This is a genomic window from Catenovulum maritimum (assembly GCF_001050375.1).
GTDB lineage: Bacteria > Pseudomonadota > Gammaproteobacteria > Enterobacterales > Alteromonadaceae > Catenovulum > Catenovulum maritimum.
The window spans coordinates 1-57,671 of sequence record NZ_KQ130497.1; the positions used below are offsets into that span (position 1 = coordinate 1).

Genomic DNA, 57,671 nt, shown 5'->3' on the forward strand with positions numbered 1-57,671 from the left:
CCGCATTAAGTAGAGATGCTGTGAAATTTATCGAACGCGCAAAGAATCAACCTTTTATGTTGTATATGTCTTATAACGCACCGCATACACCTTTACAGGCACCTGAAGAAACCATTGCTAAATATAACCATATACCCAATAAAGAACGACGTATTTATGCCGCTATGATAGATGAGATGGATAAAGGTATAGGCATGTTAATTGCTGCATTAAAACGCACTAATCAGTATGAAAATACGTTGATTTTCTTTTTGTCAGATAATGGCGGCGTGTATCCTGAATCTTGGCAACCAAACTTTAACTGGTCTGATAACAGCCCATTTAGGCGGGGTAAAGTTGCATTATTAGAAGGCGGGATCCATGTTCCATTTATTGCACATTGGCCAGCAAAAATTAAACAAGGTTTTGAGTTTGATGGCTTAGTTTCTTCACTTGATATTGCAGCGACCTCAGTCGCAATTGCTGGCGCTGATACCAGTGATGGGAAATTAGAAGGGGTTAATTTACTACCTTACCTGACACAAGAAAAAACTAATTCACCTCATCATGCTTTGTTCTGGCGCTTAGAAGAAGCGGATCACATATACGCAGTACGAACTATGAAAGCTAAATATATGCGACAGCCTTTGCCTGATGTTGGGCGGTCCTTTTTTGATATGGAAAAAGACCCGTACGAACAAAATAATTTAGTGGATCAACGGCCAAAACAACAAGCCGAGTTAGCAAAGTTATGGAACCAATGGAATAGTAAAAACATCAACAATATCTTGTTGCAATCTTGGGAATATAAGAAGGTGCGCAATGATTTTTACCAAGAACTATACGAAAAAAACAAAGCCGATGCCGCAGCACAACCAAGTTATTCTATTGAATAAACTGAGAGTTTAGTCGACTCAATACTTGTGTTATATGACAAGGAAGTCACTGTTATTTTTACCCCATGTTTTATTCACTACTATTGGTGAATATTAAACTTATGCATAACTCACCTAATTAATTCACCGTTATTGGTGAATTTAATTGAATGAAGTTAGTAACTGGACAGTCACTTATATTCAGATAACAAATAGACATTAGTCGTAAGTGATTGTCATTTATATGTTTTAACAATACCTGTCATTCATAGGCACTGTTGAAATAAATAACCAATACTTAACCACTCCTAGTTTTTTGTTATATATCACTTTACTGCATTCGACATACACAACACCAAGCTAATAATAGCGGATAGATTAAAGCGAAATTGGCCGTTTAATATTATATAGCTCCTAATTCCAACTCTTGTTTTTATACGCTAATTGCGTATACTTATCCGATTGAATGTATTTTTATTGAATCGTCTATTTTTGAAAAATGGCGGAATGATTACCTTTCGGAAGAAGACTTTCGCCTTTTTCAAGCTGAATTAATGTCAAACCCTAAGGCCGGCGATGTGATTCAAGGTACTGGAGGCTTGCGAAAGCTGAGGGTCTCTAGCAAAGGGAAGCGTGGTGGTGCTAGAGTTATCTATTACTTTTTAGATCAAAAGCAACGCTTTTATCTTTTAACTATATACGCAAAGAACGAGATGCCTGATTTAACATCGGAGCAAAAGAAACAACTTAAATCCTTTATGGAGGCATGGCGCAATGAACAATCGTAACTTATTCAATGAATTAAGCTCTGCATTAGTTGAGGCTAAAGAACATTCAAAAGGAAAATTGACCCTAAAAAATCATGAAGTAAATGATATAAGTGACTTAAATATTTCACCTGACGAAATTGTTAGTATTCGAGAGCAATTTAATATGTCACGAGGTGTATTTGCTAACCTACTTCACACGTCCTCTCGTACTTTGGAAAACTGGGAACAAGGCAGAAGCACTCCGAATGGGCAAGCCATCACACTTTTAAAATTGGTGCAAAGACACCCTGAAACACTCTCTCATATTGCAGAGCTATAACAAGCATTAAATAAAAACACTTCTAAGCTTACCGAGATCATGATTGGCTAGGTTTAGCAAACCTAACTTAATCAAATTAGAAATCATGTGTGGTCGCTATTGTTAAAATTAATAAATAACAAATGCTTAACCACACCTTGTATTTTGTAGGCGCGAAGCTTGCTCGCGTTTTCGTGAGAAGAAACTGTTTAGTTTTTTGTCTTTTGTTATATATCAGTGTGCTGCGCTCTGCATACGCAACACCGCTCTATCTGGGCAGATAACCAAAATAGCAAAGAAATCACCGCTATTTTTTACCCCATGTTTTATTCACTACTATTGGTGAATTTAATTGGATGAAGTTAGTAACTGGACAGTCAATTATATTCAGATAACAAACAAATAGGAATTGGTCGTAAGTGATTGTCATTTATATGTTTTAACAATGCCTGTCATTCATAGGTATTCATGTTTAAATGATATTGAGCGGTAAAAAAATCGTCTGCTAATAACTTGGTATTTTCCAACTGTAAACTCAAGTTAAAAAGGGCTGGATCTCCTTTGAGGTGCACTTTATTAAACACAATTCTCTCAATTTGGTAGTTATCTGCTTGGTAATAAATGACGACCTGTTTAACCCCTTTCTGTTTGGCATTTTTATTTGCAGTGATGCGTGATAAAGCCAGCCCATTTGCGCCAATAGCCTCAGATTGTGCTTGATAACTGAGTTGATATTTTTCGGTTAAGTTGGTTAATAAGCTTGCAAAATCCATAAAAGCCATGCCAATAGCATCACCGGCAATCGGTATTTTTATATCTGATAAATCAGCATAATATTTTATCTGTTGTTTGTGATCTAACTTCCAGCTGCTACTGATATCACGACCTCGAATCAAACGTCCTTTGTCAGTTGTTTGCACAAAAACATAGTGATCTTTGCCACGCACGTATAAACGTGAATCATCTAGCCAATTTGTTTTGTTGATTGGCTGCGTGTCTATTGGTGCCAGATTAATTTTGTATAGTCGGTCGCCTAAGTTGGCAAGCCGTTCAATTAGGTTGTTCACTTCGGCCAGTGCTGGATTTGTAGGTAAAACCCAAATAGACAAAGTGATAACCAGTAAACATACTGAGGCAGCTAAACTGAGCCAATAATTCTTTTTGACGGGAAATTGCACGAGTTTGCTATTAGACTGTGGACGATTTATCTCCTCCATCACTTTGTTAATTCGCTGTTCAGTTTGTTGTTGCGCCAACTGTTTGTCTTGATAAACATCCTGCAACAAGGCGTGTATAAGTTGTTGTTGAGCGTGTTGTTTATTCGATAGCTTATTGTTCATGTTCACCTGCCATAGCGGTTTTTTTAGCTAAACAGTCAAATAAAATTTGTTTGGCTCGTTGTAAGCGTTTTTTTAACGCTTCAGCTGAAATTTGTAATTGTTGCACGATTACGGCATTTTTTTGTTCGTGCAGATATCTAGCTTCAATGGTTTGTTTGTAGCTGTTGGGCAACTGTTCGATACATTGGTTTAATGGTGCAATTTTATCTTGCCAGCTATCACCAGGTGTTTGTTCGAGAGTGTGAATGTGCAGCTCTAAATAATCTAAAACCTCTTGATTACACAGTAAGATTTCAGTTTTTGACTTACGGTAATGTGTTAAAACATGCATTTTAGCTATACCTCTAAGCCAAGGCGCAAAGGGACGAGATGTGTCAAAGTCATCTAGTTTTTGCCATGCAGTTACCATGGTTTGTTGAAATATTTCATCGACTAAATCAGGTGTTTGTACCAAAGCGCGCAAATACGTTAATAGCATTTGGCTGTGTTCGCGCATTAGTATTTCAAAAACTTTATTTGGCTGCATTTGTGTCTCACGTTGACTAACTTAACCTGAACTAGGGATTACAACTTGCTTTCTAGAAGCTATTTTTCCTCATAACCACGTTGAATTCGCTAGTAATAGCCAGCTATTACGTACTCAAATTCGCCTTGTTCTAAGAAAAAATATCACTCTAGAACCAAATCATCTCTATTTCATTGTCAATTCAATATATTAGCTAACTTGTTATCCCGAGTTCAGGTTAACTTATTTATTATTGTTGCTGTTTGGTAAAAAGGGGACAAAAAATAAAAAATTAAGTTTTTGTCCCTTTTTCAGTTGGCAACAACAATTAATAACATGATGAGTCAGTTTTAAGAGATGTAGGTATGACCAAAATAATTAATTGTCTAGTTTCCACTATAGTGCTTTGTGGGTTATTAAGCTCGCCAGCATTTGCTAAAAATAATGCTAAGCATGCCGACGAATATAGTGGTCGGCACGATGAAAAAAATGTTCGTATGGCGGTGACCTCCAAAGCTTTTACTTGGTTAAGTGGCTCACCTGCAGACAATGAGAAGTTATCACCGGGTAAGTCGGCACAGTTTTTCGGTTTTGTTGCTTTACGTTATCAATCGGGCCGAGTCGCTAGACGAGGTGATATAGCGCATGCATTTCATCAATTAGCCACGGTTGAGCAACGCCAGAGCATTAAAACTGCTGCGCTTGAGGTACTACCCGTTATTGAACAATGGTGGCAAGTACGTTCAAAAATTCTAAGCGAGTTAGAAAATCACTTATATACGGGCGCAGAATTAGAGCAACATAAACTCTATGAATTGGCCGCTGAATTTGGCTGGTTAAACGCCCAAGCTGGCTTAATTGAAGCTAATGCTTGTGCTGATGTCGAAAAAACATTAAACACACAGCAATGGCAATCACTTAAAAAATGGCGACAAGATCCCGCATTAACGAGTCAAAATAAACGCAAATCTCAACTAAAAGAGCAATTACCAACAAAGCAAGCGATTGAGCGCTATACCGATATTTTTGCTAAATGTTTTACTTATTTAACCGGTAGTGTTGCTGACCGACAAATTATTCCGCTTGGCCAACCAGCACAATTTTTTGGTTTTGTCTCCATTCGGCATAAAAGTGGTCATGGCGCTAAACGTGGTGAAATCGCCAAACGTTTTGACAAATTATTATCTAAGCAGCAACAGGGTTATTTGCAGGGCACAACGGATGTTTTAATAAATGAAATAGCAAAATTCAAATCTATCCGCAGCGAACAAATGCAACACATGGATAGAGTGAGAATCAATAGTCAGCAATCGTTTGATTTAACTGCTTATAAACAAGTGGCTTATCAACTGGGAATTGCAGAAATACGCTGCGCTATGATTGAAGCGCAAACCTATCGAAAAATTCGCACACTGATGACAGCCAAGCAATTGGAGAAAATGATGTTAATGCGAGCTGACTATGTGTTGGATAATAAAAATACAGATATAGTGGTCGGAATTGAACGTGGCCAGCAGTTATTCAAGTTATGTTCTGGTTGTCATCAAATTAACAACCAGACTGCACCAAATTTACAAGGTGTTGTTAATAGAGCAATCGCAACCGAACAATTCGATTATTCTAAAGCGATGCAAGCGCAACAAACTGGAGTTTGGACGGTAGAAAAGTTAGATGAATTTTTAACCTCACCAAACAAAAGCATACCAGGTAATAAAATGGGTTTTACTGGAATAATTAATCAAGCTGATCGTCAGGCGCTAATTGAATATTTACAGACATTGAAATAACAGTTGGCAAGGATGGGTATACCAAGCAACTTAATCGACTAATGGCGCGCTTCAACATATAAGCTGAGTTAGGCGTGTAGGTCAGGTTTTGTAGGTATTGTTAAAGTCACATATATTGTCGGGCGTGAGTTATTAAGAATTAATCCGCAAGGTTTAGTTATATGAGCATGGAGACAAACTATGTTGCTGAGCTGAATAATATTGTGTTTTTTAGCGGGCAAGAGTCGGCTACTCCTCTTGCGGTTAAAACAGGAAGTGCATTTTATTGGCGGTGTTGCGATAGCGATGGAGTTAGTTGCTGAAAGACTATTTTTCAAGCCGTGAAGTTTGCGAGTTTTACTTGAGGCAAGTTGTATTGGAGGGGATGTCCGCTACCAATTTTATGCTAGATTATTTGCATATTTTCCATTTGAGTTATTTCAACTAACTGTACTTGCGTAAATGTAGGCATTAGAATGTGTGCCGTCTATTAGGTTGGGACAGCCGACACCTAAACTGCAAAATACTCAAATACAAGGCTAATGTTTTGTTGAGTGGGCAAAGTGGATGCTCCCCATAAATTTACTTGGAAGTAAAATGAAAAACAAACTCTCAACTTTTTTATCAGTGTCTCTGATAACATTATTACTCTCTGTTAGTTCTGCATTTGCAGGCATTAATTTTGAGAAAAATCAACTTGAGTTGATTGTAGCAGCAGGCTGCAACCATAAAACAATGTACGTTCCATATTTCTCGGAGCAAGCCAATTTTGATGAAACAAATATTCAGGTTAGTTCCGATACAAGCTGGGCCGCAGCAGTTGTAAATACTACGACTAATCAAATAGAAATTAGCTTTGATACTGATGAGTTAATTGCTTCGTATACTGCAACCATCTCAGTTGATGATGGTGAAAAAGTCAGTGAGCTATTTGTGCATGCAAATGTACAAGCACTGAACATATATCGCCTTATAGATGACCCATTTCGATCCAAAACTTATGCTATTCAGCGCAATAATACTGAGCAGGGAAGCATCATTGCTTTTGATCCAATTGAAGAAAAAATACTTTCTTGTTTAACCGTAGGAAAAAGTCCAACCGATTTTGTGATCAATGAAGACGGTTCAGAACTATTAGTTGTTAACAGTGTTAGTCAATCAATTGATGTGATTGATTTAGATAATTTTTCACATAAAGAAAGTATTACTTTGCCAAGTTATTCTGCTTGGGGAGATGTAGACGATACGACTGCAAATATTGATTTAGGGCCAAACGACGTTATTTATTACTCAGATGGTGCCTGGGGGCCTGTGTTACACGTATTGAGCCGAAGTAGTGGAGAGCTGCTACAATCTGTTCTGTATGATGGCTCTGAATATATTTCGAACGATACAGGGTTTATGGATTTTGCGGTTACAAGCGATAAGAAAACCCTAGTTGCAATGCCTCAATATGGATGGTCTGCTGGTGGGCATTCGAGTAATGTCGCTCACTACAGCATAAATAACGACGGTACAATTAATTTAGTTAAACAAACATCCATAGATGGGTTTGCTCGCGAGCCTTTTGAAGCTCCCGTTCTGATAAGTGACGATGATCAAACTGTAGCTATGAAAACCATAGTAACAAGGGTCAAAGACGAAGGAAATGTTAAACGAGTATTGCCCAAAGCTATCTGGTCAATGAATCCAAATGCGACTGTTGTTGCTACTCAAGACGCTTTATATGACGCATCAACAGGCAATAGCTTATATGATATAGATTCAGGTGATTCGTGGAATTCAAACTATACCTATACTAAAGCACAGGCTTTTACGTCGGATTTTACCCGATTTGTTTATTTTGATAGTAGCAGTCGGTCGCTCAAAGTTGTGAACCTAATTGAAGAAATTGGTTTAGATTTGATAGGGCGCTCTCTTTATCCAAATAATGGCGCGGTAATTATTTCACCTGACGTTTTAACTTGGACACCACTTGCTGGTATTGACGAATATGACGTTTACCTGAGTACTGATGAGTCGGCAGTTATTTCGGCCAATACTTCATCTTCAGTGTATTTGGGGAGAGTAAGCGGGACAAGCCATGAATTAGCGACTACCTTAGCAAGCGACACCAAGTATTTTTGGCGAATTGATCCGGTTTCAAGAACGGGTGTTGAAACGGGTAGTATTTATAACTTTTCTGTTTCAAACATAGGGTTAGACAAAACCGAAGTTAATGCAAAAACAGTTATCGGTCATGCAAAGTATATGGTTGATATTCAATTAACATCTGAAAATGCAGGAGTGGCTTGGTCTGCTACGGCAGAAGATAGTACTTGGATCTCGTTTGTACAAAATACCGGTACAACCCCCTCCACCCTCAGCGTTCAACTCAGTGCCGCTGCCTTAGAAAAAGGCGTTCATAAGTCCAATATAACAATCACTACGGATGAAGGGGAGTTAAAAATACCAGTTCAACTTCAGGTCGAAGCTTTAAATATTACCCATATTCGCAGTGATAAAAACACCTCTACAGTCTACGCTATCAGTGAAACTACAGACGTTGCTGCTAAAGCGTATTTACTCGAAATAGATTCAACCAGCGAAACCATTAACCGAGTTTTGCCTGTAGGTAGCTCGGTTACTGACTTTACGATTCACTACGCCGACAAGTTAATTTACGTAACTAACTGGAAGGCAGGTAACTTGTTAGCGATTGATCAAGATACCTTTACATTAAAAAGTACATTGGCTTTTCAACCTGCTGGCGCCACAGGCTATTCGCAAGGAGATGTTTATCGCGTAGCCGCGGGTGTTTCGCAAAGATTAATAGTTGAAGAAGAAGACCAGTGGATAAACATTAGTTTATACAACACAAATAGTCAGGCAACAGAAGATGATGCGCATGTTCGAGAGGGCGGTGGAGCTTTTGATCCAACTGGCAGGTATTATTATCACGGTGAAAATAACTCATCTGGAGCGTCAATTATAAAATTTGATACCCTTGGTGATGTTTTCACTAACTTAGCTGAAATACGCCCAGAGCAAATGAATAGTTATTATGGCTCAAGAACAGTTGTGGTTTCAGAAAATGGCGAACGGGTTTTTTGGGCTGGCGCTGTGTTAGATAAAAATTTGGAGCCAGTTTGGGGCACGAGTGAAATGATTTATTCTGCGTCGACAGATGGCCGCTATGCGTTTGGTCAGTCAGGTATATATGACATTAATTTACGTCGTCAAATTTTATCTATGCCAGCTCAAACAACAGCAAGTGGGTATAATTCCACGAGTAAAAAGTTAATTGTGCAAGTGGATGGGGCCTTAGCGTATTATCAAATATCTTCCCCAATCAGTATACCTGCACCAGTGTTGCAAGCTGGCGACCCTTCCTATGATTCGGTTAACCTGAGTTGGAATGATAAATCGTTAGAATCTTCGTTTGTTATTCAGCAGCGTGTTTTGAACTCAGACACATGGAGTCAAGTAACAGAGACAAGTGCTAATGTTACCAATTGGATTGCCAGTGAGCTATCGGACAATCAACCTTATGAGTTTAGAATAAGAGCAACGACGTCTGAATATAGCTCGTCATGGAGCAATATTGTGATGGTTACCACTTTGGATAAGCCCAACCAACAGCCTCTGGCTACTGATGATAGGCTTGCTTTAGATGCTCAATCTGCCCAGCGTTTTAGTTTGGTGGACAATGATAGTGATTTTGATGGTGCTATAGATGTGACTTCATTGGTGCTTGTGGCGCAGCCGCAGAGCGGCCAAGTTGAAGTGCATGACAATGGTGAGATTACTTATACTCCAGCAGACAGTTTTTCACTATCAGATAGCTTTAGCTATACGATTAAAGATAATGAAGGCGCGACTTCAAATGTCGCCACTGTGGTGGTGGCTTATTTAGCTGCACCAGTACTTACGGCTGGTAACCCATCTGTGAGTTCTATTCAATTAAACTGGACTTATGACAGTGCTTTCCAAGGTTATTTTGAAATACAAGAAAGACCACAGGGTAGCTTGTATTGGGGGGATGGTTCGCGTTACTCGTATGCACTAAGTTGGACGTCATATTATTTAGATTCTGGTGTAACTTATGAATATAGGATCAGAGCTATCTATTCAAACGCACAATCTCAATGGAGTAACCTAGCGAGTGCAACTGTGTTGGGTGAGATTTCTGGTCCAATTATAACGCCAGATCCTAATCCAAATACTAAACCGGTAGCAAACGCTGACGTTATCAATATGTCTAGTAGACAGTCAGTTAGTTTTAACGTCACGAATAATGACAGTGATGCTGAAAATGAATTGGATGTAAATTCTATTGTTATTAGCTCCACTGCAAAATATGGTGAAGTGCAAGTGAATAATAGTGGCCAGATTACTTATGTGCCTGGGGATAAATTTGTAAACACCGACTCATTTTCTTATGTAATCAGTGACTACCGTAATGCAGTTTCAGAGCCTGTTGAAGTTTCGCTTATTTATATGCCTACGCCTACGTTGAGTATTAGTAATTTAAAGTCGACTGCGATCGAACTGAGTTGGAATTCGGATAACTTATCACAAGCTGAATTTTTACTTGAAAAGAGGGAATCAGGCAGCAGTAGTTGGGACAATATGGGGGCGTTATCGGGCTCAACTTATACTGATAGCAATGTAGAACAGGGACGTACTTATGAATTCCGCATTCGTTCTGTTGCGGGGGATTTTAGTTCGGTGTGGAGCAATCATGCGTTTGCCACTGTGCCTAACCAAAGCCAAGCTGAGCCTAAATCAGAACCATCAAGCGGCGGTTCTTTTGGAACTTGGTCTATATTAGTGCTGTTACTTGTGTCATTAAGATCTTTAGCCCAAACAAAAATTTAATATATCATTTTGACGGAAATGTATTGGCCTTGTGCCAATACATTGATGTGCAACTACCTCGAAATTCAATTTAATATTATAAGTTTTCTTCACACCAAATTTAATTCCAGCTCGCTTATCTCTTAACACCTAATTCGCCTTCAGATCCAATTAACAACTGAATATTGCTAGAATTTTTATCTAACCTGAACTCTGGATAACAAGTTAGCTAATACGTTGTAATTTATAACTAAGTTTATTCATAACTCTTCTAGGGAGGTAATTATTCTTAGAGCAAGGCGAATTTGTGTACGTAATAGCTGGCTATTACTAGCGAATTCAACGCAGTTATAAGGATAAGTAGCCCCTAGAAAGCAAGTTGTTATCCAGAGTTCAGGTTATCTAGTTGGCTGATGCCTCCTATAGACGCTTGTTGGTATCGGTTTAAACACACTCCTTCAAAATTTTGTTGTAGTTGGTTAACATATTTAATTGATAGTAGGCACTGTTGCATGCTTACATTGTTAAAATCATAAATAACAAATATTTAACCACACTTTGTATTTTGTAGGCGCGAAGCTTGCTCGCGCTTTAGTGAGAAGAAACGGTTTAATTTTTTGTCTTTTGTCATATACCACTTTGCTGCGTTCGGCATACGGAACACTGAACCATCAGGACATATAACTAAAATAACAAAGAAGTTGTCGCTACTTTTACCCTGTCTTTTATTCATCACTATTGGTGAATATTTAACTTGTGCATAACTCACCTAATTAATTCACCGTTATCGGTGAATTAAATTAAATTAATGCTTCTGTGTATCTATAATCACTATATACGGTGATTAATTATTCTGGTTTCTAATAGGTAAGCAAATATGGCAAAGAAGGTTACTGTTTCTGACCTGCCTGATACAGCGTTTATCAATAATTCGGAAGTATTGGGGCAACTGATCAAAGCTAAACACACCAAACTTGGTATAAAACTGGCTGATTGTGCTGCTTTGTGTGGTATTGGTATTAACACATTATCTCGGCTTGAAAATGGTAATGGCAATTGCACACTAGCGGCTATGTTCTCTGTTTTGAATGGTTTAGGTATTAAATTAACCACTAGCGCGTTAGCTAACTCTGAAAGCCATGAGAAAAATGATAATTCAATAACAATTGAAAGCGAGTGGGTTTAGTCGTGTTATCAAAAAATAGTGCTCACCTTATAAAACCGCCGCTTGGCTAGCTAAAAGACCGTGTTCGGTTAAAAGCCGTAAAGAAGGTGCAGCCAAAAGTGCCCAAGATTGTATTTGGCCTATAGATGCTATGTTGAATTTGCTGGATTCAAATATACGAGATTAAGTGTGATAGGCATTACTTTATTTTTAAGTTGTTGTTATTTATATATTTTAACAATGCCTGTCATTCAGAGTTTGCAAAAAGCGGATCTTTAGGAGGTAGTAATAATACTAGTTAATTCATTCAGAACCATCGACCGATACGGCCGCTTTATTTAGATTATTATCAAAAAATGATTTAAGACTCTTTTTGTATAGAGCACCTTCAAAATCTAAATGACTGTTAACATATTTAGCAGCTCTGTATTTCGAATTTGGCGGGATTTCCTTCACTGTATCAATTTTACAACAGCCATAACCAACATCAATATTGATGTAAAATTGTCCAAACGAGAGCATATTGGGATCAATTAGTTCACCTCTACCGATCTCGCTGCAATTATCTGATTTATATACAAAATCGTCACAATTAGTGAGTATCCATTCATATTGTAGTTTATAACTCAATTGCTCTTTTTCAAATGATGTAACCCTAAAGGCACCATATAGTTTTTGATATGGGGGCTTTAAGCTATCAGCTGTAACTATTATCCACTCATTCTTTTTAAAATGTAGCGATTCAATCTCAAAGGACTCACTACTGCAACCCATAAGAGAAATTGAAAGAATTAAACTAACTAACGTTAGCATCCCGATACTCCACAAAATTTAACTTCTTCATATTCATCAATTACTATCTCGTAAACTCTTTCGACTTTGTGTTCAAAAGGTTCATCTACATACACAGTGCTTCTTATTGCGTGCAGGCCATTGGCAATCGACACAATGTCCGCTTTGAGCGATTTTCTGACACTTAGGAACTGCCCATTCACTATCTTTACAACATTGATTTAGGGTCTAGATGGGATGTTTTCCCATACATACCAAGAATCATTTATTTGTTCAGTCTTAGCATCATATGCGGCTTTAAATCGCGCAAATAAACTAGGGTCTTTAAGGTAGAATAAACTAGTTGCAGTACCCCTAGCTAAGATGCCTTCACTATTTAATGTAAACCATATAGCCATAATTTCACCAGAATCATAACGTGTGACTGCAATATTTATTATGCCCAAGTTTTTACATGTAACCATTAACTCTGCAAGTGTTTTCTTCTCAGTTTCGCTAAATTGCTCGTAATCTTTGATTAAAAGAGTTCCAAGATCAGGGTCTACTCGACTTATCAATTTATTTGAATCTAGTTTTAATATAATCTCGGTCAATACATAGTTGTGTTCACTAAAAAATGCTTTTGCTGAATTTTTACTATTAACATTTTCAGCGTAAACTGAAGTGCTTATGATGATTAAGGTAAATATGATAACTTTACTAATTGCTTGCATTGTATGCCTCCCAACCTGTCATAACTTTGTACGCATCGCCTTCATTATCTCCCCAGCTATATCCAAATTCAGTAGCCAATCTCGCTTCTGAATTTGAGAGGCTGAGCGCGTTTATGTCAAGCTCTTTCGGGTACCCTCCACCTTGTACAAAGGACTGGTATATGCCACCACCCAACAATGTTTGTGCTAAAGATAAACCCCGAGCAGCGGCAACATAACCAAAATGAACATTACCAAACTCTTCCATTAAAGATTGAGATAAACCATGCTTTACCAAATCAGGGTGGTTTTTATAGTCCCAGCCTCCACGGGTCCTTACAGCTTTGATAAACTGGTCAAGTGTCATTGTTTTTGCTAGCGCAGCGTTAGCATTTAAATCTATATTTAATTTTTTTATTACGTCATTAAATTTTGATGGGAACGTCCGCTCTGTACTCAAAGCTGTCCCATGTGCAAAATGAGAATATTCCATTAGCTGAAAATCAACACTATTTGAGTGACTAGCTGGCGTATGAATAACTCGAATATTCCCCCAGTTTCTTAGGTTTTGTATTTCAGCTTGACACTTGACTTGGCAGTATTTTTATTTAGCAAGCCAATCAAGAGCGTCTTCATCTATATATTCTTCTGAACAAACTGTACCTTCACTTGGCTATTTACCCGACTTAGCCTCTTCTTTAGTGACGCCAAAATCGGGACAATATGATTCCCCTCATACCCACTCGGATTAACCATACTCAGTTCAGTGGGTATGAGTACAGCGGTTATAACTTTGGCTATTAGTGGGGACTTGCACTAGTATATACGCACTTAAAAACCGGCCAATATTTGGGTCGTAAACCCGACCATTCATATGGATTAACCCATTATCACCTAATATTTCGTGGCCGGTATAACCTTTACTGGTTGTTGCTCCTTGCTCCACAGAGCTGTCATTGCTCATATTAGGATTTAACATTCGTCGCAAGCGCTCACATATTCACTATCCTAGGGTTGGCATAGAGTGGATGCGGATCTCTGCAGTTCAACTTTAACAGAAATACTTTAGTTATTATGCCGTAAGCAACGACTAAATTCAGTTTTCCACAAAGAAGTTTGTGAACAAATTACGCTGCCTTGCTATTTCAAGCCGTTTGATATGATAGTAGATTACATCAATCTTTATTTTCATTGTTTACTATTGCCACGGAGCGTATAACTATAAGGTGAAACCTTTAAATACCACCCTTTAGAATTCATACATTCAACAGTTATAAGCCACTTTATGAAGTCAGTTGGATCTTCTTCTTTTGAATAACGAGTTGGTAGAATCTCTATGCATTCTTCATATGCTCGCTCAACTCTTAAATTTACGTCGGCATAAGGTGGGGGTAGCGCTTTACTGCTATCACTCATTTTAGAACTTGTAGACCAATAAGTCGTATAGGCACAACTTAGTTTACATGCATTATCTGGATATGGATGTAAAAAACCAAATTCGTCTGCTTTCCCACTAGAAGCAATAATAGCTAGAAAAAATATTAACTTAGACATAATCACTCTCTAAAAATTTACTAAGTGACCTTTACCATCAAGGCCTTGATAAGACATATGAAATGTTATATTAGATGAAGCATAACGATTAAATACTTTAACATCATCCGGTGAGAATACATCGCAACAACCACTGGCATGGGAATGCCAATTTGCTCCCCAAACCCAACCTCTTGCTTGTTCTGCGCTAAAGAGGTCTACCGAGTGACTATGATAATTAGTTCCTAGCCCACCGAATCGCCATGTATCAAAATCTACAGATAATTGAACCGTAATCTCAACATCAAATTTTACAGCTAATGGATGAACATTATCATTTAACCAATTTAACGCTTTTTGCTTGGCATTTTTTCCATTGAAAAATTGTTTTAATACTTTGCCATTCAACTCTGAATATTTTTTTTAAATTGCTTTAAACCTTCTTCCGTTAATTTATCATTATTCTCATAAGTGAACCCATCTCCCAAAGTCCGCTCCGTACTCTTTTGTTCATTTGCTACTTTGTTGATCCAAATAGAATTCGCACCATACAACAGCCTCAACCTCCAAAGCGGAACATTAGTTTTCGAATCATCACACTTCAACCCAGTTGGGTCAATAAAGCCCATTGGATTATTATTCGCATCAGTATTTTGAATCTAGCTTTGGTTGCAAACCTACTTGCTTTGAAGAACAAGAGCAAGTAACAGTCCTTTATCGTGATGGTAATGCTAAAGACCCAAGAATAAGTGATTTTATGTCGCTATGGTTACCAAGCCTACTTTTATTGGGCATTGGTACTAGTTTTATTGTTGTAAGTTTCTTCCAAATAAAAAGGTTACGGGGCAGTATAGAAATGAATTGACAGGTATTGTTAAAACCATAAATAACAAATATTCAATCACACCTTGTATTTTGTAGGCGCGAAGCTTGCTCGCGCGTTCATGAGGGTAAATTATTTAACTGCTGTTATATCTCTTAATTGCGCTCGATATACGTAGCGCTGAACTATCAGAACAGATGCCTAAACCGGAAAAGCTCATCGCTATCTTTTACCTTTTGTTTAAGGTTTTAAGTTGACAATGTTGGTTGGAATTAATAGGTATTTAAATTATATTATTCAACTTAATAAAAACGCAGGCTCATCAAAGCGGAATCAGCCAGCTTAATATATTGCTAGACGAGTTAAGGAAAGCTATGAGCCATATAAATCAGTTTAAAGAAAATAAGAAAAAGCAAAGAAACTACACAATACTGTTTTTAGTGTTTTGGGGCCCTTCTTTAATTTTAGGTTATACAAAAGCACCAGACCCATATTTAATAAATTTGTTTTTAAAATGTTTTGGTTTGTATTTTATATATCGAGCCTACAAATATTCTTTATGTCCAAACTGTGAAAAAGCTCCAGGTTGGGGCTGGCGAGTCAAAAAATGTAAAGCATGCGGTGAAAAACTCGTATAGCAATCGCATAAGGGTGGGCGTAAACTTTTCGTGCCACTGATGTTAGGGTTATTCTTTTCACCAAATTCAAAGGATATTTATACTATGGAGAGTATCTACAATGAAAAATTTGAAGCGAACCTAATATTCAATGGTGGAAATGCTTAGCTTAGTTTCTGTTTGGTCTGAACTATTAGTAACTGTAAAATATATTAATCAGAAATAGGAGAACTATAAATGAAAAGTCTTTTGGCATTTGGCGCTTTGTTGGCCGCTGTAATTCAATTATTCAATTACTTATTTATTAAGAGTAAATATAACAATTTCCTTAGTGTGAAAGGTAAAATCATTAAGTGTAAACTTGATGATTTCAGCAATCCTGACGGTAGCCGGGAATTCAAAGCAAATATAGAAATAGAGTATGAATACCAATCAAAAACATACCAATGTTCAACTCCAGTATTAAGATCGTTTGAATTATTTCCAGCCTACCAAGTTGAAGCAAACTTAGCGGGTAAACATAAAGAAGGTGATATTGTTGATGTTAAATTTGACGTCAATAAACCAAGTAGAGGTTATATTTCAATTGCCCCTCTCAGCATAATTTCGAGTCTTTTGCTCGTTACCTCTGCGTCAGTTGCTAGTGCTTACCTCTACTATGTTAAATTTATTTTAGGATAAAAATTTTATCATCATGCTAAGACAAGATTAAACCGTAACAAAAACATCAAATAGATTTAAAATCGTTAGCAATATTAAGGAAGGTTATGCGTATTATATTTACACTGTTTTTTGCTTGTTTGGTGGCTGCGTGCCAATCGACTCAAGAAAATATTCCTGATTCACCCGCTAGCCCAATTGTGCGAATTGCGCCTGCATTCCCTGCTGCAGCTGCACGAGATGGTGTGGAGGGATGGGTTAAGTTAAAATACGACGTTGGTTCAGATGGTAAAGTATCCAATATCGCTGTAGTTGAATCACAGCCTAAACGTATATTTGACAGAGCTGCTAAACAAGCTGTGGTTAAATGGATTTATAAACCTGCGACGGAAAATGGAAAGCCTATAAAATCTCAAGTTGAAATATTGCTTGAGTTCAAATTAGGTGTATAAAATTGTAAACAAAGGACGCTTAAGGCTTGGCTAAAATTAATGACAGCCACTGTTAAATATTAGTTGCAGCTAAGGCTTAGGTCTCACTTTGCTAAAACAGGTTTTAAAATTAAAAAGATGGGTTTATTATCCATACAAGCGCATAAGCCGTGACAAATAAAGCTTGGCTTTTGTCACTTAATTCCTCAGTTTAGCCAAGCAAATTATTTGCCCGTTAGCGGTCAAAAGTAAGGTTTATATTAAATGGAATTTTTTGAACAAGTAATTTTTGAGATGTATGGCTTTTCATTGCTTGAGTTTCTATTTTACGCAATTGATACGCTTGTAATAACTGCTTGCTTTATTGTGTTTCTAATTGCTTCTTTTAAACTACATCGTCGCTTAAACAACAGTGACACTAAGCTTTTATTTATCTCATGTTTAGTTATGTTTGTTCTAAGTATTGTTTCCGGAGTTATAGCCGAATCGGGCTATTCAGAAGAGGGCTCTCTTTCTTTAGTTGAGTTAATATTGGTTTATCTTCCAACCTTGGCAGCTGTATTTATGACCGTTGGAATTTGTAAGGTATTCAAAGGGATCAAAGGTGTTCAATCCAATGACAGCTAACAAGCAATAGGTAATGGTTTATTATAAATAAAGCTTCGCTGGTTAGATTTAAACAAACAGTTTTGCCAAGCATTATCGCTCCATATCACAGCGATATTCAGGCAAAGTTAAGAAAATCTGTTTATCTGTTCAACTTATTGAGCAGCATAGCTCGGAGTTTTCTCGCCGTTACATCATCAATTGGGTTTAAAACTCCTCTGCTGGCAGGTGGAATGTGTTCTTGAGGCTTTGGGTTGAAAATATAGTGATCAAACATTTCTTGCCAAATTTTTCTTTGGTTTTCCGGTAAATCACGAATAGAAAGCATGGCATGGTATAAAGCATCGGTTGGCGCAGCCATGAAAATATCGACTGGTCGCCACCAATAATTAACTAAAATATTAAACTTGGATAATGCTTCTACATGATGCCACCACATGCTTGGAATAAATAGGGCATCGCCTGCCGCTAATTCGGCAACTTGGGCTGCTGCGAGTGCTTGTTTAAATTTAGGAAACGATTGAAAATCCGGATGCTGAAAATCGACTAAACTTGCAGATTGTCCAGCCGGTGTAAAGTCGAGTGGGCCAATATACAGGTTATCTAATTGCTCAGGTGGAAATAAGGTAAAACGCCTTTTTCCTGCGGCTACGCAGGCTAAATTGTCAGGTATATCGTAATGTGCGGCAATTCGAGAGGCATTGCCTAACCACAAGCTGACTAAAGAAACCGATTTTAAAAGTTCAACATCATTCTCGCTGCGAAAGCCTGGTAATATATGTTCAACAGCGGTCGAGCCAACATAGTAGGCATTATTATCTGGATTTAATCTGATTCTTTCTATGATGGATTCTAAACTGGTATTTTCTCGGCTGAAGTTAAAATCGGTTATTTCTGAGTTATAAAAATATCGCCCTTGTTCTTGCTCTGGTGCAATGAGCGCGTGAACCAATTTTTGGTTGTATTTTTGTAGCAGGTAGGCTTGTTGAGCTTCAATGGTTTCAGCTTTTACTAGAGGCCAGTCTGTGATTAAGCCTCTAACAATAAAGGGCTGGGTCGAGTTTAACTTTTCTTTGGTAAAGTCAGATTTGTCAATCTCGCTTACTTGTTTTAAGCTCGCGTAGTCTACCGACATGCAATTATCCTTGTGTTAACCTAGCATTTTTAGCATCAATTAATTTAGTTATGTTACCCAAAGAGGCAATGACCATGTAAATCATTTTTAGGTATGACTTTTGATGCAGAGCGTATAGGTTAGCATCTGATAAATTATCTAAGGTATTTTCATTTATCGTGTATAAATTACCGAGTTGATGCTTACTGCCATCTTTCAATTCAACTTCAATATTCACAGATTCTAATAAATCTAATTCCACTAAAGCATGAATAAATTCATCATTTTGTTGATGGCCTTGGTGAATCGCATTAAGTGTGCTGGCGATTTGCTCTAAATATTCAGACTGGCCACCTTGTGGTAAAAAGACACTTTCGCCTTCCGTCTCACTCACCCTTGGGCTATCCATATCGACATGGACAACCGCTTCTTCTGTGATAGCGCCATTTTCGTTTTTGGTATTAAAACCAATTAAAAATGGTCTTCTCGCTATGGTTAATGGAATATAGTTAGCGTTCCAACCTGCTTCGCTTAAGTATAAATTTTCACCCTGTTCAAAGCCAAATAGCGCAATTGACTCAAATTTATTACTTAAATTGTTTTTCATAAAAAAGATAGGGTAGTGGACCTGAGCATCGGCATATTCAAATGGGAAAATATTGGTATAGCTGGCATCGTCACCTAAACCGGGTCTATGTTCAGTAATAATCTTTAAATCTTTATGTGTGACGTTGTCCAGTAATTGATGATTTGGCATGTTATATACTCGATTAAATTGTGAATTAAATTTTGTGCAAGCCTTGTTGCTTAATGTCGTTTATTAATTGCCTGTTTTGCGGTAATCCACGTAACAGCTTTTCGGTTAATTGCACATTATGCTGAAAGTGCTGCTTAGCCAGTGCTGCATTTGTGTTAGCGCGCTTTTGGCTAGCTGACGGTTGGGTTTTAAAGCCCATTCCATATAAAACATATTGATAACTAGCCGACGGGAATACTTCATCAACTTGGGTAAAGTCGTTATGCCAAGGTGTATGGTATTGCCATAATGCGAGTAGCTCTTGTAAATCGTCCGGTATCGTTTCAGAGCGGCAATTGTCTACCCAATAAGCTGTATCAGTTCGTTTAGTTAATACATAATGTAGTTTTAAAAAGTCAATTATTCTATCCCAGCGGTATCTAAACTTTTGGTTAAAGCGTTTGGCGATAACAGGCATTACCTCTCTGGTTTCTGGTAGTTGTTCGCTGATCATAGCCGAAGATAACTCGACTAATACCAAAGCAGAAGCTTCTAAAGGCTCTAAAAACCCAGCAGATAAGCCAACAGCGACACAGTTTTTGTGCCAAAAAACTTCTCTATGACCTGGGTTTATATCAATTTTTCTTGGGGTTAGCTGGCTGTCATCTGCTTGTAAATTTTGTCTTATGTACTGTCTTAATTCTGCTTCTGCTTGATCGTCTGATATGTGCTGACTTGAGTAAACATGACCCACGCCACGGCGAGAAGGTAAGCCTATATCCCATACCCAACCAGCAGATTGAGCGGTTGAAATGGTGTGAGATGCGATTGGACTGGTTTCTGTTTGGTAAGGTACATGTACTGCAAGTGCTGTATCGTTAAATAATATGTGCTTTTTACTGATAAAAGGAATTTGGTAATGCTGACCCAGTAATAAAGATTTAAAGCCAGAGCAGTCAATAAACAAATCGCCTAACAAATCCCCATTGGCTTTGGTGCTTAGGCTTTTAATATCGCCATTTACCTCAGGGTTTACTTGGGTGACATGATCCAAAACATGTTTAACCCCTAACTTTTCTGTGCAGTGTTTTTGTAAAAACTGAGAGAATTTTCCTGCGTCTAAATGGTAAGCATAGTTGGCGACATGGGCAAATTCTGGGGTATTTTTTTGTTTTGGTGCTAAGCCTTTTTCGCAAAGGTAACCTTGAAAGCTGACCGCATCAGTAAAATTTTTATTGGGGCAAATTTGTTGCCAATAATTGGCTAAGTTAACTTCTGTATAGCCTTGTGGTAAAACGAGCGGGTGGTAATAAAAGTCGTCAGTTTGACCAGTCACCCAGCCAGCAAATTTAGCACCTTGCTTGAAGGATGCATCACACTCTCGAATAAAGTCGGTTTCGGATATACCCATTTTTTTGAGTGTACCGCGCATTGTTGGCCAAGTTCCTTCGCCAACGCCTATCGGTTTAACGTCAGGCGATTCAATTAATGTCACTTTAACACCAGAGTCAGAATGACTCATGTGCTCTGCGGCTATGGTTCCTGCAGTTAACCAACCTGCTGTTCCGCCACCTAGAATAATAATTTGCTTTATCGGCTTTGACACAATTTAACCTTATAAAATTCTGTTGCTACAAGTATGGATCATTTTTAGATAATTGCTTATAGCTAAACTAATGTTTTTTCACTGTATTTCTGGAAAAAATAGCCATAAGCAATCTATCTCTAAACGAAAAAAAGCCGCACGAATGCGGCTTTAGAGATTCTCTTTCATTAAAAAGTGTAACGAGCACCAAAGGTATATCTTGGACCATATTGAAGCGCTCTTAAGAACTGCTCTTCAAAACGACCATAGAATTGTTCAGTTTCGTTAGTTAGGTTTAAACCTTCCACAAACACAGTCAGCTTTTCTGTCACATCGTAGTTTACGCTAGCGTCCCACTGAGCATATTCTTTACCAAACTGTGGTGGGTTGTCAGAAGAGCCAGCCGCTTGGCCAATACCCGCTAAATATGCATCACGCCAAGCGTAAGTTGCTTTAACCGACAAGCCATCTTTTTCATAAAACACTTGGAAGTTTGCAGAATCACTCAATCCAACTAAAGGAGATTGCTCGCTTAGGCTGTAAGGATTAAATTTAACGTCGCCATCTACTAAAGTGGTGTTAAATGCGGTACCAAAGCCTGAGTCACCAAATAAATGCTGAATTGCAAACTCTATACCTTCAACTTTTTTCGTGTCACCATTACTTGGTTGGCTAACTAACCAAGTGACTAATGGATCGTCATCTTGTTGTACAATAATGTCGAGACCTGTTACAGGATCTTTACTACCGCCGCCATTTTCCAATATTTTATTGAATAAAGCTTCCGCGTCTGGATCGCCACCTAATTGTTCTCTTGCTAGATTGGCTCTCGGTCCAATAAGTGGATCTCGCAAGCCTTCAACTGTTATTTCTGAGATGCTATTAGTAATAAAGTTTTTCACTTTTTTGCTGAATAAGCCAAGTGAAATATAGCTAGCTTCGTCGTAATACCATTCTAAAGAAAGGTCTAGATTGGTTGACTCAAACGGCAGCAAGTTCGTGTTACCTGCGCTACCACTTCGAGCGCCTGGTTTAGGGTTTGATGATAATGAACGAATACCAGCAAGATTCCCTAATGCTGCTCTAGCAATAGACTTACCGGCAGACAATTTAACTTTTACATCATCCATTGGCTCAACCACAAAATCCAAAGATGGTAAAAACACGTTGTGCTCACCTGTGGTGGTGACAAAGCCAATTTCACCTTCTGCAAATTCTTTAGACGTTAAAGTCCACTCAGTTGATGATATCCAAATGATTTTATCTTCAACTTTTTGCTTTATGATGCTGGTTACATCGGTTTGTTCATAACGTGCGCCAATGTTTAAGTTTGCTGGCATATCACCAATATCAAACACTAAATCGGCTTGTAAATATGCGCTGTTTGTTTCTTCTTGAACACTACCAATTGCGTCAATTCCGCCAGTTGCATATGGGCTTGTGCTAAAACCTTCAGTTAATGCACCAGCTCTTGCAATCGCTTCTGCAAAATCGAAACGGTAGAAGTAGTTAGTGGTTAAATCAGAGCCACCACCGTCAAGCTGATCTAAGAAATCGTTAGTTTCATAGCGCGTGAACATGCTATCAGGGTATGCATCTGGTGCATTACCATAGAAAGGACCTTGTTGGCCACTGCTTGCGCCTTGCCCAGACATGGTTTGGTCTGTACTTGCAACGCCAAATTTAACATTACTTAAAATGCCGTCATTTGGGCTTACCCAATTACCATGCACTTGTAATTGTTTGATCTCTGACTTTCCTTGGTTAGAGAAGAACTCGCCAAACTGAGGTTGGTAATCATTTGGTCTAGATTCTGCGCCACCATGATCCCAAAATAGTTCAATTTGTGGAATTTCACCTGTCGTGTAATCGTAAGTTTTTGACTCTAAGTTATTGGCACCAACAATCCAAAATGCATTTGCATTCATGCCTTTATCTGCAGCATCATCTACTTCAGAGTAAGAATCATGATAATCAAAAATTAGATTTAAATTTTCTGTTGCTTGCCAATCAAAGTTTAAGCCAATTGACTCATTTTTCACTTCAAAAGTACCACGTCTTGCTGTGTGGGCGTAATCGTTATTAGATTCGTTAAAGTTTAAAACTGTACCATTGTCGTCTAATTCGTATGAGGTGATATTACCGCCAAAGTTAAACCAAACACCAAATGCTAAACTTTCTGAAGACGTAACGGCTTCTGTTGTTACATAGTCTAATGTCGCTGTTAAATTTTCAGTAGGCGCGTATTGCAGCGTCAACTGACCATTGGTACGGGTACGTTTAACATCGCTGATAGAATAACCAAGATTTTGTGGGAAGAAGGCTGCGCCAATTAAACCATCATTATCTTTACCTAAATCGTTATCGCCACCATCTGGGTTGTCGTCAGTGGCTAACGCTCTTGGGTCTATTGTATTGGCTGCCGCCATAGCAGCTGAGCCAATATCAACGTTTGCTTTCCAGCCATCAATTGCTGAACCTTGCTGTTGGAAATGTCTTTCTTGATAAGACAAAGCGACAGCGACACCAAATTTATCATCAGCAAAGGTATTGCTGAATAAGCCAGAAATTTCAGGCGTGATTGAGTCACCTTGCTCAACTGAGGTATCTGCTATGCCTTTAGCTGTGACAGAATAGTTTAGGCCTTTTTGTTTTAACGGCTTAAATGTGGCTATGTTTACAGTTGCACCTAGGCCACCACTTGGGTATTCAGCTCGTGATGTTTTGTAAACTTCAAGTGCAGAAACGCCATTTGGTGATAAGTTATCCAAACTGAATGAGCGTGTGTTACCTGTACCAGGCATTTGGCGGCCATTGAGTGTCACTAAGTTAAATTCTGGGCCAAAACCCCTAACGGTAATTTCACTACCTTCACCATTTGAGCGGCTTACGGTAACACCTGTTATACGCTGTAAAGATTCAGCTAAGTTTGAGTCAGGGAATTTACCTATCTCTTCAGCTGAAATGCCATCCATAACCCCAACGCTTTCGCGTTTCATATCCATTGCACGTAATAAGCTACCGCGGATACCTTTAATTTGGATTGTTTCGATGTCTTCTGCTGCTTCCTCTGCTGCAAAAGCTGGGAGGGTAGCACCAGTACCTAGTAACATTGACACAGTCAACGCAAGTGTATTTTTGTTAAAAGTATTGTGTTTCATAAATCCACTACTCTTGATTAATTTAATTCAAGTTGAACAAAATCACTTGATAATAATCTTGTCCGTTAATTTTGTTTGGCTTGGCAATTAAATTGCCAAGCTATAAATTTTATTGAGCTGAAATACTTGCGTTGTCTACACGGTAAACAGCACCTTCACCTGTTCCCCAAGCTGGGAATATCATCACAACATCGATGGCAGTTAAATCTAAACCTTCATCAGCTAACTTTTGTAGTGGGAAAGTGTAGGTTTGCCATACGCCTGTAGCTGGTGCTAATCCTTCATTACTATCTGTTAAGTCTAGTTCAACGGCTGTGGTGGTATCGCCCGATTCAATTTTAAATTTCCATACAGCTGCAGCATCATTCGGTGCGGTAACAACTTTCATATCAAATTTAACTGAACCTGTAGCGGCTAATGCTTCTGCATCAAAGTAAACATTATCGTCTGCTAGGAAGCCCATAACTGTTGGTGACGCGCCAATTGCGAACTCTGCTACTGTGCCATATGGTGCATCGTCTGTTTGTTCTGCTGGTGTTGAGCCACCGCAGCAATCCCAAATTGACCAGTTAGCGGCTGACATGTCTTTGAATAAATCTAAACCTGCTGGCGCTGAAACTGCATTCGGGTTGTAAATTTTTGCGTTATCAACACGATATACCGCACCTTCACCTGTGCCCCAAGCTGGGAAAATCATAATTACATCGATGGCAGAGGTGTCTAAACCTTGGTCGGCCAACATTTGTAATGGGAAAGTATAGGTTTGCCATACGCCTGTTGCTGGTGCTAAACCTTCATTACTATCGGTTAAGTCTAGTTCAACGGCTGTGGTGGTATCGCCTGATTCAACTTTAAACTTCCATACTGCTGCTGCATCATTCGGTGCACTGGTTACTTTCATTTCAAATTGAACAACACCTTCAGTTTGAATTGATGAAGCATCGAAATATAAGTTGTCTTCAGCTAGGAAGCCCATAACAGTTGGTGATGCGCCAATGATAAATTCAGCAACTGTGTTATGGTCCGCGTCGTCTGTTTCTTCAGTCGGCGTTGAGCCACCACAACAGTCCCAAATTGGCCATTGTAGGTTGCTGGTATCTTCAAATAAGACTAATTCTACAGAGGCACCTGCTGTGTTCTCTGGAGAGCCGATAGTGACATTATCAACACGATAAACCGCACCTTCACCGCTGCCCCAAGCTGGGAAAATCATAAGCACATCTATACCACTTACGTCTAAGCCTTTATCTGCTAAGTCTTGTAAGCTAAAAGAGTAGTGCTGCCATTCGCCTGTAACAGGTGCGACACCTTCGATACTGTCAGTTAAATCAAGTTCTACAGCGGTAGATGTACCACCTTGTTCAATTTTGAATTTCCAAACTGCGCTCGCATCATTAGGCGGAGTTACTACTTTCATATCAAATTCAACTTTACCTGTTGCGACAAAGCTAGAAGCGTCATAAGGCTTAGGTTCGTCAGATTGATTAGTATTGAACCCCATTACGGTTGGAGATGAGCCAATTATAAATTCAGCAACGGCGCCATAGTCACCATCAGTTTCAACTGTCGGTGTTGAGCCACCACAACAGTCCCAAATTGGCCAATCAGGGTTGTTTGCGTCAGCAAAAATAGTTAAATTTTGTGCCGGACCAGGAGGTGTTGGTGCTGCTGGTTTAGGTGCTTTACCTAAAACTAGCGCATCTTCTTCGCTGTCGTAACCTTTGCGTAAGGTTTCACAGCCACGGCCTGTATTTGGATCTAAAGCGCATTCGTAAACTCTGACGTAATCGATCTCAAAAACTTGACCGCCATTTTCAAATGCAGTTTCGTCGATGCCTGTATCATTTACATTAGCAGGCCATGAACCACCGACTGCTAAGTTTAATAATAAGTGGAAGTCCTGATCATAAGGAGCATTTGTCCAGTGATTTTCTAACTCACCTGTTTGTTGGCTGTAATATTCAGCAAACCAACCTTGATGTTTTAAACCTGAAGCTTCACCTTTGCTGTTATATCTAACTTCAGATCTTCTTTGAGTCTGATATAAATAGCCATCAACGTACCATCTAATTTCACCTTCTTGCCACTCTATAGCATAAGTATGAAAATCATCGGCAGGGTTTTGATCTTGAGGGAAAACATATTCTTTACCTGAACTGACGTTATCAGGCCAAGATTTGCCATAATGCAGGGTACCGTAAATGCTAGATTGCAAAGTACCGTCGTCATTGGCAACTTTAAGATTAACGGCTTCTAAAATGTCAATTTCACCTGAATGAGGCCAGCCACCATAAACTTCATCTGTTGGTAGCATCCAGAAAGCAGGCCAAGTGCCTTGACCTTGTGGTAGTTTTGCTCGGACTTCAAAACGACCGTATGTCCAATCACCTTGATTTAAGGTTCTTAGACGTGCTGAGGTATAAGGTTTAGCTGCATCTTCCGCTGGGAGAGCAACAATTTTAAGTGTACCGTCTGAAACATATGAGTTTTCTGCGCTGTCGGTGTAGCATTGTTCTTCTTGATTTCCACCGCCGCTGCAATCAACTTCATGGCTCCATTTAGACATATTAATGCTGGTACCGTCAAACTCATCGTTCCAGACCATTTTCCAATCTGATACAGGTGAGGTGGTATCTACTGCTTCTATATCTGTATTTGTAGCTATGTCACTGCCACAACCGGTTAAGCTAATCATAACTGCAAGAGTTGATAATTTACCTAGATGTTTAACTGCAATATTCATTTAACGAATTCCTAGTTAATTAATATAGTTATGTTTTGTAAGCGCTTGCATTTTCGCTTTCAAAAATTTGTTGCAACCCTGATATTTAAACCATATTCACCGAATACATACGTATTTTGTTAATAAAAAGTTTATTAAATCTGTGTTTGATAACAATATAGTACATTTAAAATAAATATCAACAGTAAATGTAAGCGCTTTCAAAATTAATTTGAGACAAATGTAAAAAAATTAGTACAAGATTTAGTTTGTATTGTGCATTGCTAGTAGGAAAGCTGCAGTCGGGGCTATTGGTTTTTACCTATCGGATTTTCGCTTAATCAATATTGTAACTCGTTTATTGGCAATAGCTTGGGTAAGCGAGAACGGGGAATTTCGAGAGCAAAGCAGAGTGAACTACACCTTACTTATTCTGCCTTTCGGGGTCGTCCTAAATGCGTTTTACTCTTTGTTCCTTTTATGGATGTAAGGAAGGAACGTGAGCTGGGAGCGGAAGCTTTGCAGCGTTTTGACTTAATCCATTGGGCCTTCAACGCTACGCCTCGATTAAAACGCATTTAGTTAGAACGTAATTTGTATATCAAACGTCAACTGACCCTAGATTATGACTTGATATTTTTTACCGACTCGCGAGAGATAAGCTGAGGCTCAAAAATACCATGTACTTTTTCGCCATCAGGAATCGCATTTTTAATTTGGTAAACTTTGGCAAGAATCTCAGCCGAAGCTTCTAGTCCTACATCGTAGATAGGGTAACGTATTGTTGTGAGTTTTGGTGAGATCATACGGCTAAATTGAACATCGTCAAAACCTATGACTGAGATATCTTCGGGCACTTTAATGCCTCTATTGGTAAGTTCTTCAATCGCACCGAAAGCCGTTTCATCATTACCACATAATATGGCAGTAAATTCTTTTTTGGCATCGAGTAATTGTTTTACGCCTTCTCGGCCGCCTGACTCTTGGAAATCACCACTGACTAATAAGGTTGGATCAAGCGGAATACGGGCATCTGTTAATGCATGCTGATATCCCCAAAAACGTTCGCGGGCATCGTGCTTCCATTGAGGGCCTAATATACAGGCGATTTTAGTGTGGCCATTTTCAATTAGCCATTCGGTTGAAATTTTAGATCCTTTGACGTTATCGATTGACATACATTTGTCTTCTAGCCCTTTAACGTAACGGTTAATGAGCACGATTTCGATACCGCTTTCACTGATTTTTATCAGTTCTTCATCTGATAATGTTTCGGAGTGGAGGATCAATCCATCGCATTTACAACCCAATAAATAGTCGATTGCCTTTTTTTCACTATTTTCATCACCATGACTGGCAACGACTAAAAATTGTTTATTGGCTTGGCGTATGACTTTTTCGGCACCTGACATTAAGGGCCCATAAAAGGGTCCGTGGAGTTCAGATATCATCATGCCGATACTGTTACTTTTTCCTGAAGCTAGCGACTGAGCCATAGTGTTAGGTCGGTAACCTAATGTTTCCATAGCTTTTTTTACTTTATCTTTTGTTCTTTGGGTGACTTGATCGCTACCGTTCATTACTCTGGATACGGTTGCGAGTGATACACCTGCTAGTTCAGAAACTTCTTTTATTGTTGTCATACGCTTAATTCAAAAATTTATTCCAGCAGATTTATAACATGTTTGATCATGCGTTCAAAGTAGATAATCCCCGTTTTAGGGTTAGAGCTAGCTGAAAAATTGGCTAATCTTAACACTTCCACATTTCTCACTGGTTTATCTCAAATTAAATGAAAGCGCTTACTTTTAGTTTAGACTAATTTTTAAAGAGGGGGCAGATTTTTAATTTCTACTATAAAAAATATTTTAAGTTTTTATGTGTCATTTCTACAGGCCTCTACATAAAGCATGTACTGACAAAATAGATATATTATTTATTAATGCCTTAGAGGTTTTAGAATGCATAGACGTAATTTATTTAAATTGGGGGCTGCTGGTTTGGCGACAGCTGGTTTAGCACCTGCAATTTCAGCCACTTCAAAGCAAGCTGTCTTGGGGGATCGTGAGAATGACAAGTGGTTACATTTAGGGACGGGCAAAAGCACTTTGCCAAATCGTCATAAGCAAGTTGACTACGATGTTGTTGTATTAGGTGGTGGCGCTGCAGGTATATGTGCTGCAGTGGCGGCTGCTCGAAAAGGATCAAAAGTTGTGCTTGTCCAAGACCGTCCTGTATTGGGTGGTAATGCGTCTAGTGAAATGCGAGTTCATCTCAATGGCGTTAATAGATTAAAAACGGGTCTTGCCGAACGTGAGACTGGCATTATTGAAGAAATTTTATTGCACAATCGATTCGAAAATCCACAAGAGTCTTTTCCTGTCTGGGATCATGTTTTATATGATTTCGTGATGCGCGAACCTAATATAGAGCTGATGCTAAATACCCAAGGTATTGAGGCTATTATGGATGGCGATAAAATTCGTCAAGTGAGGTGCTGGCAATTAACAACCGAAACCGAATATTTACTCGGTGGTAAAATATTTATTGATTGCTCGGGCGACGGTTTAGTTGCTGCAACTGCAGGTGCTGAATACCGAACAGGTAGAGAAGGCAAAAAAGAATTTAATGAAACATTCGCCCCAGACGAGCCAGATGGCTGGCAAATGGGCGCATCATTATTGATGTCTGCTAAAGATATGGGTAAGCCAATTCCTTACCGAGCGCCATCTTGGGCAATTCCATTTGATGAAAAAAATGCGCACAAACGTCGTAAATTTCATGCCTACCACGAAGGTATATGGTGGATTGAAGTAGGAAGTGATGACGACATAATTGCCGATCAAGAAATTAATCGCCATAAATTAATGGGGTATTTACATGGCGTTTGGGACTATATTAAAAACTCAGGCCGATTCCCTGAATCTGAAACGCTTGCTTTAGACTGGGTTGGGTCTTTGCCATCACGCAGAGAATCACGTCGTTTTATCGGTGATTACATTCATTCTGAAAGGGATTTAACTACATATAAGCATTTCCCAGATGCAGTGGCATTTGGTGGTTGGGGGATTGACGAGCATAACCCTGGTGCCATGGAAAATATTCATATGGCGCCGACTATCTTTCATGCGCATTTTGATGAAGTTTACCAAATTCCTTTTAGAAGTCTGTACTCAAAAGATGTACCAAACTTAATGTTTGCTGGGCGAAATGTCAGCCAAACTCATATTGCTTTAGCTTCTTCAAGAATTATGGCGACTTGTGCGCTTATGGGTCAGGCGGTTGGTACAGCTGCAACCATGTGTATTGAAAAAAATGCAACGCCTCGTCAAATTGCGCAGCAGCATATTAATCAGCTGCAAGAGCAGTTATTACGCGACGATGTGTTTATTCCAAAGCGTCCGGCAAATGACACTAAAGATTTAGTGAAAAAAGCCGCGAGTATTTTTGCTTCAACGACACATTCTGGTAATGCCGAATTGCTTAATAATGGTTGGTCGCGCGATATTGATGGCAAGATTCATCATTGGCAGTCAGTTGGTTTGCCTGCTGATGTGCAAGTTGAGTGGCAAGATACTGTAAAACTGTCACAGATTGAAATTAAATGCGATACCAATGTTAAACGTAACATCATGATGAGAAAAGATTCTAAAAATGATGAAAACTTTAACAACACAGTGCCAGAAGAGATGGTTAAATCAATTAGCCTTCAAGCTAGAGTAAAAGGAAAGTGGCAAACTATTGAGACGATAAAAGAGAATCGAACTCGGTTAATTAAATTTAACTTTGACTCAATAAAAACCACAGCAGTTAGAATTCGAGTAGATGAAACTTACGGCGACCCACGCGTAAAACTATTCGAAATTAGAGCTTATAGTTAATGTTGTTGCAGTCTAATGCTTGTTTCACCAAGGTAATCAGAGTTTTAATTCTGGTTACCTTGGTGGTCAGTGTATCGAGCCAAGCTAATTTCCTAGCCCGTTTAAACAGCCAAGCGAGTTTAGTCAAACATGATATTTCTAAGACGATAAAAGTTGAGTTTAGTCATAAGGCGAGTGTCGACGATGATTTGGTCAAAGCAAAACTACATGAGTACCAAATTGATGATGTGAACTTTTATTATATGGATGTTAAATCTGTTTTTTGTGGTGAAAACATCTGTAAGGTAGACAAAGTTAGGCTGCATTGGGATCAATTTGGTCATTATCATGAATTAGAGTTAGGCACAGGGATTAAGTTAGAAAAGGGAAATGCATTAGATTTTGAATTGGAAGATTATATCAAGTTAGATCAAATATTGGCGAATAAAAATTCGACACTGTCGAGCTTAGAAAAATTTGAACTCGTCACCACAGGCTCAACAGAATCTGCTGGTATAGATGGTTTTTCAGGGGCGACAACCTACATCAAAAATGAAGATTATATCAAAGGAGCTATCTGGACTTGCTATACTCTTTGGCATTATGTAAATGGTCCAGTAAGCCAGATTATTAGAAATATGTCTGCTGAGTCTTATTCTGTAAATGAGCTCACCCAAATGTCAACTGGAAGCTGGATTGAGCAACACTATGCCTTAGAGCAGCTCAGCGCAAAACAATCCTATGATGCTAAAACAATTGAGAAGGTTTTATCCTTAGTCTCAAATGCAAATTTAGAACTTTCTCAGGCTATTATTAGCTATGTGAAAGCTGCACCAAAACGTGTTTTATCTTCTACAATTATAGAAATATTATCATCAGAGAATTCTCATATTGTGGGATTAGCACTTAATTTAGTTAAAGATAAATCGCGACAAGATCCGTTGATATTTAACGCCGAGTTTTATCAAGAATTAGTTAAGGTTGCTGCTAGTTTTAAGCATTACCCTTATGTACACCAAACGCTCTCTATTTTACAGCAGAGTAATCTTCAAAATAGCAGTATTCAAGCTCGCTTGCTCACTATGCTTGAGAGCGATAATTTTATGATAGCTAGAGCGGTTTATTGGCATTTATTAGAATTTTCAGAACTGAATAGTAATAAGATGATGCAGTCATTTTATCAATTTAATCAAGATAGACTGTAGCTAAGCTAAATGTCTAATTTAAGCGCGATGAGCGAAGCACAGCTGACCAAGCTAATTCAGCAGGTTCAAAAAGGTAAACAATCGGCCTTTATGCAGCTGGTTAGTGCTTATCAAACGGCTTTGCGCGGTTTTGTCGCGATGCGATTAAATTCACCACAATATGTTGATGACATAGCGCAAGAGTCTTTTTTACTGGCATTTGACAAAATAAGTCAGCTTGAAAACCCAACTCACTTTAAGGCTTGGTTGTTTGGCATAGCGCAAAATTTAATTCGTAACCATAATCGAAAGTTTGATCCCCTTAAATATAACGATGAAGACGCAGAGGTATTAAATACCTTGATCACCCAGCAGCTCGAAACTGAACTGACTATTTCGGATTCAGAAAATTTAATTCAGCAGTTATTAACGTGTGTCAAATCACTTAACCAAGACATTCAGCAATTAGTAGAAAAATTTTATATTGAAAATTGCTCCTTGAAAGATTTAACCCAGCTCTACCAAGTGAAACATTCAACCATAACCATGCGGCTTCATCGTGCTCGCGGTTTATTACGTGAGTGCGTTGAACAAGAGTTGAAAAAGGATCACCATGAATAAAGCACAGGAAAAATTAGTTGCTCAATATTTAGCTGGCGAAGATGTTGGACAAGCAATTATCCAAGCTTGTAAAGACGATCCAAGCCTACTAAAAGCCTTATCCCAAGAAGTTGCCTTTGCGCGCTTGTTAAATTTTAGTTTACAGGCACAAACGGAAGAATCTTTTAATTTAAAGCTAGCGCAAGCGCTAAAGAAAAAACCGTCATTAAGTTGGTTTGATAAATTAGTTGCTCGATTTAATTTTGATTCTCGTTTGCTATTAAAACCTGTTCTTATGTATACAGTGGCTTTCGCTTTTGTGGGCGGGATTTGGTTGGCACAACCTAAGTCTGTTGGCGTTGTATACAATGTGATAGAGGCTAAAACCAATTCTGGTGACTTATTCGCGGGCAATACAATTAAAACTGGGCAGTTTGATTTAATAGAGGGCTATGCCGAAATTAAATTAGAGAATGGGGTGACTTTAGTATTAGAAGCGCCTATTCAACTTAAAGTGAAAAATCCTGACCATGTAATTTTAAGTGAAGGTAATTTAATTGCTCGCGTCCCTCAGCAAGCTATTGGGTTTAAAATAGATACTCCGAGCTCTGAAATTGTCGATTTAGGCACTGAATTCGCGGTTAAAGTCAATAAAACCGGAAAATCTGAAGTTCATGTGTTGGAAGGAGAAGTTAAGGCTAGAGCTTCCAAAGAGCATAATTTTGAGCATTTAACAGTTAATCAGGCCAGAGCGTATTCTTTATCTCAGCAAGTGCGTGTCATTGAAAGCCAACCTGATGTATTTATGCGCGCTTTACCTGGGCATTCAGTTGAAAACCCAGATTATTTGCATTGGTCATTCGATGAAAAACTCGATAATGCTTACGCCTGTAGTGGGCCTGGCATCAATGATTTATGCTACCCGGCCTACGCTAAATCATTGGCTAGTCCTCAACCCGAGCAAGCTTTTGGACCAGAACAAGTCAGCGGGAAATTCAACCAAGCACTTTACTTTAATGGTGAAAATACTTGGTTGGATACTGAATTTTCCGGCATAGAAGGTAGTAATCCTAGAACCGTCGCGTTTTGGCTAAAATTACCGGCTGATTTTTCGGTCGATAAAGGTTTTGGCATTTTAAGTTGGGGCTTGTCTGAAAAGCTGTCTGCATGGCAAATTTCACCGAATCCTAATCCAGATTTAGCACCTCTAGGTAGTATGAGAATAGGGACAAACCACGGTGTTGTGATTGGCACTCAACCGCTTAATGACGAAAAATGGCATCATGTCTCTATTGTGCTTTTTGGTGGTGAACAGGCTGATTTATCAACCCATGTATTGATTTATATAGATGGTAAATTAGAAAAAACAGCCAATAAATCAATTGGTAAAGTAGACACAGAAACCAATCACCCTAAATCTAGACCCTTATCTATTGGCCGCAATCTAGCCTTTACCAACCCGAATAATAAGCTACAAACTAAACGCTTTTTTCAAGGCTGGTTAGATGAGATTTATGTCTTTGATACAGCTCTAAATAAACAGCAAATCCTGCGCTTAATGCAAAACAATAAAGTTGATAAAAACTAAGGTACTTTGATGGCAATAAAACATTTCTCAATTCTGATATTTTCACTCTTTTGTCTAAGTTGTTCTCAACTAGAGCAAACTCAATCAGTTACAGATAAGAACGTAAAACCTAACGTCTTGTTTATTTCAATTGACGATTTAAGACCTGAGCTTGGTGTTTACGGTTCTAAAATTGCCAAAACGCCATTTATCGACCAAATTGCAGCAGGCGGAATTACCTTTAAAAATGCTTATGCTCAGCAAGCGATATGTGGCCCATCACGCGCTAGTGTGATGACAGGCTTGCGCCCAGATACTTTGGAAGTGACCCACAATTACGTTAAGTTTCGTCATAAATATCCTGATGTTGAAACTATACCTCAGCACTTTATGAAACATGGTTATAATGCATCATTTGTCGGTAAAATCTTTCATCATGGTGATAAAGACAGTGAAAACTCATGGAACTGGCCTGCCGCGTTCGATCAACTTCCACAAGATATAAAAAGACCAGGTCGTTATGCACTAGATGAAAATTTCCAATTACAAAAAGAAAACAAAAAAGCCATGTTTGCTAAATATGGTGAGCAAGCTAAATACGGTTTAGGTAGTGGCCCTGCAATTGAGGGTGCAGATGTCGCTGATACAGCATACAAAGATGGTTATCACACTGAGGTTGCATTAAAAACGTTAGAGCAATTGGTTGAGCAGTCAGACAAACCCTTCTTTTTTGGTTTTGGTATGAATAAACCTCACCTGCCGTGGATAGCACCCAAAAAATATTGGGATTTGTACAATAAACAAGATATTGCGCTTGCAGAACATAGTCTAGCGCCAACCAATGCTGCAGCCATGGGATTACATGCCTCGTTTGAACTTAGAACTTTTTCTAATGTGCCTAATTTTGGTGATTTACCAGATGATCTTTCCCTAGATTTAAAACATGCATATTTGGCTTGTATTAGTTATGTTGATGCGCAAATAGGGAAAGTTTTCGCTAAGTTGAAGGCACTGGATGTGTTAGATAATACAATCGTTATTATCTGGAGCGATCATGGTTACCATTTAGGTGATAAAGGTATTTGGGGAAAAGCAAGCAATTATGAAATTGCGACTCGCGTCCCTTTGATTATCTCAACGCCTGAAACCCGCAGAACAGGTAAAGCCTTGTCTACAGAAGCTTTAGTCGAGTTGATAGATATTTACCCAACGCTTGCCGAATTAGCAAATATTAGTAAGCCTAAACAAGCCGAAGGCTTAAGCTTAACACCCCTAATTACTAACCCTGATTTAGCTTGGCAAGATTCAGCTTTAAGCCAGTTTCCAACACCTGCATTAAGAGAATGGGGGGCTTACCCACTTAGAAAAGGTATGCGCGAAACTTATTTCGGTCCTTTAATTGAGCAGGTTGAAGACAAGATAAAACAGCAGCAAAAACAAAAGTGGGACAGAGAACTGTTTGAACAAAATTTAATGGGGTATTCATTAAGAACAAAAAACCATCGCTTAATTGCGTGGTTAGATACTAAAAATTTAAGCCAAAAAGCTATTTATATCGAACTGTATGATCATCAAGTCGATCCGCATGAAACGGTCAACGTTGCAGAGCAAAACCCCGAAATAGTTAAAGCCTTAGTTGCTAAGCTTTACCAAAGAATCTAATCCAGCTAGTTAAAAGGCTAAAAAGCGCGTGAAGAATTGCTCTAAACGCGCTTTTTGTTTATCTGCAAAACTTCTTATTGAATTCACGTAAGAGGATTTGTTTTTTTGATTTAGTGCTTAGCAAAAGGATCAAACACGTATTTTTCGTAACTGTTGTCTATGCCATCAATATATTTGTTTCTCAATTTAAATAACTTTCGTTTTGAGATACCGACAGATACTAATGCTTGATTAAAGTGTTGTTGCCAGAGTCGCTGTAAGCTTCCATCTTCATAAGCTGTTATTAACCCTTTTTCGATTCTATAAATTTTATTTTGATGCTCTGTACCCATAAAAAAGAAGCGGGGTAGTGGGTAATATAAGAGAATTTTTTCGTCGATAGTTAAGCCTTCGACATGGCTAAAATTTGTTAAAGCGCCATTAATTTGAGATGCACCAATAGGAAAGAAGTTACCGCGCTCATTCGCGACCATATGAAATAGGCCTTCAATATATTTTCCAGTATGTACTTTAAAGCCATTATCTTTGAGTATGTCGGTGTCTAGCCAGCCTTTGCCTTGAATCATAGAAAATGTCATCAGTTCATTGCGGGATGAAATGGAGTATCCTCTTGCTTTTAAGTCTTTCGAAATCAGTGGTACTCGATATCCAATAATGCCAAGTAAAACAGGAAAGTTTGCATGAGAAAAATTGTGTAGGGATTCTTTTTTTACTGAATTCGCAAAAATAAAATTTTCATAGTTACCTGAATTAGCCTCAACCATATAGCGGCTTGGTGGAACGGCTTCTGAGGTCACTTTTAGTTGATAAGTACCAAATTCATCAACTGTTTTTTCTAGCGCTAGGCTTAGCGCTTGGTATTCGTAACTATCCTCAGTTACGCCATCAAAAGCAGCTTGTAATGTGTATATGGTTTTGGCATAGCTTGGTGTACAAATCAGTATTGATATTAGTGCAAGCGCAGTTCTAATCATTGCAAAGCCTTCAAAGTTTATTTGGTTAATGCATGCTATCCTTTTTTGCATATGCTTAATGTTACAATAATATAAAGATCATATGTTATCAATGTTTAATTTTGGTAATCGCCACGATGGGCTCCACTTACAATTTCGGCCTAACCCCTGGCAATTTTACGCTAACTGCATTTCAGTTTTAGTTAAGGATCGCTCTTAATTGGCCCGACAGTTTAGGCGGCTTCTTACTTATTCCAAATCTAAGGATAGACTCATCTTTGCTACTAAGCCAAGATTTAAATAACCTGTCCCAAATTGCTAAACAAGAACCAAAGTTTCTATTGAAATGTTTTTCGTCTAGGCTGTGGTGAATTTGATGTTGTGCAGGGCTAATAAACAACTTTTCTAACCTTCCAAACCCAATATATATGTGGCTGTGACGTAAATTGGACAGGACTAGATTGAATGTAAAATTGAAAATATTTACACCCAAAATTTCTATCACAGTTATTTTTCCTGAGAATAGATACATGAATATGCCACTTGTTATCCCAGTCACAAATAGCCAGCGCAAATTATTGATTAAAAATTCAATGCTATGGACTCTATACAAAGTAAAAGGCGTCAGCGTGGTTGCACTGTGATGTATTGCATGAAAACGCCATAAAAAAGGGACTTTATGATACAACCAGTGAACAAAGAACCGAGAAAAATCTTCAAGGATAAATAAGCTGAAGCTAAATAAAAATATTAAGCTCAAATGAGGTAGAGAAATAAGATCGCCCATCCCAAAGAAATTTATGAGAGCTCGATTGATATTTATCGCCACAGAGAGTTGATCCCATACTATTGGGGTGAGAATTAACACCAACAGCACTTGATTACATGCCATCCAAAAATAATCATGCTTAGTAGAACGATTCCACCAATATTTTGGATTGAAAAATATGCCACTAATATTGATGTTATTTTGAGGTTTAATTTTTGTGTAGATGATCACCACTGGCATTGAAGCTAAAAGATACAGCCAATAAATACGGCTAGCTGGGTTTATTAACCAATTAAATTGTTCTGCCAATTGATTTATCCAAGCTAAATATTCTGAGTTCATAAAAAAGAAGAAAAAGTATTCATAAGCCAAGTATATCATTTTATTATTGCTAGTATAATTGATATTGCAAATGATAGTGGTTATCATTACCATGATCATAAAAGGAGATGTAATGAACAAATTTTTAATTTCAATCGCGGCTTGCTCTGGTCTTGCCATTCTTTCAGCTTGTGATGATGATACGACTAATGTATCTGAAGCTGAAGTTAAACAGAATTATGTTGCAATGGCACATGCTGCATACAGTGATTCTTTAATGACTGCTAAACTTTTAAAAAGCTCAGTTGAAAGCTTTATTGCTACACCGACTGAAGCAAATTTAGAGCTTGCTAGAGCTGCATATAAAGAGGCTAGAATCCCATACCAGCAATCAGAAATTATGCGCTGGGATAGTGTTATTACAGTTGGGGATAACCTAGATCTCGCTGCTGATGGTGGTCCTTCTAGTGTCGATGAATGGGAAGGACAAGTGAATGCTTGGCCATTAGATGAAAACCATATAGATGCCATTATTGCGGGTAACCAAGCGATTAATCTTGATCTACTCATAGCTGAAAATGGCGCAGATGATAATGATGCCAATGTGACAACTGGTGTCCATGCCGTTGAATACATGTTATGGGGCGCAGATACGCACGGCACTGATGCTGGTGCCGGAGAAAGAGCGGCATCAGATTTTGCTAATGATGGTAGTTGTGCTGATACTTTATGTCAACGACGAGCGGATTACTTAATGGCTGCGACCGAATTACTGGTGACTGATTTAACGGATATGCTTGCAGAATGGACTCCAACAGCTCAACAAACCTCGGGTACTTTGGCGCATAATTTTGTAAATAGCGATTTAGCAATAGATTACATGGTTGGTTCAATTCGTGCGATGGCAACAGATGAATTAGCTTCGGCACGTATGAACTCAGGTTTATTATTAGGTGATCCTGAAGAAGAGCATGATTGTTTTAGTGACTTAAGTCATGTTGCAATTTATTATAACTTTCAAGGTGTTAAAAATGCCTTTTATGGCAAATATCAATCGAGTGCACACTCAGTAACAGGCGCTAGCCTAGCTGATTTGATTAAAAGTAAAAATAAAGATTCTTTTAACCGAATTGATAGTGCTTTATCGAGTATTGAAACGAAAATGTACCAAATCTTAGAAGTGGGTGAACGTGCTCAAAACCCAATTAAGTTCGACCAAATAATTGGTCAGTCTACAGATGGCGCTGAAAGAGTTATCGCTAAAAGTGCAGTTAATGAACTTATATCGCTTGATGTTGAACTGGTATTGTTAAAAGAAATTTTATCTTTGCAGTATATAGATAGTGCTGGTGATGGCGATTAAATTAATCTGATGATTATTTTTTATTGGGCCTGTTTTATGACAGGCTTTTTAGATCATACGGATGGAATCTTTCGACAACATTCCCATATCCGTTCATTTTATTGCTTAGGTCGAAAATGAAAAAAAAATTATATACAGCTCTGTTTTGTTTCTGTGCACTTGGTCTTATATCTAGTTGTGGAAAACAGTCCGAGTCTACAGATGACGCTAATAAAGTAGCCCTGAATGAAAACCTTGGTGGTGGTCAATCTAGTGTTAAAGACATCACAGCAGATGCTTTCTCAGAACACTCTAGTAATATGACAGATCCTGATAGAATTGCCTTATTTAACTTAGGTAATGATTTTTTCCAAAACCCTTGGGTTGAAGGCAGTGCGAGTACTTCTTCGCGGGATGGGTTAGGCGGACTTTTTAATAATGATGCTTGTCAAGATTGTCATATCCGAGATGGTCGAGGACATGCACCAAAAGATCAACACGACACAGACTTTGATAGTATTTTGTTTAGAACGGCTAAAGCGAATATTACTACAGAACAAGAAAATCAAATGTTAAGTTCGCTTATAGCTAACGTGCCCGATAGCTATTTTGGAGGACAATTACAACAACATGGTATTTCTAACCTAGCGCCTGAAGTGAAATTAAGCGTTCAATATAGTCTTAAAACAGTAGAATTTACTGATGGTACTAAATATCAGTTACGTCAACCTAACTGGCAGATACAAAGCAATATCGAAAATAAGGCATTTGAAGTCGATACGATTTTTTCGGCTAGAGTTTCGCCTGCGATGATAGGTTTAGGTTTACTAGAGTTAATTGCAGAGTCAGATATATTAGCGAAACAAGATATTCATGACGCAAATGGTGATGGTATTTCGGGTAAAGCAAATTATGTTTGGAGTGTCCAACACCAAGCAGTCCAATTGGGACGTTTTGGTTGGAAAGCAGGTCAACCTAGTTTGCTAGAGCAATCGGCAGGTGCGTTCGTTAATGATATGGGGCTAACCAATCGATTCCATCAAACCGAAACTTGCACAGTCGAACAATTGGGTTGCAAAAATGCGCCTAATGGTAATGGGGATAGTGTTAATCAATATGATTATGAAGTATCAGATATTGTACTAGATGCAATCGGGTTTTACTCGTCTCACCTTGCAGTACCTGAACGGAGAAATATCAATAACGAGCAAGTACTAAGAGGCAAAGCTTTATTTGCACGAGCCGGCTGTTTAGCATGTCATACTGAACATTATAAAACTGAACGAGATAGTGAGCAGCCAGAGTTATCTGAACAAGATATCTTTCCTTACACAGATATGTTGTTGCACGATATGGGGGCTGAATTAGCTGATTTTAACCAGCAAAACCAAGCAGCTGACTCAACCATGCTTTACGAATTTTTAGCAACAGCATCAGAATGGCGGACCCCACCTTTATGGGGAATTGGGTTAGCAAAAACAGTCGATCCAAATGCGACATTTTTACATGATGGTCGGGCCCAAACCATAATGGAAGCTGTACTTTGGCATGGTGGTGAAGCTGAAATGTCTAAACAAAAAGTTTTAGATTTCAACCAAGCGCAAAGAGAGGACCTACTCGCTTTTTTAAATGATCTATAAATTGCATTAGCTCGGCTAACGAATTTCTATTAATTCAGTTGCCGAGTATTTCTTTATCTTTATTTGGCAGCAGCTTATCTGCCTGCTTTTAATTTACCAACTCAAGCTATTGATATTGTTTGGTTTTTATTTATTGAAAGGCGTTTTTCTTAGAGCAAGGCGAATCTGGGTACGTCAACACACCCTAGCGAATTCAACGCACCTAATACTCTATTAGCGAGGAAAAACTGCCCTAGAAAGCAAGTTATTATCCCGTATTAAGGTTATTTAATTTTAATATAGACAATTATAGGTCTAGACTAAACTAAGTACACTGTAAGTTAGCTTAACTGATAAGGGATTGCCTTTAGTGTTCCAGCCTAGAAATCAATTTTTTAATGTAAGTTTATATTTAACCCTTGCCGTAAGTTATTATTACGCAGGTGCTTTATTGTCTAGTATTTCGGCTCAAGCTCAAGTCGTGCCCGTATGGCTTCCTTCTGGTGTTGCTTTGGTCGGTGCTTATCTTTGGTGTTGGCGATTTCTCCCCGCAGTTTTTGTGAGCTCTGTTTGCTTTAATTTATTTTCTCAACCGGGTTTTGAGTTCGCTTTACTATCAGCGGATTTAATTAAGCAAGTTAGTCTGATAGCCTTTGGTGCTAGCTTACAAGCTGGAGTTGGTGGATTTATACTGAGACGTTACACTGGTAATATTCTCGAGTTGAAATCAGATAAGTTAGCCGTCGTTTTCGTCTTTATTGTCGGCATACTAGTTAATACTATTTCGTCTAATATAGGCGTTTATTCGCTTAGTCTATTTAATCCTAGTTATAGCATCGAGAATCATTGGACCAATGTTCTGATTTGGTGGGCTGGCGATTCATTAGGTGTTTTGCTGGCGACGCCTTTTATTTTGGCGCTAATTAAATTTAAAAAGAAAAATGTGAGTGTAAAGCAAGACTATGTACTTGTTGTAACACCTATTATTCTCTTTTCGATTGTATTATTGACGACGATAATTTTTTCCAGCAATAACCAGCGGAGTGTACTTGAAATTGTTGATCGTGAAGTTGAGGTTATTTCAAATAGTTTACATAGGCAAATTACCAAGAATTTAAGTCACATTCAAACGGTTGCTAGCTATATTCAATACAACCCCCACTTAAATCAGACAGATTTTTTGAAGTATGTTAAACCTATTTTTTTACAAGAGCATGCAATACAGGCTTTTTCTTGGAATCAGGTTGTGCCTCAATCTAAAGAAACTGAATTTTTCCAAATGCTGTCTGAAGAATTAGAACAGCCAGTTGGTTTAATTGGCCAACCGCTTGATGAAAGCGATCCCTTAATCGTCGTAAAGTATGTCTTTCCATTTGAAGACAATCAAAAGGCACTTGGCTTTAATGTCAATTCGAAAAGTGATCGTAAATTAGTGTTGCAACAGGCGGCTGATGAGGCAATTCCTAAAGCGACTAAAATAATTCAGTTGGTACAATCAGTGGATCCTGAACCCGCATTTTTAATTTTTGCGCCTGTCTACCAATTAATAAAATTAGAAGCTGAGCAGGGGATTTACCAACAAAAATTATTAGGATTCGCGACGGGCGTGTTTCTAGTTGAAGAAGTGATTGACCACGCAATTAATATCAATCAAAAGCAAATGTTTGAGTTTGAATTGGTGGAAGCGTCGAGCCGAAAAATTATTGCAGCTAATACAGGGCAAACCCTGATTAGTCTAGACCAATTCAAAGAAACTAAATTGCTTTCTTTTCCGCAAAGCGGGCAAACTTGGCAACTGTACTTAAAACCTAAATCTGAATTTGTTCAGCACTATCATGATAATATTGCCTATACGTTACTGGTTGCTCAGTTATTTATCATTGCTTTTATTATGCTACTGATTTTAATTATGAACAGTCGGCAATTTTTATTAAATCGTATGGTTACAGAGCGGACTCTGTCGTTAAAGCAAGCGAAGCAACAGTCAGATAATGCCAATTTAGCCAAAAGTCGATTTTTAGCGAATATGAGCCACGAAATTCGCACGCCACTAAATGCCGTAATTGGTTTTTCTCAATTGGCATATCAATCTAAATCATCCACTGAAATTAATGATTATCTTCATAAAATCGAGAAATCTTCCACCACTTTATTAGGGATAGTGAATGATATTTTGGATATTTCAAAAATTGAATCTGAAAAGCTGGTATTAGAAAAAAGCTTATTTGATATGCATGATGTGATTGGGCGTATCAGTGTGATGTTTGAATCAAGTGCTAACAGTAAAGGGGTAGAATGGAAGCTGATAGATAATTTGCCGCAATCGCTTTGGTATCTAGGTGATTCAGTGCGAGTGGAGCAAATATTAATTAATTTATGCGGGAATGCTCTTAAGTTTACCCAGCAAGGCCAGATTAGCCTAACTGCGAGTTTGGTGAACCAAGAAGGTGGTTTAGCTGAATTAAAATTTGTTGTCGCTGACACAGGTATTGGAATTGCGCCAGAAGCGCAAGCCATTTTATTTGATGCGTTTACTCAGGCTGATTCTTCAACATCGCGTAAGTTTGGTGGTACAGGGTTGGGCTTAGCGATTGCTAAAGACTTGGCGAACTTGATGCAGGGCGACATAGATTTAAATAGTACAGAAGGTCTAGGGTCTGAATTCACAATAAAGATTAAAGTACAAACTAGCTTAAAAGCACCAACAGAACGAAAAACACTCGGAAAATGTGATTTTACCGGATGCAAAATTTTAGTTGCGGAAGATAACGAGATCAATCAAATGGTCATTGCCGAAATGCTTAAGACATTTGGCGTTGAAACCTATATTGTGGAAAATGGAGCGCTAGCACTTGAAGCGCTAGAACAGCAATCATTTGATTTAGTTTTGATGGATTGTCAGATGCCAGTTATGGATGGCTATCAAGCCACGGCGGAAATTAGAAGTCTAGTTCAATTTGATGAGTTACCTGTTATTGCCCTAACTGCAGATGTAATGCCAGAAGATAAAGCCAAGGCAGTTACAGTCGGATTTAATGCCCATCTATCTAAGCCACTAGATATTAATAAATTATCTGACTGTCTGCATAAATTTAGCCGTGCAGGCACAAGGTTAAGGGCGCAGGATTCAGAATAGTTGGATTCAATATCCAGATACGATTTTTCGGAAACGCTTCACTCATTCCTTACTTTTCTGCTATTGATTCACTTTAATTAGTCGCTTCATTTCAACTCAGTTGTAACGACTATGTAGCTGGTTTACATGTATTTAGCTTTTATTTGAACCAAAGTGATAAAATTGACTGGGTTGCTTTAGGGCAAAATGCACTAGGCTAGGGAGACTTCATTTAAATCAAATAATTTCAGTTTAAATGACCAAGATTAAGCTAATGGATTTAAATTTAATTTTGGAAATATATTTCTTACCGCTAGATTGAAACTAGCCCAATTTTATTAGACTAAGCACGATTCTCGCATTTTTCTGGCTAAAGGTCAGTTTCATCCTAGATTCCATAAATTCAAAAAACTGGACTGTTTAATGCAGTTTTATCTAACAAACAAGATGATTAATATTTAATTGTTGCCGTTTTGTTACTGACTCTCTAAAGCATTATTAGAATAATAAAAAACCAAATCGATGCTATGTCGAAGTAGAGCCAAGATAGCAACACTCCTCATGAAATAATTAGGTTAATTACCTTAGATGCTTTTTAAATAAGTGTGTTAGCTCGTACTTTGTAACAGCTAAGGCATTACCCACTTAACCGGTTACCGGAGTTGAGTTGTACTGGTAGTTGATTATGACTAAATCAATTGTCGAGGTGTTAAATGGCCACACAGGGAATTATAAGAAATAATATAAATCAATTTGCTTTTGTTTATCGTGCGATTGACTTTGTTATTCTTCAATTGAGTTTAGTCTTAGCTTGTGGGTTAACTGGTGGTCATTACGACTTAATGTATTTTGTTGTCGCTTTAATCGCGAATCTTGGATATTTCTTTACCGCAGAATTATTTTGGTTGTATCGCTCTTGGCGAGCAGGCGTATTAAAAGAAATGTTATTTTATGCTTCGCTTAGTTGGGGAGTAATGATACTCGCGACCTTATCTTTCATCTTTTTTAGTGAAACTGCAGAACACTTTTCTCGACTTGTCCTCGCGCTTTGGTTGTCATCTAGTTTAATTTGCTTACTGACTTGGCGTATATGTTTTCGTTATTTCTTATTTTCAATTCGTAAGCAAGGGCTTAATACTCGCTCAGTAGGTATTATTGGTGTCACCGAATCAGGAAAACAGCTTGCCCGTGAAATTCTAGATAGACCCGAAACTGGCTATAAATTAAAAACTATATTTGATGAAAGGTCTATCGAGCGTATCGAGCCTGAACTCAGAGAATGGTACAAGGGAGATATAGCACATGGTGTTAAGCTAGCAAAACGAGGCGCAATCGATGTTTTGTTTATTGCTTTACCCTTAAGTGCCAAGCCAAGAATTGAAACTATTTTACGTAGCCTTGGTAATACCACGGTTGACGTTCACCTTATTCCTGATTTTTTCATCTACAACTTACTTCACGCACGTATGGGTCAGGTGGGGGAGATTCAAACCGTTAGCGTTTATGACACTCCAATGCGGGGTGCCGCTTACATGATGAAGCGAATTGAAGACTTATTTTTGGCGAGTGCAATTTTATGTGTTATAGCGCTACCCATGATGTTTATTGCCCTTGGCGTTAAGCTCAGCTCTCCTGGCCCCATTATTTTCAAGCAGGATAGATATGGCATGGATGGTAAAAAAATTAAGATTTGGAAGTTTCGTAGTATGACAGTTACTGAAAATGCTAAGGAGGTGACTCAGGCAACTAAAAATGATGCGCGTGTCACTTGGTTTGGTGCATTTTTGCGTAAAACTTCGTTAGATGAATTACCTCAATTCATCAATGTACTCCAAGGCAATATGTCGGTCGTTGGGCCTAGACCACATGCAATTGCACATAATGAAGAATATCGAGAAATCATAGATTACTACATGCTAAGGCACAAAATGAAACCTGGCATCACAGGTTGGGCACAAATTAACGGCTGGCGGGGTGAAACAGACACCTTAGATAAAATGCAAATGCGAATTCAATTTGATCTTGATTATATTCGAAATTGGTCACTCTGGATGGATTTCAAAATTGTCATTTTTACTTTTTACAAAGGTTTTGTTGGCAAAAATGTTTATTAGAGAGTGTCTTGATTAATTTTCTGTTTTAAGGAGCAAAAATGAAATTTGAAGATATCAAATCAGTCAATATAGGTGGCATACCGACAGCTTGTGTTAGCCGTTACGAACTCGCTCAAGTGATTGGTGATTATGCCTCGCAAAATGAACCTAAACTGCAAGCGGCCAAATTGATATTCAGTGCCAATGGTCATAGTATTTCTGAAGCTAATACAGATAAAAAATATATGAAAATCATGAACTCAGCTGATCTAGTTCATGCTGATGGCCAAAGTGTGGTTCAGTTTTCAAAATGGGTTGCGGGTAAATCAAAAGCCATTCCAGAACGGACAGCGACAACAGATATGATTCATGATATTCCTAATTTTTATCAGGCACCGATTCGGCATTTTCTCCTAGGAGGTAAACAAGAAGTGGTGGCATCGGCAGCCAACTTACTGGCAGCTAAATATCCTAATTTTATTCTAGCTGGGGTTAAAAATGGTTACTTTTCGCAAGCTCAAGAAAATGAAATTGTGGAACAGATAAATCAATCAGATAGCCAAGTTCTGTGGGTTGGTTTAGGCAAGCCTAAAGAACAAGAGTTTTGTATTAGAAATAAAGATAAATTAACAGTGCCTATCGTTATCTCTTGTGGTGGTTGTTATAACTTTGTCACTGGTGATTATCAAAGAGCCCCAGCATGGATGCAAAATCATGGTTTGGAATGGCTACATAGAGCCATGACTCGTCCTAAACATTTATTGTGGCGATACATAACGACAAATCCTCATGCAATTTATTCTGTGTTAAAGCATATGAGATCGGCTTAAGGTGTCAATATGAAGCATATTGTTTTATTTTTACATGATTTTCGAGGTGGTGGTGCAGAGCGTGTTTCAGTTCGCCTCGCCAATGGTTTAGTGGATTTAGGCGCGCGCGTTAACCTGATTGTACTTAATGATACAGGGCCGATGAAAAATGAGCTAAATCCCAGCATTATGATTCATGAGTTAACAGCTAAACGTATGGCATTTTGCCCATTAGAGTTAGGGAGTTTAGTTAATCACTTAGCGCCAGATATCGTTATTTCACATATGACGCATGCAAATGTGAGCGCGTGTTTAGCGGCTAAGTTGTTCGGGTTTTCGCATAAGCTGATAGTTGTTGAACATAATGTGATGCAGACCAATTTTAAAATCGTAAATTCAGTTAGCGTAAAATTAGCCTACTTGTTAACTAAGTTAGTGTATCGAATTCCAAAGAAAGTGATTGCCGTTTCAGCTGCCGTTAAAGGCAGTATCACTCGTTTTACCGGTGTAGAAAATATAGAGGTAATTTTTAATCCTGTGGTGAATCAAGACTTGCTGGATTACAAAGTGAGTTCAACCAAGTATGCGCACCCATGGTTTCATCAAGAAATGCCTGTTTTTGTTGCGGTTGGTAGTTTAACGCCACAAAAAAACTTTAAGCATTTACTCAAATCATTTGCCTTATTGATAAAAAACCAGCCAGCTCGTTTACTAATACTCGGTGAAGGACCACAGCGAGCAGAGCTAGAATTAGACATAGTTAATTTGGGCATATTAGACTCGGTTGAATTATTGGGCTATGTCGGCAATGTTTATGATTTCATTGCTCAAGCAGATGCCTTGATTATGTCGTCTGCTTGGGAAGGCTTACCTACGGTTTTGATTGAAGCTTTATCCTTATCAACTAAAGTCGTTTCGACTAATTGTGAAGGCGGTTCTGCAGAAATTTTAGCTCAAGGTCAATATGGCATTTTGGTGCCAGTTCATGACTGTCATAGTTTAGCGCAAGCTATGAAAGAGGTATTAACCCGTTCTTTTGAAGATCTCAAACAAAGAGCCAGTTTGTTTAGTATTGATGAATCTGCTCGTCAATATTACAACCTATGAGGAAAGATAAATGAAAATTATCGGCATAGTAACTCATAATAATTCTGGTGGGGCACAAAAAGCTATGGCTAAGCTGCAAACTGAATGTAGTAATAAAGCCATTGATTTTGGCGTTATATATTTGTACGGTGATAGCCAAGATACATCAATGAAAAATGGTATTTTCCTTGCCGACAAGCAAAGTTTTGTACTTGTTCGTTATCTTGTATCAGTGGTTAAGCTCATACAGTATTTAGTGCATCAAAAACCGGATGCGGTTATCTGCTTTTTACCTTTAGCTAACTTATTGGGCGCTTTATCGGCTTGGTTGGTCGGCATTCCAAATCGTTTAATTTCGCACCGGAATCCAGTTTCTAGTTATCAACCGATATTAAGATGGTGTGATCGATTAATCGGGGCAACACCTGTTTATACTGCTGTGATATGTAACTCAAATGCGGTTAAAGATTCTCTTAGTCGCTATGCTAAAAGCTATCAAAAAAAAATCAGGATTGTATATAACTGTGTTGAGTCAATTCAGCAGACTGGTAGAACTTTGACAATACGCCAACAATTAAATTTACCTAAGCAGAATAAAATGATTTTGTCAGTTGGTCGATTGGAACATCAAAAGAACTATCATTTTGCGCTAAATGTGCTAACTCAAGTTAACCAAGCAAATCTAGTGATTGCAGGGCACGGCTCTTTGTTGAGCGAATTAGAAGATTATGCTGCGCAGCTTGGGGTTTCAGATAGAGTTACATTTTTAGGGGCGCAGCCAAGTGATAAGGTCCGGACTTTGCTCGGAGAGTGCGATCTATATATACAAACGAGTACGTTTGAAGGCCAAAGTAATGCTTTGCTTGAAGCTATGGCCTCTGCCTGTCCAATTGTATCTAGTGATATTGCCGCTCAGCGTGAGGTTTTAACAGATAGCAACCAGGCTGAAATCGGGGTGTTGCTCACATTAGAATCCGCCCAAAATTGGGCGCGCGAGATAAATAAATTGTTATTTGATTCTCACAGATTAAAGCATTTAAGTGAGTCTTCTTTTGCTAGAAGCCAGAGTTTTACACCGTCTGCCATGGCGGAAGGTTTTTTAGCTGCTTTAGCTGAGGCACGTATTTGATATGAGGGAAAATTTATGAATCCGATTTTTGTGGTTGGCTGTCAACGCAGTGGTTCAACTATGTTGGGGGCGATTTTAGGCACGCATTCTAAAGTGAGTGCTATCCCAGAAGCACAGTTTATAGCGGATTGTGTGCCAGAGTCTCCGAGTAATATGGCAGCGATTTTAGCTCAGATCCAATCTCATTATAGATTCAAAATTTGGAATTATACTTTACCAGATTTACCTAAAAATATTAGCAGCTACCCAGAGTTAATTCGTTGGCTGGTTACTTGCTATGCGGCAGAGGTTAACCATAAGCGCCACATGGCGTTTTGGGTTGATCATCAACCTGGACATATTAAACATATTTGTAAGCTTGCAAAGCAGTTTCCCCAATTAAAAGTTGTTCATATTATTCGAGATGGTCGCGCTGTGGCGAATTCTTTGATCCCTCTGGATTGGGGTCCCAATTCCATTCACCGAGCCGCTTACTATTGGCAGCAAAGGCTTGCTTATGGTTTGGCCCTAAAAGAGTTTTTGCCACAAGCTTATTTTAGCATTAAGTATGAAGATATTTTGCTGAAGCCCGAGCAGAGTATTCAGTCTTTATGCGATTTTATTGGCTTAGATTATGAGCCAAATATGTTATCGGGAACTGGTTTTAAAGTGCCTAAATTTACCCAAAGCCAGCATGCGTTAGTGGGTAACGGGGTGAATGCTAAACGTATCGATAGTTGGGTCAATCAGTTGTCTTGTCGTGAGGTTGAAATTTTTGAGTCTGTTACCGGTGACCTCTTGTCTTATCTAGGTTATGAAAAAATTTCAAACACAGCGCGCGGCATGACAATGCTCGAAAGAGTTAAGTTAGATGTATTGCACTTAATCAAAGGTTTAACCAATAAAGTTCAATTTCAAAAAAGGGTAAAGCGAAGTATAGGATGATTATAGAACGCAGAAAGTTAGAGTATTATCACAATATTATTGCGCTACTTTTAATTGGTGGGGGCATTCCTACCTTATTTTCTGTGTCACTTGATTCGCGCTCTGAGTCTAATCCATTTAATCAAATCATTCTGATTTTGTTTACTTTACATGCTGTTATTTATTGCTGCCGACGGCCTAAAGCTATTTTTGCTCAAGTGCTTCAACCTAATGCTGTGTTTATTTGTTTTTTTGGTTATTTGTTCGCTTCTGTGCTGTGGTCCGCAGATAGCATGCTGACGTTTCGTCGACAAATTAGTTTTATGTTGTCATTGCTGTTTGTTTTCTACTTATTGCACAAATACGATTTTGAGCACTTAATTGAGATTTTTTATCAAAGTTTAAAGTTAATTCTAATTTTTACTTGGATTGCTGTGCTTTTCGGAGTCGGTGTTCATCATGGTGATGGTCACGACGGTTTGATAAAAGGCTTTAGCGGTAATAAAAATAACCTAGGTTTGTTTATGGCTCTAGGTACAGTCTTGAGTTTGGTTTATCTGAAAATACAACACAAACGGATTGATTTAGTTTTTACTTTAGGGTTTTTAGTGACCTTGTTGGCGACAGGTTCTAAAACTTCACTCGCTTGTGTTTTTATTGCGGTGTTTTTTATGACACTCGTTTATTACATGACTTTTGGCCGTTGGCCTTGGTCATTTTCACAGATAAAGATCACTTCCAAGCTGAGTAAGTTATTTGTCTCGTATTTTAGCTTTATCATGATTATTTGTACTTTTGTCTTTGTTTTACCTGTCGTTGTTCAAATGTTGGGACGGGAGTTAACTTTTACCGGTAGAGCGACCATTTGGGAGTATGCATTAATTATTTTTCAAGATTTCCAGTTGTTTGGAGCAGGGTATCGCTCATTTTGGATAGATAAACTAACCGCTGACTTTTATTTTTATAATCCCTATTGGGAAAACGATGATGGCATGTCAGGCATAGTTGGTAACGGCCATTCAGGCTACATGGACGTTATGTTAGAACTCGGGCTTGTCGGTATCGTTTTTTGGTCGGTTTGTTTATTTGTGGCAATTCATAGTGTGTTTAAGTATGTCGTTAATTACGCTAATGGTGAGCTCTCTGTCGTGAATTATAGTTTAGCGATTGTCTTTATGATGTTGGTATATAACTTCTTTGAAACTAATTGGTTACATCAAAGAGGTAATTTAGGTTGGCTACTTTTTTTAGTTATAGTGTTTAAAGTTCGTAAGGCTAAATATGACCAAGAAACCTCTATATGATATAGCTAAAGTTATTTTTGTACGATTTAGCTCATTTTTGTTTATTTACCCTTTGGCTATCTTATTATCGCGTCAATTAGGGGCAGAAGGTTATGGCTTGTATGGCACTTTAATGGCATACATCCCTATTATTGCAACGATTTGTATTTGTGGTGTCGATCAGTTCTTAGTAAAACAGTTGGCTGAATCTAACCCTGCGACAGGTTTTACTAGCAATTTGACGCGTTACTTTAAGTTGGTTTCAGGTCTGTGTTTTGGTGCCTTATTATGTCTGGCGTGGATAAACCTTGAATTCAATTTATTCCCTATCGCTGAGTTTATTACGGCATGTTTAATTTTAATATTTTTAGTTATTCGTAGAGTTCAAACTGCTTTATTAAGAGGAATTAAACTGCCAGTTCCGACACAAGTGGCTGAAAATATTGTCCAGCCAATAGCGACCCTATTTTTAGTTTTAATCGGTATTTTATGGTTCGACTTTACTGTGTTAAGTGCACTCATTCTTTATTTAGTCGGTTTGTGTTTATCTGTTTTGTTCTTGTCTTTTAGTGTTAAAAAACGGTTTAGATTAAAGCCAGCCGATAACGCTTCTGCTTCTCTCGGTTTGAAGGATGTCGCGCTGACATTGCCATTTTTAGGCTTGGCTTTAACTAATGACATAGCGACTTATATCGACCGTATTATGCTGGCCAGTATGCAGGGATATAGTCAAGCGGGTGTGTATTTAGTCGTTGCGCGTAATGCGTCTTTAATATTAGTGGCAGTAACGTCTATTCAGTTAGTGATTAATCCTTATATAGCCGAGTTTAAAGCGAATCACTCTAAACAGAGTTTAGCTAAGTTGGCGAGCTATCAAGTTGTTGGGCAAACCTTATTATCAATAACCGCCTTATTACCCATTGCCTTGATAAGCTTATATGTTGGCGATATTTTTGGCAGTGAGTTTAGCTCAGCCGCTGGTCCTTTGATGATTTTAGCCACGGGTTATGTGGTGACTATGGTGCTGGGCTCAGGGGTGCAGTATTTGTTTATGTCGGGCTACTCTTTATTGGCATTTCAAATAGTGTTCTTTGCGACTTTGCTCAATGTGATACTTAATTTTTTACTGATTCCTGAATTTGGAATTTACGGCGCGGTTTATGCAACTATTGCATCTGAAGCTTGTAAAAAGCTATTAGCTGCCTTTGTTGTAACGCAGAAACTTCAACTTAGAATTGATTTATATCCAGCTATATTTTATCTGGCTGGTAAGCGAGCTCAATATGGATAATAGGCTAGGATATTTCGATATAGCTAAAGGTTTAGCCATACTTTTAGTTGTTGTTTACCATAGTTTAGAGGGGATCATATCTGTATTTGATTTGCCTACAGGTCACTTTATATATGCATTGGCAGAGTGGTCTAAGGTTTTCTTAATGCCGACTTTTTTCTTTGTCTCTGGGTGCTTAGCACAAAATACCATAGTGCAAGGAAACTCAAATAAAATCATTAATAAAATTAAAGATTTACTTTATCTATATATAATTTGGAGCTGTATTATATATATCAGCCGCTTGTCGCTAAACTCGATTACAAACACTAATATGGCAGCGGATGAAATTGTAAAAATATTTTGGGATCCATTACCGACAATTTGGTTTGTGTATGCTTTAGTGATTGCCTTCAGTTTTACTTATTTAGTTAGAGGAGTAAATCGGCATCTGGTGATCGTGTTTGCGATTGGGATGAATATTTTAAACCAAGTATATCCTAGCTTGTTTGAAGGCTTTATTTTAGAGCGGGTTTGCTGGCTGTTACTTTATTATCTGATTGGCTTTTACTATTTTCATGAAATAAATACCCTGATCCGAGAAAATTCAAGGACTGCTCTTGGTTTTGTTGCTATTTTCGTTTTATTAAGTTTGACCTTTATTTTAACCGACAGCCGAATAGATATTCATAACAGTATCTTACTGTCATTATTATTTGGTTTTGGCTTTTTGTCTTCTTGCCTTGTATTAGAGCTTAACTTACAACCTAAAATAGTGCTTTTTTTGCGCAATCTTGGGGCAGCTTGCTTATTTATTTACTTAACTCATTTTCCAATACCGGCTGCAACTCGGTTGTTATTGATGAAGTTAGACTTATATAGCCATGCCTTATCTATCTATTTAACACTCATTTTAGCCATAAGTTTGGGTTTGATTGCTCAGCATTTTGCCAACCGATCTTGGTGTAGTTGGCTATTTTTCCGACCTAGAAACATGATAGGGAAAATTTTAGGGAGAGTGAATGCTACATAAAACAATGGATAAGCTGAACTTAAAACTGAGTGGCAAATTAACCAGGCATAAACAAGCTTATCTGCTGGTTGTTTTAGCTCTGGTGACTTGGTCAAACTTAGCGTCTGAGTTTTATGATCCTGCCTCTTTGTCAGGCACCAGAGGAATACAGCTTATACCTGAAGCGACAGTTAGTTTACAAACAACAGATAATTTATATTTCCAAACAGATAATACGACTCGTTCTAATCTTATATGGTTTAAACCTAGCGTGAAAGCTGGATGGGGGGATGGTTTAAATTATGCTTGGTTAGCTTATCAAGCACAGATTAAGTCAGTCTCTCAGTTTAAGCAGGACGACTATAGCGATCATCAACTCCAAGCCGCCGTTAAATATGATGTGCACAGTAAACACAAACTTAAACTGTTAGCTGATCTCTCTAGTTTACACCAAGAGAGGGGAACAGGATTAACTGAACGAAATTATCAACTGATAGATTCACCATTAAATTACCTCTTCACCAATTTATCGAGTTCGTATAAATATGGCGCGGAAAGTGCAAAAGCTATGTTAGGCGTTGGCTTAGCATACAGTAAAAAACAGTATCAAAATTATCAGACACTGACGACTGGGCGAAATTTCGAAAAACAGAAAATCTGGACAGATTTTGAATATGACCTCGGGCCTGTTACAGCAACAACTTTTGATTTGACGACAGAAAAATTGAATTACGATTTAGCAGATGGAACTCAGATTAATCGCAATCACAGAACCGACAAATTCTTAATCGGGATAAAGTGGCAGGGATTAGCAAAAACGACAGGTCGATTAAAGCTAGGTTGGCAAAGAAAAATATTTGAGACGTCTCAGCAAGCCAACTTTTATGGAACCGCAGTTGATATAGGTTTGACTTGGCAGCCTAAAACCTATTCAAGTTTTAGTTTTAATTTAGCCAAGTCGGCTAAGGATTCGGAGACCGAAGGTGCTTTTATCAAGCTAATTGAGTGGCGATTTAAATGGTTGCATGAATGGTCAGAAACAGGCGCGACTCGAATGGAATTGACTCGAAATCATCAAAATTATATAGGTCAATCTGGCCGAAAAGATACGGATTTAGCTATTTTAGCTGCTTACGAATTTAAACTGACTCGCTGGTTTAAAGCAGATATTCATTTTAATCGACAAGTGCATAAATCTACTTCGGCGGATCTGACTTTCGATAAGAATTTAATTGGTTTTACACTAACAGGAGGTTTGTAATGGTATTAAAGCGTTTGCTTATATTGGTATTTTTATGGTCAGGGACATTAAACGCGGCACAAAATGACTATATTTTAGGGACAGGTGATGCGATACAGATACTCGTTTACGATGAGCCTGATTTAACTTTTCAAACACATATAGGTAAAGATGGAGATATTACTTTTCCATTTTTAGGTGAAATCAAAATATCAGGTAAAACCACTCGGCAAGTACAAAACATAATAACAGAAGGTTTAAGAGGGGATTATTTAACTCACCCCAGTGTACAAGTATCGGTTGTGGATTATAGGCCTTTTTATATTCATGGAGAGGTTAGAAAACCAGGTGCTTACCCATATAAACCCGGCCTAACTATAGACCAAGCGATAGCTTTAGCGGGTGGCATGACAGAGCGGGCTTCTGAACAAAAAATTTTTGTAAAAACAGCGGTAAATCAAGCGGTCACTGCGGTAAATGTTGATATTGGATTTGTTTTATCGCCCGGGGATACGGTTACGATTCGACAAAGTTTTTTCTAGCCAAAACTAAGGTAGGTCACCATGTCAGTGAAAGGAAACATGTCAAGTGAAGAGGTGATAGATCTCAGAGCTTACTGGCAGGTTTTGCTTAAATACAAATATCGAATTTTTGGTTTTGTGTTTTTCATTACCTTATCGGTTGCTGTAGTGGTATCGGGTATGAAGCCTGTTTATCGAGCCACAGCATCAATTATGTTGAAAACAGAGCAAGATAAAGCCGTGTCTATTGATGATGTTTATACATTAGACACAAGCCGAAAAGAGTATTTCTTGACTCAACATGAAATTTTACGCTCCAATCGAATTGCGGATGCTGTTATTGAACGAGCTGGTTTGGCTACTCAGCCCGAATATCAAGCAAATGCAAATGTTAGCCCTATATCTCAAGTTAAATCTTTCATGACGGGGTTGTTATCTCAATCAGCCAATCAAGTTCCATCTCAGGAAAAAGCTCAGCGGATTGAAAATAACCGTTTACTTAAAGCATTTAAAAAGAACTTAGGTGTGAGCCCTGTACCAAAAACTTTGCTTGTCAGAATCAGTTACGATTCGTATGACCCAGTTTTAGCGGCCCAAGTTGCCAATACACTCGGTGAAGTTTACATAGAGCAACAATTTGATGCTAAATTATCAATTACTCGTAAAGCCGTAGGTTGGTTAGGAGACAGACTCGAACAGCTTAGAAATCAGCTTTCTAGTTCGGAAAGAAAACTACAGAGTTTTCGTCAAGAACAAGGATTAATCGATATTGAAGGGATTAGCAGTATAGTCGCCAAAGAAATCGAGGATCTGTCCGAAAATTATCGAGATGCAAGACAAAGAAGAGTACAGGCTGAGAGTATAGATATTTTACTCAATGGCAGTATTAATGCTGACTCGGCCGAGTTGTCTAGTTTAACAGAAGTCAGTAATCACCCAGTTATTCGAGAAATAAAACGCGAAGAAATAGACGCAGAGAAAAAAGTATCCGAGTTATCAAAAAGGTACGGACCTAAGCACCCTAAACTCATTTCTGCCAATGCAGAACTCACAGCAGTACAACGTAACCTAAAAGGCCAAATTAATAAGTTAGTTAAAGGGATAGAAAAAGAATTAGTTGCGGCCAAAGAAAGCGAAACTAAACTGCTTGCTCAACTGAATCAAGCCAAGCAAGAATATCAGCAAGTCAGTGCAAAAGAAGCTGAGTACTTAGCATTAAAACGTGAAGTGCAAAGCAACCGTAATTTATACAATACCTTTTTAGCTCGCTTTAAAGAGACAGACATTACAACTGGGTATGATAGCCAGCAAGCTCGCATTATCGACATGGCTAAAGTGCCAATTATGCCCGTTAAACCGAATAAGCCATTACTGGTATTGATTACCTTGATTGCTTCAACCCTTTTTGCTGTCATTGTGGTTTTTATCTTTGATGCGTTAAATGATAGTTTTAGAACCGTCGCTGAAATAGAAGAAAGACTCAAGCTCAAACTCATGGGCTTAGTGCCCTTAATTAAAAAAAACAAACAGGGCAGCATTCCTGTTCGTAGTTTCTATGCACAGGAAAATCGGAACTTTGCCGAGTCAATCCGCACTATGCGTACAGGCCTGTTACTCTCAAATTCTGATAGAGAATGTAAAGTTTTCACTGTGACTTCGTCTATTCCTGAAGAAGGCAAAACCACCACATCAATTAATTTGGCGTTTTCAATGGCACAAATGGAGCGGGTGTTGTTAGTTGAAACAGACTTGCGTCGGCCAAATGTAGGTAAATTATTCGATTTACCGCCTTACCAGTTAGGCTTATCTAATCTACTCACTGGAGCCGCTTGCTTTGAGGAGTGTGTGGTAAAAGATAAAGAAAGTGGCGTCGATATTATCTGTGCTGGTGCTGTGCCTTCAAACCCACTTGAGTTGTTAAGTTCAGACAAATTTAAGCAATTCTTAACGGATGCAAAGCAAAAATATGATCGAATCGTGTTAGATACAGCACCGGCAAATCCAGTTAGCGATGCCGCTGTGATTGCTACCTTATCTGATAGTGTTATTTATGTGGTTCGAGCCAATAGCACTCGGCATGCTACAGTCCAACAAGGCTTAGGAAAACTGATTGAAGTTGGGGCTAGACTTGATGGGGTTGTTTTAGCGCAAGTTGATGTTAATAAAAAAGATGGTTATGGGTATCAGGGGTATTATGATTATTATGGATATGCGGAAAAGTCGGCAATCTAGCACCCGAATGGATTGGGTATGATAGATTTACATAGTCATATTTTGGTTGGTTTAGATGATGGTGCTAAAACTTTTGAAGATGCGCTGGCAAT

General features: G+C 38.3%; 48 protein-coding genes (1 of these 48 running past the window's edge). 31 read left to right on the forward strand and 17 right to left on the reverse strand.

Translation table 11 applies throughout. The annotated features are described in order from the left end of the window. From XM47_RS14045 to XM47_RS14055, 3 genes are all read left to right on the forward strand, one after another. Window positions 1–875: sulfatase family protein (locus XM47_RS14045; protein ID WP_048693781.1), on the forward strand; the 875-nt coding region annotated here is incomplete at its 5' end. A 533-nt stretch (window positions 876–1,408) separates the two neighbouring features. After that, on the forward strand, window positions 1,409–1,642 hold the full coding sequence (locus XM47_RS14050; RefSeq protein ID WP_245623475.1) for a type II toxin-antitoxin system RelE/ParE family toxin: 234 nt from the start codon (window positions 1,409–1,411) through the stop codon (window positions 1,640–1,642). Further along, window positions 1,629–1,943, forward strand: coding sequence for a helix-turn-helix domain-containing protein (locus XM47_RS14055; RefSeq protein WP_048693788.1), 315 nt, complete (start codon window positions 1,629–1,631; stop codon window positions 1,941–1,943). Before XM47_RS14050 ends, XM47_RS14055 begins: the two co-directional genes overlap by 14 nt. Window positions 1,944–2,374: 431 nt before the next feature. On the opposite strand, the gene XM47_RS14060 is transcribed toward XM47_RS14055, so the two are convergent. Both XM47_RS14060 and XM47_RS14065 read right to left on the reverse strand, forming a co-directional pair. Then, complete coding sequence (locus XM47_RS14060) at window positions 2,375–3,262, reverse strand: hypothetical protein (RefSeq protein WP_048693790.1); 888 nt, start codon at window positions 3,260–3,262, stop codon at window positions 2,375–2,377. Then, a complete protein-coding gene (locus XM47_RS14065) occupies window positions 3,252–3,788 on the reverse strand; it encodes a sigma-70 family RNA polymerase sigma factor (RefSeq protein ID WP_048693792.1) in 537 nt (178 codons plus the stop codon). The genes XM47_RS14060 and XM47_RS14065 overlap by 11 nt, the downstream gene beginning before the upstream one ends. Window positions 3,789–4,132: 344 nt before the next feature. Between XM47_RS14065 and XM47_RS14070 the strand changes: the two genes are divergently transcribed. Both XM47_RS14070 and XM47_RS14075 read left to right on the forward strand, forming a co-directional pair. Beyond that, a complete protein-coding gene (locus tag XM47_RS14070; protein ID WP_048693794.1) occupies window positions 4,133–5,554 on the forward strand; it encodes a c-type cytochrome in 1,422 nt (473 codons plus the stop codon). Window positions 5,555–6,130: 576 nt separating this feature from the next. Next, the gene (locus XM47_RS14075) at window positions 6,131–10,393 is read left to right on the forward strand and encodes an Ig-like domain-containing protein (protein WP_048693795.1); all 4,263 of its coding nucleotides are present in this window, start codon (window positions 6,131–6,133) and stop codon (window positions 10,391–10,393) included. A gap of 526 nt (window positions 10,394–10,919) precedes the next feature. On the opposite strand, the gene XM47_RS14080 is transcribed toward XM47_RS14075, so the two are convergent. Beyond that, window positions 10,920–11,141, reverse strand: a complete 222-nt coding sequence (locus XM47_RS14080; RefSeq protein ID WP_149865517.1) for a hypothetical protein — start codon at window positions 11,139–11,141, stop codon at window positions 10,920–10,922. 108 nt (window positions 11,142–11,249) lie between these two features. On the opposite strand from XM47_RS14080, the gene XM47_RS14085 reads away from it, so the two are divergent. Further along, complete coding sequence (locus XM47_RS14085) at window positions 11,250–11,558, forward strand: helix-turn-helix domain-containing protein (RefSeq protein WP_048693800.1); 309 nt, start codon at window positions 11,250–11,252, stop codon at window positions 11,556–11,558. 282 nt (window positions 11,559–11,840) lie between these two features. On the opposite strand, the gene XM47_RS14090 is transcribed toward XM47_RS14085, so the two are convergent. From XM47_RS14090 to XM47_RS14100, 3 genes are all read right to left on the reverse strand, one after another. Continuing rightward, on the reverse strand, window positions 11,841–12,350 hold the full coding sequence (locus XM47_RS14090; RefSeq protein WP_048693803.1) for a hypothetical protein: 510 nt from the start codon (window positions 12,348–12,350) through the stop codon (window positions 11,841–11,843). 200 nt (window positions 12,351–12,550) lie between these two features. Beyond that, entirely contained in the window at window positions 12,551–13,042 is a 492-nt protein-coding gene (locus tag XM47_RS14095) for a hypothetical protein (protein WP_048693806.1), read from the reverse strand. Beyond that, on the reverse strand, window positions 13,029–13,514 hold the full coding sequence (locus XM47_RS14100; RefSeq protein WP_048693808.1) for a polymorphic toxin type 44 domain-containing protein: 486 nt from the start codon (window positions 13,512–13,514) through the stop codon (window positions 13,029–13,031). Before XM47_RS14100 ends, XM47_RS14095 begins: the two co-directional genes overlap by 14 nt. A 94-nt stretch (window positions 13,515–13,608) precedes the next feature. Here XM47_RS14100 and XM47_RS19140 point away from each other — a divergent pair, with 94 nt between their 5' ends. Next, window positions 13,609–13,773, forward strand: coding sequence for a hypothetical protein (locus XM47_RS19140; RefSeq protein ID WP_154665754.1), 165 nt, complete (start codon window positions 13,609–13,611; stop codon window positions 13,771–13,773). 11 nt (window positions 13,774–13,784) lie between these two features. Here the strand turns inward: XM47_RS19140 and XM47_RS14105 are convergent, their stop codons facing one another. From XM47_RS14105 to XM47_RS14115, 3 genes are all read right to left on the reverse strand, one after another. Beyond that, the gene (locus XM47_RS14105) at window positions 13,785–13,985 is read right to left on the reverse strand and encodes an RHS repeat-associated core domain-containing protein (RefSeq protein ID WP_216595992.1); all 201 of its coding nucleotides are present in this window, start codon (window positions 13,983–13,985) and stop codon (window positions 13,785–13,787) included. A 224-nt stretch (window positions 13,986–14,209) separates the two neighbouring features. After that, a complete protein-coding gene (locus tag XM47_RS14110; protein ID WP_048693814.1) occupies window positions 14,210–14,575 on the reverse strand; it encodes a hypothetical protein in 366 nt (121 codons plus the stop codon). A 9-nt stretch (window positions 14,576–14,584) separates the two neighbouring features. Further along, window positions 14,585–14,962: a hypothetical protein gene (locus XM47_RS14115; protein ID WP_048693817.1), complete on the reverse strand. Its 378-nt coding sequence runs from the start codon at window positions 14,960–14,962 to the stop codon at window positions 14,585–14,587. Between the two features lie 789 nt (window positions 14,963–15,751). Here XM47_RS14115 and XM47_RS14130 point away from each other — a divergent pair. From XM47_RS14130 to XM47_RS14145, 4 genes are all read left to right on the forward strand, one after another. Then, complete coding sequence (locus XM47_RS14130) at window positions 15,752–16,015, forward strand: hypothetical protein (protein ID WP_048693823.1); 264 nt, start codon at window positions 15,752–15,754, stop codon at window positions 16,013–16,015. 216 nt (window positions 16,016–16,231) lie between these two features. Beyond that, window positions 16,232–16,675: a hypothetical protein gene (locus tag XM47_RS14135; protein ID WP_048693826.1), complete on the forward strand. Its 444-nt coding sequence runs from the start codon at window positions 16,232–16,234 to the stop codon at window positions 16,673–16,675. Between the two features lie 86 nt (window positions 16,676–16,761). After that, a complete protein-coding gene (locus XM47_RS14140) occupies window positions 16,762–17,106 on the forward strand; it encodes an energy transducer TonB (RefSeq protein WP_053084575.1) in 345 nt (114 codons plus the stop codon). 243 nt (window positions 17,107–17,349) lie between these two features. Continuing rightward, window positions 17,350–17,712, forward strand: coding sequence for a hypothetical protein (locus tag XM47_RS14145; protein ID WP_048693828.1), 363 nt, complete (start codon window positions 17,350–17,352; stop codon window positions 17,710–17,712). Between the two features lie 121 nt (window positions 17,713–17,833). On the opposite strand, the gene XM47_RS14150 is transcribed toward XM47_RS14145, so the two are convergent. The 6 genes from XM47_RS14150 to XM47_RS14180 all read right to left on the reverse strand — a co-directional run bounded on the left by XM47_RS14150 (window position 17,834) and on the right by XM47_RS14180 (window position 28,652). Further along, the gene (locus XM47_RS14150) at window positions 17,834–18,826 is read right to left on the reverse strand and encodes a cupin-like domain-containing protein (protein ID WP_048693831.1); all 993 of its coding nucleotides are present in this window, start codon (window positions 18,824–18,826) and stop codon (window positions 17,834–17,836) included. 4 nt (window positions 18,827–18,830) lie between these two features. Next, complete coding sequence (locus XM47_RS14155; protein WP_048693832.1) at window positions 18,831–19,562, reverse strand: SapC family protein; 732 nt, start codon at window positions 19,560–19,562, stop codon at window positions 18,831–18,833. A gap of 25 nt (window positions 19,563–19,587) precedes the next feature. After that, window positions 19,588–21,147 (reverse strand): tryptophan halogenase family protein, encoded by a 1,560-nt coding sequence (locus tag XM47_RS14160; RefSeq protein ID WP_048693835.1) that lies wholly within the window; start codon window positions 21,145–21,147, stop codon window positions 19,588–19,590. Window positions 21,148–21,314: 167 nt separating this feature from the next. Beyond that, window positions 21,315–24,287: a TonB-dependent receptor gene (locus XM47_RS14165; RefSeq protein ID WP_048693839.1), complete on the reverse strand. Its 2,973-nt coding sequence runs from the start codon at window positions 24,285–24,287 to the stop codon at window positions 21,315–21,317. Window positions 24,288–24,396: 109 nt separating this feature from the next. Beyond that, window positions 24,397–27,030 (reverse strand): glycoside hydrolase family 16 protein, encoded by a 2,634-nt coding sequence (locus XM47_RS14170; protein WP_048693842.1) that lies wholly within the window; start codon window positions 27,028–27,030, stop codon window positions 24,397–24,399. Between the two features lie 602 nt (window positions 27,031–27,632). Then, on the reverse strand, window positions 27,633–28,652 hold the full coding sequence (locus XM47_RS14180; RefSeq protein ID WP_048693849.1) for a LacI family DNA-binding transcriptional regulator: 1,020 nt from the start codon (window positions 28,650–28,652) through the stop codon (window positions 27,633–27,635). A gap of 318 nt (window positions 28,653–28,970) precedes the next feature. On the opposite strand from XM47_RS14180, the gene XM47_RS14185 reads away from it, so the two are divergent. From XM47_RS14185 to XM47_RS14205, 5 genes are read left to right on the forward strand one after another with little or no spacing between them, the layout of a single operon-like run. Next, entirely contained in the window at window positions 28,971–30,890 is a 1,920-nt protein-coding gene (locus XM47_RS14185) for an FAD-dependent oxidoreductase (RefSeq protein WP_048693852.1), read from the forward strand. Continuing rightward, on the forward strand, window positions 30,890–32,074 hold the full coding sequence (locus XM47_RS14190) for a hypothetical protein (protein ID WP_048693853.1): 1,185 nt from the start codon (window positions 30,890–30,892) through the stop codon (window positions 32,072–32,074). The genes XM47_RS14185 and XM47_RS14190 overlap by 1 nt, the downstream gene beginning before the upstream one ends. Window positions 32,075–32,083: 9 nt before the next feature. Continuing rightward, entirely contained in the window at window positions 32,084–32,674 is a 591-nt protein-coding gene (locus XM47_RS14195) for an RNA polymerase sigma factor (RefSeq protein WP_048693856.1), read from the forward strand. After that, window positions 32,667–34,241 carry a LamG-like jellyroll fold domain-containing protein gene (locus XM47_RS14200; protein ID WP_048693858.1) on the forward strand — a complete coding sequence of 525 codons (1,575 nt, stop codon included), beginning with the start codon at window positions 32,667–32,669 and terminating at the stop codon, window positions 34,239–34,241. The genes XM47_RS14195 and XM47_RS14200 overlap by 8 nt, the downstream gene beginning before the upstream one ends. Before the next feature lie 9 nt (window positions 34,242–34,250). Further along, entirely contained in the window at window positions 34,251–35,882 is a 1,632-nt protein-coding gene (locus tag XM47_RS14205; protein ID WP_077066572.1) for a sulfatase, read from the forward strand. A 110-nt stretch (window positions 35,883–35,992) separates the two neighbouring features. Here XM47_RS14205 and XM47_RS14210 read toward each other — a convergent pair whose 3' ends face one another. Both XM47_RS14210 and XM47_RS14215 read right to left on the reverse strand, forming a co-directional pair. Then, window positions 35,993–36,856: a hypothetical protein gene (locus XM47_RS14210; protein WP_149865518.1), complete on the reverse strand. Its 864-nt coding sequence runs from the start codon at window positions 36,854–36,856 to the stop codon at window positions 35,993–35,995. A gap of 178 nt (window positions 36,857–37,034) precedes the next feature. After that, complete coding sequence (locus tag XM47_RS14215; RefSeq protein ID WP_048693863.1) at window positions 37,035–37,985, reverse strand: sterol desaturase family protein; 951 nt, start codon at window positions 37,983–37,985, stop codon at window positions 37,035–37,037. 73 nt (window positions 37,986–38,058) lie between these two features. Here XM47_RS14215 and XM47_RS14220 point away from each other — a divergent pair, with 73 nt between their 5' ends. From XM47_RS14220 to XM47_RS14290, 15 genes are all read left to right on the forward strand, one after another. Continuing rightward, window positions 38,059–39,288, forward strand: a complete 1,230-nt coding sequence (locus XM47_RS14220) for an imelysin family protein (protein ID WP_048693865.1) — start codon at window positions 38,059–38,061, stop codon at window positions 39,286–39,288. A gap of 116 nt (window positions 39,289–39,404) precedes the next feature. Then, window positions 39,405–40,907 carry a di-heme oxidoreductase family protein gene (locus tag XM47_RS14225; protein WP_048693866.1) on the forward strand — a complete coding sequence of 501 codons (1,503 nt, stop codon included), beginning with the start codon at window positions 39,405–39,407 and terminating at the stop codon, window positions 40,905–40,907. A 349-nt stretch (window positions 40,908–41,256) separates the two neighbouring features. Next, window positions 41,257–44,022 (forward strand): CHASE domain-containing protein, encoded by a 2,766-nt coding sequence (locus XM47_RS14230; RefSeq protein ID WP_048693868.1) that lies wholly within the window; start codon window positions 41,257–41,259, stop codon window positions 44,020–44,022. 692 nt (window positions 44,023–44,714) lie between these two features. Continuing rightward, on the forward strand, window positions 44,715–46,115 hold the full coding sequence (locus tag XM47_RS14235; protein ID WP_048693870.1) for an undecaprenyl-phosphate glucose phosphotransferase: 1,401 nt from the start codon (window positions 44,715–44,717) through the stop codon (window positions 46,113–46,115). 38 nt (window positions 46,116–46,153) lie between these two features. Then, on the forward strand, window positions 46,154–46,924 hold the full coding sequence (locus XM47_RS14240; protein ID WP_048693872.1) for a WecB/TagA/CpsF family glycosyltransferase: 771 nt from the start codon (window positions 46,154–46,156) through the stop codon (window positions 46,922–46,924). Window positions 46,925–46,933: 9 nt separating this feature from the next. Continuing rightward, entirely contained in the window at window positions 46,934–48,010 is a 1,077-nt protein-coding gene (locus XM47_RS14245) for a glycosyltransferase (protein ID WP_048693874.1), read from the forward strand. A gap of 10 nt (window positions 48,011–48,020) precedes the next feature. Continuing rightward, complete coding sequence (locus tag XM47_RS14250; protein WP_048693877.1) at window positions 48,021–49,118, forward strand: glycosyltransferase family 4 protein; 1,098 nt, start codon at window positions 48,021–48,023, stop codon at window positions 49,116–49,118. Between the two features lie 15 nt (window positions 49,119–49,133). Beyond that, window positions 49,134–50,042: a sulfotransferase family protein gene (locus XM47_RS14255; protein WP_048693879.1), complete on the forward strand. Its 909-nt coding sequence runs from the start codon at window positions 49,134–49,136 to the stop codon at window positions 50,040–50,042. Next, on the forward strand, window positions 50,039–51,325 hold the full coding sequence (locus tag XM47_RS14260; protein WP_048693882.1) for an O-antigen ligase family protein: 1,287 nt from the start codon (window positions 50,039–50,041) through the stop codon (window positions 51,323–51,325). The genes XM47_RS14255 and XM47_RS14260 overlap by 4 nt, the downstream gene beginning before the upstream one ends. Then, window positions 51,303–52,595, forward strand: coding sequence for an oligosaccharide flippase family protein (locus XM47_RS14265; protein WP_048693884.1), 1,293 nt, complete (start codon window positions 51,303–51,305; stop codon window positions 52,593–52,595). The genes XM47_RS14260 and XM47_RS14265 overlap by 23 nt, the downstream gene beginning before the upstream one ends. Further along, window positions 52,588–53,607, forward strand: a complete 1,020-nt coding sequence (locus XM47_RS14270; RefSeq protein WP_048693886.1) for an acyltransferase family protein — start codon at window positions 52,588–52,590, stop codon at window positions 53,605–53,607. Before XM47_RS14265 ends, XM47_RS14270 begins: the two co-directional genes overlap by 8 nt. After that, complete coding sequence (locus tag XM47_RS14275) at window positions 53,597–54,847, forward strand: outer membrane beta-barrel protein (RefSeq protein WP_048693887.1); 1,251 nt, start codon at window positions 53,597–53,599, stop codon at window positions 54,845–54,847. The genes XM47_RS14270 and XM47_RS14275 overlap by 11 nt, the downstream gene beginning before the upstream one ends. Continuing rightward, window positions 54,847–55,368 carry a polysaccharide biosynthesis/export family protein gene (locus XM47_RS14280; protein WP_048693890.1) on the forward strand — a complete coding sequence of 174 codons (522 nt, stop codon included), beginning with the start codon at window positions 54,847–54,849 and terminating at the stop codon, window positions 55,366–55,368. Before XM47_RS14275 ends, XM47_RS14280 begins: the two co-directional genes overlap by 1 nt. Window positions 55,369–55,389: 21 nt before the next feature. After that, window positions 55,390–57,579 (forward strand): GumC family protein, encoded by a 2,190-nt coding sequence (locus XM47_RS14285; protein ID WP_048693893.1) that lies wholly within the window; start codon window positions 55,390–55,392, stop codon window positions 57,577–57,579. An 18-nt stretch (window positions 57,580–57,597) separates the two neighbouring features. Next, window positions 57,598–57,671, forward strand: partial view of a tyrosine-protein phosphatase gene (locus tag XM47_RS14290; RefSeq protein ID WP_048693895.1) — the 5' end (the start) only. It continues 694 nt past the right edge of the window; only the first 74 of its 768 coding nucleotides appear in the window; its start codon is at window positions 57,598–57,600; the stop codon falls past the right edge of the window.

Coding starts and splice junctions, on each gene's coding strand:
- XM47_RS14050 (WP_245623475.1), top strand. CDS start 1,409: ATGTCAAACCCTAAGGCCGGCGATGTGATTCAAGGTACTGGAGGCTTG.
- XM47_RS14055 (WP_048693788.1), top strand. CDS start 1,629: ATGAACAATCGTAACTTATTCAATGAATTAAGCTCTGCATTAGTTGAG.
- XM47_RS14060 (WP_048693790.1), bottom strand. CDS start 3,262: ATGAACAATAAGCTATCGAATAAACAACACGCTCAACAACAACTTATA.
- XM47_RS14065 (WP_048693792.1), bottom strand. CDS start 3,788: ATGCAGCCAAATAAAGTTTTTGAAATACTAATGCGCGAACACAGCCAA.
- XM47_RS14070 (WP_048693794.1), top strand. CDS start 4,133: ATGACCAAAATAATTAATTGTCTAGTTTCCACTATAGTGCTTTGTGGG.
- XM47_RS14075 (WP_048693795.1), top strand. CDS start 6,131: ATGAAAAACAAACTCTCAACTTTTTTATCAGTGTCTCTGATAACATTA.
- XM47_RS14085 (WP_048693800.1), top strand. CDS start 11,250: ATGGCAAAGAAGGTTACTGTTTCTGACCTGCCTGATACAGCGTTTATC.
- XM47_RS14090 (WP_048693803.1), bottom strand. CDS start 12,350: ATGCTAACGTTAGTTAGTTTAATTCTTTCAATTTCTCTTATGGGTTGC.
- XM47_RS14095 (WP_048693806.1), bottom strand. CDS start 13,042: ATGCAAGCAATTAGTAAAGTTATCATATTTACCTTAATCATCATAAGC.
- XM47_RS14100 (WP_048693808.1), bottom strand. CDS start 13,514: ATGGAATATTCTCATTTTGCACATGGGACAGCTTTGAGTACAGAGCGG.
- XM47_RS14105 (WP_216595992.1), bottom strand. CDS start 13,985: ATGAGCAATGACAGCTCTGTGGAGCAAGGAGCAACAACCAGTAAAGGT.
- XM47_RS14110 (WP_048693814.1), bottom strand. CDS start 14,575: ATGTCTAAGTTAATATTTTTTCTAGCTATTATTGCTTCTAGTGGGAAA.
- XM47_RS14130 (WP_048693823.1), top strand. CDS start 15,752: ATGAGCCATATAAATCAGTTTAAAGAAAATAAGAAAAAGCAAAGAAAC.
- XM47_RS14135 (WP_048693826.1), top strand. CDS start 16,232: ATGAAAAGTCTTTTGGCATTTGGCGCTTTGTTGGCCGCTGTAATTCAA.
- XM47_RS14140 (WP_053084575.1), top strand. CDS start 16,762: ATGCGTATTATATTTACACTGTTTTTTGCTTGTTTGGTGGCTGCGTGC.
- XM47_RS14145 (WP_048693828.1), top strand. CDS start 17,350: ATGGAATTTTTTGAACAAGTAATTTTTGAGATGTATGGCTTTTCATTG.
- XM47_RS14150 (WP_048693831.1), bottom strand. CDS start 18,826: ATGTCGGTAGACTACGCGAGCTTAAAACAAGTAAGCGAGATTGACAAA.
- XM47_RS14155 (WP_048693832.1), bottom strand. CDS start 19,562: ATGCCAAATCATCAATTACTGGACAACGTCACACATAAAGATTTAAAG.
- XM47_RS14165 (WP_048693839.1), bottom strand. CDS start 24,287: ATGAAACACAATACTTTTAACAAAAATACACTTGCGTTGACTGTGTCA.
- XM47_RS14170 (WP_048693842.1), bottom strand. CDS start 27,030: ATGAATATTGCAGTTAAACATCTAGGTAAATTATCAACTCTTGCAGTT.
- XM47_RS14180 (WP_048693849.1), bottom strand. CDS start 28,652: ATGACAACAATAAAAGAAGTTTCTGAACTAGCAGGTGTATCACTCGCA.
- XM47_RS14185 (WP_048693852.1), top strand. CDS start 28,971: ATGCATAGACGTAATTTATTTAAATTGGGGGCTGCTGGTTTGGCGACA.
- XM47_RS14190 (WP_048693853.1), top strand. CDS start 30,890: ATGTTGTTGCAGTCTAATGCTTGTTTCACCAAGGTAATCAGAGTTTTA.
- XM47_RS14195 (WP_048693856.1), top strand. CDS start 32,084: ATGTCTAATTTAAGCGCGATGAGCGAAGCACAGCTGACCAAGCTAATT.
- XM47_RS14200 (WP_048693858.1), top strand. CDS start 32,667: ATGAATAAAGCACAGGAAAAATTAGTTGCTCAATATTTAGCTGGCGAA.
- XM47_RS14205 (WP_077066572.1), top strand. CDS start 34,251: ATGGCAATAAAACATTTCTCAATTCTGATATTTTCACTCTTTTGTCTA.
- XM47_RS14210 (WP_149865518.1), bottom strand. CDS start 36,856: ATGATTAGAACTGCGCTTGCACTAATATCAATACTGATTTGTACACCA.
- XM47_RS14215 (WP_048693863.1), bottom strand. CDS start 37,985: ATGATATACTTGGCTTATGAATACTTTTTCTTCTTTTTTATGAACTCA.
- XM47_RS14220 (WP_048693865.1), top strand. CDS start 38,059: ATGAACAAATTTTTAATTTCAATCGCGGCTTGCTCTGGTCTTGCCATT.
- XM47_RS14225 (WP_048693866.1), top strand. CDS start 39,405: ATGAAAAAAAAATTATATACAGCTCTGTTTTGTTTCTGTGCACTTGGT.
- XM47_RS14235 (WP_048693870.1), top strand. CDS start 44,715: ATGGCCACACAGGGAATTATAAGAAATAATATAAATCAATTTGCTTTT.
- XM47_RS14240 (WP_048693872.1), top strand. CDS start 46,154: ATGAAATTTGAAGATATCAAATCAGTCAATATAGGTGGCATACCGACA.
- XM47_RS14245 (WP_048693874.1), top strand. CDS start 46,934: ATGAAGCATATTGTTTTATTTTTACATGATTTTCGAGGTGGTGGTGCA.
- XM47_RS14250 (WP_048693877.1), top strand. CDS start 48,021: ATGAAAATTATCGGCATAGTAACTCATAATAATTCTGGTGGGGCACAA.
- XM47_RS14255 (WP_048693879.1), top strand. CDS start 49,134: ATGAATCCGATTTTTGTGGTTGGCTGTCAACGCAGTGGTTCAACTATG.
- XM47_RS14260 (WP_048693882.1), top strand. CDS start 50,039: ATGATTATAGAACGCAGAAAGTTAGAGTATTATCACAATATTATTGCG.
- XM47_RS14265 (WP_048693884.1), top strand. CDS start 51,303: ATGACCAAGAAACCTCTATATGATATAGCTAAAGTTATTTTTGTACGA.
- XM47_RS14270 (WP_048693886.1), top strand. CDS start 52,588: ATGGATAATAGGCTAGGATATTTCGATATAGCTAAAGGTTTAGCCATA.
- XM47_RS14275 (WP_048693887.1), top strand. CDS start 53,597: ATGCTACATAAAACAATGGATAAGCTGAACTTAAAACTGAGTGGCAAA.
- XM47_RS14280 (WP_048693890.1), top strand. CDS start 54,847: ATGGTATTAAAGCGTTTGCTTATATTGGTATTTTTATGGTCAGGGACA.
- XM47_RS14285 (WP_048693893.1), top strand. CDS start 55,390: ATGTCAGTGAAAGGAAACATGTCAAGTGAAGAGGTGATAGATCTCAGA.